This window comes from Sphingomonas sp. DMC6, assembly GCF_056314225.1.
The window spans coordinates 170,482-225,418 of sequence record NZ_JBQUYT010000004.1 but is presented as its reverse complement, the minus strand read 5'-3'; the positions used below and the strand labels follow the sequence as shown (position 1 = coordinate 225,418).

The following is a 54,937-nucleotide window of genomic DNA, read 5'->3' as shown; positions in this document are numbered from 1 at the left end:
CTCCCGAATGGCCCGCGCGGCACCGCCGCGCCGGGTTCGTCCCATCATGGCGCCCAAATCCGCGCCATCGTGAAGGTTCCGTATCGAAGCCCGCTCAGCGCTGATACGCCTTGGGCAGCGCCCCTTCCTCGGGCTGCGCATAGCGATCGCGCAGGCGCGACTGGCGGCTGGTCAGCGGCTGTTCGACGCCGTCGATGAACAGCTTCACCGCCACGGTGCCGACCTCCAGCGGATCGCCGTCCCAGATTACCACGTCGCCGGCGCGACCCGGCCGCAGCGATCCAAAGGCATCGCCCATCCCCAGCACTTCGGCCGGCTTCGCGCTGATCGCCGCAAACGCCGCATTCCAGTCGAGCCCGGTCGCCCCCGGTACGCGGGTGAGCGCGACCAGATTGCCGGCGAACTGCTTTTCCCAGCGCGCCTGACGCGCATCGTCCTGGTTGATCGTGCCGATCGCCACCGTAACCCCCGCAGCCTGCATCCGGCCGACATTCGACTGGGTGGCGGCGAGCTGCTCGAACGAGGCGGGCAGATCGTTGAGCGCGGTGGCGATCACCGGCACCCCGGCGGCGGCGATGTCCTTCGCCACCGTCCAGCCTTCGGTCGCGCCGACCAGCACCAGCTTCAGCCCCGGCGTCTCGCGCTTGAGCTGAAGCAGCACCAGAATGTCCGACGCGCGCTCGACATGAACGAGCAGCGGCACCTTGCCCTGCACCACCGGCGCCAGCGCCTCGGCATCGGCGCGGGTGAGCAGCGCGTCCTTGCCGCGCCCGGCGAAGCTGGCCGGGTTGCGGATATAGTCCCGGACCTCGGCAAAGGCGTTGCGGATCAGCGCATGGGCGGCCGACCGACTGCCGCCTGCGGCCTGACCGCCATTTTCGCCATATTCCATGAACTGGAAGGCGCGCGGCCGCGCGACCCCGTTCATGTCGGTGCCCAGATCGATCACCGCGCCCTGCCCCGCAAAGACCGAGCCCTTGCTGACTTCGGGCGCGACGACGGCGCGGGTGATGCCCTCGAACCGGTTGATCGCGAGCGTGCTGGTCCGCGGGTTGACCGACGGCGCCACGTCGAGCGCGGCGTTGAACGGCGATCCGCCCGCCGAAGCGTCATTGGTCTGGGAGACGCCATCGACTTCGACAATCCCCAGCCGGGTGAAACCGGCGAAGATTCCCGGCGTGACATAGCGCCCGCCGGCATCGACCACGGGCAGGCCCGCAGGCACCGCGACGCCGCGACCGGCGGCGACCACCTTGCCGCCACGCACTACTACCGTACCACCCTCGACCGGGGCCGAGCCGTCGCCGATCACCAGCTTCGCATTGGTAATCGCCACGTCCTGCGCCATCGCAGGGGTTGCAAGCGCCGCGCAGGCCGCGGCAGCGAGAAGCAGGGTCTTCATCACTTCACATCCCCCTCGCCCGGCTGGCCGAGCTCGAAATCGGAAACCGGGCGGCGCTTGGGGTCCTTGGCATCATAGAGCAGCGCCCCGTCGACCCACACCATTTCCGGCCGCGTATAGACGCTGAACGGATTGCCGTTCCACAGCACCACATCCGCCATCTTGCCGGGCTTCAGGCTGCCGGTCTTGTCGGCGATGCCCAGCGCCTTTGCCGGGTTGATCGACAGCCATTTCCAGGCCGTCGCCTCCGATATGTCGATGCCAGAACGCAGGCCCGCGGCACGCGCCTTGGCGACTTCCTGGTTCAGCCGCTGGATGCCGTTCTCGTCATCGGAATGGATCATCCCGCACGCGCCAGCCTTTTCCAGCAGCGCGAGATTTTCGGGCACCGCGTCATAGGCTTCCATCTTGAAGCCATACCAGTCGGCCCAGACAGCGGCGCAGGTCTGGTTGGCCTTCAGCAGATCGGCGATCTTGTAGGCTTCCACCGCGTGGTGAAATGCAGAGACGTGGTAGCCGAACTCCTTGGCCATATCCATCACGATGGCCATTTCATCGGCGCGGTAGCAGTGGTTCTGCACCAGAATTTCGCCTTCGAGCACACCGCGCAGCGTGTCCATCGCGATGTCGCGGCCGGGCGGATCGCCGCCTTCCTTCTCATATTTGTCCCAGCGGCGCTTATACTCGACCGCGCGGGCCCAGGTTTCGCGATCGACGGCGATATTGCCCATCCGGGTCGAAGGCTTGCCGCCGCGGCCGCCATAGACGCGCTTGGGATTTTCGCCACACGCCATCTTGAGGCCATAGGGCGCGCCGGGGAACTTCATCCCCTGCACGGTGCGGGCATAGACGTTCTTGATCACGACCGAGCGGCCGCCGAACAGATTGGCCGATCCCGGCAGGATCTGCAGCGTGGTGACGCCGCCATTGGCCAGCGCGCGGCCGAAGCCAGGGTCTTGCGGCCAAACGCTATGTTCGGCCCAGACATCGGGCGTGACCGGCGAAGTCGCCTCGTTGCCGTCCGAATTGGCCTCCACGCCCGGCGAAGGATAGTCGCCCAGATGGCTGTGGATGTCGATCACGCCAGGGGTGACATATTTGCCCTGCCCGTCGATCACCGTCACGCCGGGCTCGGCGGCAAGGTTCTGGCCGATAGCGACGATCTTGCCGTCGCGGAACAGCACCGCGCCCTTGTCGATCCGTCCGCCCTCGCCATCGAGCACGGTCACATTGGTGAGCAGCGTCGGCACGCCCGGATAGGGGCGATAGGTGGAGGGATAGGGATCGTGATTATAGCCCTTGCCCGCCCCCGGCCCCTTGGCGGTGGACCCTTTCGAGGCAGTCTGCGCCTTGCCGCCATTTTCGCCTGCACACCCCACCAATGCGAGGCACACGGCAACCATTGCCACCGTTCGTTTCAAGCGCGACTCCTTCCCCGGAAACCCCATGTTGCGCAAGTGATCGCGGGAAGTCATTGCTTTGGCAAGCAGTCGCATGGGCTGCCGGGAATCCGGAACAACCAGAACGGCTGGTAAAACTACGGTAGTCTCTGGCCTTTTACATCGATATCGCAGATGCTAACCAAGCTTGTGGCCGCGGCCTCGGCTTCGACCTGTGCAGGGGCAGGTGGATTGCGTGTGTACGAACCTTCCGATGCGATGAGCGGGCACTCATCGCACAATATTGCCGGGATGGCGCGGCTGCTTGTCGTGATCGGCCTGCTATGCGGGCTTGTCGCGCTGGCAGGCTGGGTGCTCGACATCCCCGCACTGCGCAGCTTCGGCATCGCGCCCTATCCGGTCTGGCCGCTGACTGCGATCGGCTATGTCTTCCTTGCCACGGGCATGCTGGCGAACTGGTCCGGTCGCGAACGGCTTGCCTTCGCGCTCTGGGCGGTGCCGGTAACGCTCGCGATCGTGGCGCTTGTCGAAGTAGCGGCGGGTATCGCGCCCGGCATGGACCGGCTGCTGTTCAACGATCTTCTTGCAACCTATCCCTATGACTTCCCCGGCCGCCCGGGGGTAAACGCCGCCATCAACTTCCTGGTCTTGCCCTTGGCCGCCTATGCCCCGGTCAGTCGGATACGGGCGCTGCGCGACATCGGCAGCCTGATCGCGGCCGTGCCGCTGGCGCTGGGCTGCTCGGCCGCGCTGGTGCTGCTGCTCGCCCGCCCCCCCGGTCCGACCCCGATCATCCTGCACATTTCGCTGCCGTCCACCGCTATCGGCATTTTGCTCGCCGCCGCCGTGCTGCTGATGCAACGCCCCTTCGTCGCCAGCGAACCCCATCGCGCGCCCCGTTCCGGGTCCAGCGTCGCCAGCGTGATGATTGCTGCGGCAATCGTGGTCCCTGCCCTGCCTGCACTCTTTGAACTGACGGTGGTGCATAGCGGAAAGCTCGTACCGGGTCAGGGCCAGGTTTTGCTGATATTGTTCAACATCCTGACGGTCGGCATTGTTGCGTACTGGGCGGTGACGCGCGTCGGCAACGAGCAGGCAGCGCGCGCGGAAATGAGCCAGGCGCTCGACGGCGCCACCGTGGTGCTCACCGCCCCCGATGGCAAGATCCTGCACTGGTCGCTCGGCTGCCAGCAATTGTTCGGCTGGAGCGAACAGGAAGCGCTGGGCGAGAATGTCTATGGCCTGCTGAGAGCCTATTGCCCCGACTGGCGCGGCACCTATGCCATGCCCGATGCGGACGGGGCGCTGGAACTGGTCGCCCAGGCCCGCGGGGGTCGCGCTATCCACGTCATCGAACGGCTGATGCATGTCACCAGCAGCAGCCGGAAACCCGTGGTCGTCCACAGCATCACCGACATCAGCGAGCGCGTCTCGGCGCTGCGCGCGCTGCGGGCAAGCGAGGAACGGCTCGCCGAAGCGACCGCTGCGCATGAACTCGGCATCTTCGAATGGGATATAGGCAGCGGCAGGATCGATTGGTCGCCGGGCACCGAGCAGCGCATGGGCCTGAAACAAGGCGCGTTGGCGACCCTGGACGCCTGGCGAACCCGCGTGCCGGTGGAAGACCAGCAGGCGGTTAGCGAAACCGTGGCCAATACGGTTGCGGAGCGGGCCGACCGATTCGCGTTTCGGTACCGCATCATTGCCGCGGACGGCAGCACCCGCGCGGTCGAAGGCTCCGCCCGCGCCTTTTACGACAGCGATGGCAACATGGTGCGCGTTGTCGGCGCGATCCTCGACATTACCGAGCGGGAGGAGCGCGAAGCAGCCCTGCGCCGCCGCGAGGCCCAGTTGCGCACGGTGCTGGAAACCGTTCCGGACGCGATGATCGTGATCAACGGCAACGGCACGATCCTGCAGTTCAGCGCTGCTGCCGAAGCATTATGGGGATACCGGGCCGAGGAAGTCGTCGGCCAGGATTCTGCGATATTGTCACCGCAGGAGGACCGCGAAGAGAACGGCGCCATGCTGCGCCATTTCATCGAAACGGGCGAAGGCCTGGTGGGGCGGGTGCTTGTGGGCAACGCAGAATCCGCCACCGGCAAGCGCTTTCCGGTTGAGGTGCGGATCGGCGCCGCACGCAGCGACGGCTTTGTGCTGCTGACGATGTTTGCCCGCGATCTTTCCGACCGCGTCGCCACCGAACAGCGACTGAGCGACCTGAGCGCCGAAATCGCGCATGTTTCCCGCCAGAGCGCGATGAGCGAGATGGCCGCCGATCTGGCGCACGAACTGAACCAGCCGCTAAGCGCCACGGCCAATTTCCTGGCCGCTGCCCGCATGTTGCTGGAACGCGGGGAATCCGGTGAGCGCGTGACCGACCTGCTTCGACTGGGATCGGAACAGACCCAGCGCGCCGGCGAGATCATCCGCCGCCTGCGCAGTTTCGTTGCCCGCGGCGAAGTGGAAATGCGGGTCGAATCGGTCGAGCGCACCGTGCGCGATGCCGTCGATCTGGTGCTGGTCGGCACCGGCCATTTCAATCTGCGCATCAATGTGCAGCTGGATCCGGCAGCGCCCTTTATTCTGGCCGACCGAATTCAGGTCCAGCAGGTACTTGTTAACCTACTCCGCAATGCCATACAGGCAATGAAACTCAGCGGACGCGAAGATCGCCAGATCAGCATTACGTCAGAACCCCTGCCAGACCAGATGATTGCGATTATCGTTACAGACTCTGGACCGGGAATACCTGCTCATATTATTGAAAGTCTGTTCACGCGGTTTACGACTACGAAAAGCGGAGGGGGCGGAATGGGCATTGGCCTTTCGATCAGCAAGCGTATCATCGAAGCGCATGGCGGCACCTTGACCGCAGAAAACAACCCTTCGGGGGGAGCGTCTTTCCGCTTCACTCTCCCTGCAATGGAAGAAGGTGAAGAAGCATGACCCGTACCATTTACATCGTCGATGACGATGATGCCGTCCGCGCCTCTCTCCACAGTCTGCTTTCGGTGCGGCCGGATCTGGTGGTGCGCGGCTATCGCTCCGGCGACGCCTTTCTCGAACAGCGGCACGAGCTGGATGACGGCGTCGTCCTGCTCGATTTCCATATGCCCGGATCGAGCGGGCTCGACGTGCTCGACACGCTCAATCGCTCGCCGAAATTCGTACCTATCGTGCTGACCGGCCAGGGCAATGTCGGGCTGGCAGTGCAGGCGATGAAGGCGGGCGCACTCGACTTCATCGAAAAGCCCTATGAGGCCGAATTCCTGATGAAGGTGATCGACCAGGCCTTTTCGCGGCTGGAGGAAGACAGCGAGGCCGCCGCCCGCACGTCGCAGGCCGAAGCCAAGATCAGCAAGCTGTCGCCACGCGAGACCGATGTGCTGAAGGGGCTGATCGAAGGGCGATCGAACAAGATCATCGCCTATGAACTCGACATCAGCCCGCGTACGGTAGAAATTTATCGTGCGAACCTGATGGAGAAGCTGGAAGTGCGCAGCCTGTCAGAAGCGTTGCGGATCGCCTTCGCCGCCGGCCTCTTCCCCAAATAAGGCTCGCCGTTCGCCGCCCCATTGCCGCGCCAGCGCGGTAATGGTGGCAGCGGGTTCCGAACGGGGGATGCGGACCAGCCGATCATCCTCCACGAGCACATCGCCGCCGATTTCGACAACATGCGCCCATTGCGGATCCCGGGAAAGCGTTTCGACGCCGCCCGGATAGTCCGCCGTTGCTCCCTGGTCCGTGACCAGCACCCGCGGCGCACTACCCATTCGCAGCAATTGCGGATCGTCGAAATGCTTGGCCGTGATGACATCCAGACCCGCCAGCGCCAGTCGAGCGGACAGCATGCTGCGCAAGCCACTTTCGCCGACCACGAGGATCATGAGCAGTTCGTGCGCGTCCACAAGGAGTCCCGACTGATCTATTGATTGCTCTCAGCTATAGCGTTGACGTGCACGTAACCAGCCGGGGTTTGTACCTACGTGGACAACCAGATTTTCCCGGTGAAACTGCCTCAGAATTTCCAGCTCGTGTCGATATGGACATAGCGCGTGTCGCCATCCTGCGGGCTGCCCGGCGCGTGATGGAGGAACTCACCCTTGGCGAGATAGGCCGCACCTAGCTCCAGCCGCCACTTTTCCGGCAGCAGCCAGCGGCGGGCACGCAGTTCGAATTGCACGCCGGCATGCCGGCCCGAGGCGCCGGCCTTGTCGCGTACGCCGGTGGAGGCGAAGCTGTCGCCGGCTTCTGCAAGCCAGAGATCGCGTACTGCGCCCATCACGTCGAACCGCTTCGACGGCTTCGCTTCGATGCGGAGGCCCGGCGAGACAAGATTGGCCAAGCCGATCGGGCCGAACAGCGCGACCGGGCCACAATCGGCACGCCGCGCGCCGAACAGCGAATCGAACCGGTCGTAATTGCTGCCCGACGACGTGCCCGAGGCATAATCGAACAGCGCAGAGACTCGCGGCGTCCAGCCTCCAGCGAGGGTCCAGCCCATTTCGGCGTGCACGAAGCCGGCATGCACCGGCAGATCGCGGACATCGCTCATCGCCGCCGTCGCCCGCGCCGTGCCCTGTTGCAATGCGGCTTCTACTTCGAAGTCGAATTGCGCCTTGGCCGGTGCCCGACGCAACCGTGCGCCAAAGGTGCTGAGCCGCCGGTTGCGCGTCAGTCGGCCGCCGCGATCTTCTTCGGTCAGGCGATAGAAATAGCCGTCCAGGCTGATCTTCGGCATCAGGCTGGGCGTGGCGCCATGCACGCCCCAGAAAGTCATGTTGCCACCGGCGCGGTCCAGCTCGACGCGATTGTCCTCAATCGCGGCCAGATCGCTCGGCAGCGCCTGGAACGGCCGCGTCCAGAACAGGGTGAGCTGTGCTTTGGCGCGGGTCCGATACTCGGTCATCACGCCCAGATAGCTCTGCGCCGTGTTCGGAAAGTCGGTCCGCGCGACAAGGCGGCTCGACCCGAGATTCATCGTGAACCGCCCGCCGGTGACCGTCAGCGCATCCCCGCGCCCCGCTACACCGTGCACCGTATAGGCGGCATAGGCCTGCACGGGCTCCAGCGCATTCACTTCGGTTGCCTTGACCGACGAATGATCGCCCTCCCCATAGCCGCGGGCGTCGATGATCTCGCCGGCAAGCCGGAAATCGCCGATGTCGATCTTCGCGCCTACCGTCGTGCGGAAGGAAACGAAGGTCGTGCTGGTTTCGATGCCCGGCCGGAACTGACCGTCGATCACCTCGACGCGAGCACGGGTGCTGGCCTCCAGATGTACGACAGGAGCATCCTGTGCTGCAGCCGGCGAAGCCGCGGCTAGAAGTACAGGAACAGCGAGCGCAGCGGGATGGCGCAGCAAAAACACGAACATAGGTCTGCTCCGAGAGGAGGCGAATGTTCGAATTATAGAATCGAGCGTGGAGAAACCGGCCAGAAGACGGGCTTACCTGTATTTCTACAGAGGGAGCATCTGACGCACGTTCGAAAGTAACCAGGCTTGCAAAATGCCCGTCGGGAATCCGTTCTATAATACGGGGCGGTCGCCTGACAGAGCGACGCAGTTACGAACGATTGCGCAAATAACTGGACTTCAGATGATCGCGTTTCTTGACAACTGGCGCCTTGCGAAGAAGCTTCTGATCGCATTCAGCTTTCTGTCTGCGCTGGTGATTGCGCTCGCCATCAATGGCTACGCATCCAATGTCGCGCTTGGCGGGATCGCCCGGCAGCATGTCGAAAGCAGCGTGGCCGGTATGTCCAAGCTCGCCGACGTGATCAGCGATGTGAAGGAAATGCGGATCATCGTATACAGCTATTACAATGCCGCTGACGCCAAGGATGCGGCCAAGCTGCGCGGGCGGATGGATGCGGCGACGGTATCCCTGCGCGATGACATCGCGGGCTTTGCAAAGGTTGCGCCGCCCGCGTTCGCGAGTGAGATCGCGAAGCTCGCCGCGATCGAGAACCAGCTCCATCAAACCAACGATCGTATCTTCGCGGCGGCGGACACCGACAAGAAAGCAGCGCTTGCCCTGATCAAGGGCGAAGGCAAGGATCGCTCGCACGATGCGACCGAGCAGACCGGAAAGCTGCTGGAACTTTCGCGCGAGACCTCGCAAGCCGCGAACGTTGCAGGCATGGAACGTGCGCGGTTGGCCTTAATCATGACGATCGGGTTTTCGATCCTGACCCTTGCCGGTCTTGCCGGCGTGTGGCTGGTAATCGGCCGTACCGTTGCCCGCCCGATGGCAGAGCTTGCCGGCGCGACCAAGACGCTGGCGCAGGGCGGCACTGCAGTCGTGCCAAGCCGCGACCGGGGGGATGAACTGGGCGAGATCGCCAATGCCGTTGAGCAGTTCCGCACGGCCGCAGTGCAGCGGGCCGAAGCGGATGCCCATCAGGCGGCCGAGCAGCGCGCCGTTACCACTGCGCTGAGCGAAAGCCTGACGCGGGTCTCGCGCGGCGATCTTACGGCCGATATTCGCGAGGATTTCCCGCCTGCCTATGCCGAGCTCAAGAGCAATCTGAACAATGCACTGGCCAGCCTGCGCGCGTTGATCGGCGCGGTTATCGAATCGACCGGCGCGATCCGGACCGGATCGAGCGAAATCGCTGCCGCATCGGAGGATCTTGCTCGCCGTACCGAGGCGAATGCCGCCGCGCTCGAACAGACGGCCGCTGCAGTAGCGCAAATGGATCAGCGGCTGAAGGCCACCGCCGCCGCCGCAGGCCGCACCGTCGCGCGTGCCGATGGCGCCATCACCACCGTGTCGGGCGGACGCGCGATTGCCGACGAAGCAGTGAGCGCGATGACCCGCGTGTCCGACAGCGCAAAGGGCATCGACAGCGTGATCGAAGGGCTCGACAAGATCGCGTTCCAGACGCGGGTTCTGGCAATGAATGCCGCCGTCGAGGCCGGACGTGCCGGCGAGGCAGGGCGCGGCTTTGCGGTCGTCGCCGATCTTGTTTCGGCACTCGCGATGCGCGCGGAGGAAGAAGCCGGCCGTGCCCGCGATCAGTTGACCGCAACGCAGGGGGACATCATCACTGCGGTCGGAATGGTAGAAAAAGTGGACGGCGCGCTAGCCAACATTTCCGGCGACGTGGCCGAAGTGCACCAGTTGCTCGGTGCCATCGCCAGCGACAACCAGGCCCAGTCGAGCGCGATTACCGAGATTTCGCAGACGATCAGCACGATGGACCAGTCGACCCAGCAGAATGCGGCAATGGTGGAGGAAACCTCGGCTGCAGCCCGCAATCTGACCAGTGAAGTCGCGCTACTTGCCGACAAGGCGACGCGCTTCTCGATCGACAGGAAGGGTGCGAGCGCAACGTCTTTGCGGTCGGCACCGGCAAAACAGGCGCTGAAACCGATCGTCAGCGGTTATGACTCGCCAGTAAAGCCGCTTCCTGCGACGAGCGCCGTGGCCGAAGGCGACTGGGCGTCTTTCTGAGAACCCGTTTGGAAATTCGCGAAAGAGCGAATTTCAAGGCGGTACCGGCCCGCTCCCCGCCCGACTATTGTCATGAAGGCGCCGCGCTTGATCGCGGCGTCTTTTTCGTATCCGGGATTGTGATACCCCAGGCGCAGAAACAGAAAAGGGGCGCTCCGCCATCGCGGAACGCCCCTTTACGGCATTGGGGAGGAAAAGATCAGGCGGCGGCGGCAGTGTCCGCAGGCGCGCTGCGTTCGGTAATGCCCAGGCCTTCCATGATCGCGCGGTTCACCTGGATCAGGTCGGTGATCGGCTCGCGTCCGGCAACGACGTCGCTGGTGAAGCGGTCGACCCAAAGGCCGAGCGAAATGATCTTTGCCCGCAGCTCGATCGGCAGGCCGTTGCCCTGCGCACCGCAATCGGTGACGAAGGCAGACCACATTTCGCGATTGCGATAGAGCGCCGGCATCAGCAGCGCGCCTTTCAGGCCCGCTTCGTGCGCGGCGATCATCTCGCCCGTGATTTCACGCATCAGCCGCAATTCCGCCTGCCGCGGCGTTTCGGCCCGGCTTCGGGCCGCCTGATAGGCATTGATGGTCATTCTGGCTCCTTTGGCTCTTCTACCATTCTAGGAAGATTTTGCCGCCCTGGGTTGCGCCCATCCTATAAGATTCATGCGTCCCACGATGCGGGCGCATTCCAGGGACAAAAGCATTGGCCGATTTCATCCTTCCGCAGGCGATGCCTTCCGCGCTCGACGGGCGCGGTCCGCTCAAGCTGCTCTCGCTCGACTGTTTCGATACGCTGCTGTGGCGCGACACGCATGCCCCGCGCGACATTTTCGATGCGCTGCCGGGCATCACCTGTCCGCAGCGGCAATGGGCCGAACAGCGCGCCCGGACTGCCAAGGCCGTACGGTGCAAGCAGAATGAAGTGTCGATAGGCGAAATCTATCGCGAGCTGTTCCCGCACGGCGACGATACCGTCATCGAAGCCGCCATTCAGGCCGAGCTGGATGCGGAGGCGCGCCATTGCTTTGGCTTCGTGCCCACCATCGACCTGATGCGCGAGGCGAAGCGGCGCGGCCTGGGCGTCATCATCGTATCCGATACCTATCTGGACGAAGCCCAGCTGCGTACCCTGATCGCGCGTGCGGCCGGCGACGATGTCGCCGCGCTGATCGACCGGCTGTTCTGCTCGTCCGTCTATGGTCGGTCGAAGGGCGAAGGCCTATACGAATATGTGCTGAAGGAAGTGGACGCCCAGCCCTTCCAGATCCTGCACATCGGCGACAATCCGCATGCCGACGTGACCGGCGTAAAGCCGTTCGGCGTGCAGACGCTGCATCTCAAGCAGTTCAGCGAAGCGACCGAACAGCGGCTGCGGCTCGAATCCTCGACCAGCGCGATCCTCCACCCGCGCAACCCCGGCATTATCGCCGCGCAACAGCCGCACCGCGCCGCACTGGCCGCAGTCGAGCCTGCCATCACCGACGATGCCGAAGCGTTCGGCTTTTCGGTTCTGGGCCCGATCCTGCATGCCTTCGAACGCTGGCTGCAGGCCGAAGCGGCCGCGCTGCAGGCAGAGCGCGGCGGCACGGTCCACTGGCTGTTCATGATGCGCGACGGCCAGTTGCCGATGCTGGTCCATCAGGCGAGCGGCCACCCTGCCCCCGGCCACCCCGCGGAGATCAGTCGTTTCACCGCCACCGCATCGTCGCTGACCAGCGAGGCGGCGATCGATCGCTACCTGCAGTTCGAACTGTTCAGCGATCTCCGCGCAGTGACACGCCAGTTGCTGCTGCCGCCGAACGAAGCGGCGCTGGTGCTGAAGGATGTGCCGAAGGAAAAGGGCCGCGGCGCCGCGTTCCTGCGCGCGATCCACAAGCCGCAGCGGCTCCGCCAGATTATCCAGAAGAGCAAGGGCTTCGCCGATCGGCTGGTCAACCATGTCCGCACCATGGTGCAGCCGGCGCCGGGCGATACGCTGATGCTCGTCGACCTGGGCTATAACGGATCGGTCCAGAACGATGTCGACACGCTGCTCAGCACCCGGCTGAACGTTCATGTCGCCGGCCGCTATCTGTTGCTGCGCGAACAGTTCCGCAGCGGCTTCGACAAGAAGGGGCTGATCGACGGCGAGGATTATGACGCACACACGCTGGAGGCGATGTGCGCCAATGTCGCGGTGTTCGAGCAGGTCTGTACCGCAGCACAGGGTTCGACCGTCGACTACAAGGCCGACGGCTCGCCGATCCGCAAGGGCAACAGCATCAAGGCGCGCCAGAACGAGGTCCGCGACCGCATCCAGCAAGGCTGCGTCCGCTTCGAGCACGAACAGGCCGCTGTGCGCGTGCGCGGCGGCACGGTCGATGAACTGCCCTTGTGGCGGCGTATGGCCGCGTCGGTCATGGGCCGGCTGATGTACCTGCCGCTGCCGAACGAGCTGGCCGTGGTGTCGGACTTCGAACACGACATCAATCTGGGCGTGGACGACACCGTCGCGCTGTTCGATCCCGCGATCGCGAAACGCGGGCTGCGCCAGCGCGGGCTGTTCTACATGAAGGGCTCGGAGCGGATGTATCTTCCCGCCGAGCTGCACGGCGAGGGACTGGCGCTGAAATTGTCGCTACTGTCGCACAAGCGTTTCGGCCTGCCGCTCAAATATGCCGATTTCGTCGACAGCTCGATCCCGCTGCCGCTGATCGTCGCCGATGGCACCAATGTGTCGACCGGCACCGTGACCGCGACGCCGACGCATGACGGCTATTATCTGGCACCGATCCCGATCGGCGATTGCCGCTTCTCGATCGGCGTCCAGTTCGGCCAGCTGTTCGACTGGGTGCAGGTGGAAAGCGCCATCTTCATGCCGGTCGAGAATTTCCTGAGCGAGCAGCAGCGGCCGGGCAAGGACGAGCGCGAGGCGCTGCCCACGCTGGAAGGCATGGCGCAGATCGCCCCGTACCTGTTCCACTGCGAGAACGAATTTTCCTTCATGATGGTGCCGCCGCCCAAGCGCGTCGACGACCGGCCGATGATGCTCGCGCTGGTGTTCCGCCCCATCGCCCCTCGCCAGCCCGCCGCGCCGACGCCCGCGCAGCAGCTTGTCCATGCGCCGGGAGTCAAAGCGTGACCAATTTGCTGATCCATTCGATGACCGAATTCTGGGACATCATTCTCGCCACGCTGCAGGCAGCCGAAGTCCGTTCGATTGCCGAGGTCGGCGCCGAATTTGGCGGCACCAGCCAGCATCTGGCGGCCTATGCGCGCGTGACCGGCGGATCGCTGACCAGCATCGACCCTGCGCCGAAGCAGGAGTTTCTCGACTGGGCGGCGCACACGCCGGAGGTCCGCCACATCCCCCTGCCCAGCCTGGAAGCGATCCCGACGCTGGGCGGCATCGACGCCTGGGTGATCGACGGGGACCATAATTACTACACCGTGTTCAACGAGTTGCAGATGGCAAACGCGCTGGCGGTGCGGGACGGGCGGCCGCTGCTCGCCTTTCTGCACGATGTCAGCTGGCCCACCGGCCGCCGCGACATGTATTATGCACCGAACCGGATTCCCGCGGAACATCGCCATCCGCACAGCTTCGATGCCGGCATCACGCTGGGCAATCCGGGGATGCTGCCGCCCGGCCACGGCTTTCGCGGTGCGGGCCATTTCGCCTTCGCGCTGCACGAGGGCGGCCCCAGAAACGGCGTTCTGACCGCGGTGGAGGATTTCCTCGACCAGCGCCGCGAGGCGGGCGACAAGCTGGCCTATGCGCATGTGCCCGCCGTGTTCGGCATGGGCGTGCTGTTCGACGCCACCGCGCCCTGGGCCAGCCGCGTCGCCGACATCGTCGTGCCCTGGCACAATAATGCGCTGCTCAGCACGCTCGAGCTCAACCGGCTGCGCAATTATCTGGCGGTGATCGAGTGGCAGGATCGCGAGCGCGACCGCCTCGCTGCCTAAGCAGTTTCCCAGAACCACACTTCGCTTCCGAAACCATCCTATAATTCTGGAAAGACCCAGGGAAAGACTTTGAGCCCGTCATGCTGAACGCCGTTGGATTCATCATCATTCTTGGATGCGTGTTCGGCAGCTTCATCATGTCGGGCGGCAAGTTCGGCATCATTGCCGAAGCGCTGCCGCACGAGCTGATGGCGATCGGCGGCGCGGCCGTGGGTGCCTTTATCGTCGGCAACTCGATGGCCACGGTGAAGAAGGCCGGCGGCGGGCTGATGCGCGCGTTCAAGGGCGGGCGCTGGAAAGCCAGCGACTATACCGACCTGCTGACGCTGATGTTCACGCTGCTTTCGACCTTCAAGAAGGGCGGCGCCACCGGCATCGAACCGCATCTCGACAAGCCGGAGGAAAGCACGCTGTTCCAGCCCTATCCCCGGCTGCTCAAGGACCATCACCTGATCGAGTTCATCTGCGACTATCTGCGGATGATGACGGTGAATTTCGAGGATCCGCATCAGCTGGAATCGGCAATGGAAGCCGATATCGAGAAGCACCACCACGAAGAGGCGCATCCGCAGCATTCGCTGCAGCTGATGGCCGACGGCCTTCCCGCCATCGGCATCGTCGCCGCCGTGCTGGGCGTCATCAAGACCATGGGCTCGATCGATCAGCCTACCGAAATTCTGGGTGCCATGATCGGCGGCGCGCTGGTCGGCACCTTTCTGGGCGTGCTCCTCTCCTACTGCGTGGTGGGGCCGCTCGCATCCAAGCTGCTGGAAACGATCGACGCCGATTCCCAGCCCTTCAGCATCGTGAAGACCGCGATTGTTGCCTACGCCCAGAACCAGCCGGTGCAGGTAGCCATCGAGATCGCACGCCGCATGACGCCGTCTGCGTTCGCGCCGACCTTCCAGCAACTCGAAACTGCTCTCGACGAGGCGAAGAATGGACTCACCCCTGCCACTGCCTGAGGCCGAAATGGACGGCGTGCTTTTGCTGCCCGCCCATGGCACCACCGTCACTGCGACGGAGCTGCACACGCGGCTCGTCCAGGCGCTCGAAGGCGATGATCCGATCGAAATCGATGCCTCGCAAGTCGAGAGCGTCGGTCAGGCCGTGCTGCAGCTGCTCGTGGCTGCGCGCGTCGAGGCCGAACATGCCGGCAAGCCCTTTTCCATCCTCACCCCCAGCACTGCCTTCACCGATCGCGTGACCAGTTGTCGTCTTGCGGCCGCGATCGGGATCGAAACCGGAGACGTTCAGTGACCAAGCTCATCCTTACCGTCGATGATTCCGCGAGCATGCGCATGCTCCTGAAGACGTCGCTGACATCGCAGGGCTTTCGCATCGAAAGCGCCAATGACGGGCAGCACGGGCTGGAGCGCATGCATGAAGTGAAACCCGACCTGCTCATCACCGACATCAACATGCCGAAGATGGACGGTTTCGAGCTGATCGAAGCGGTGCGCGCCGTGCCCGAATTCAAGGGCACGCCGATCCTGGTGCTTTCGACCGAATTTTCGGACGAGAAAAAGGCGCGTGCGCGTGAAGCAGGCGCGACCGGCTGGATCACCAAGCCGTTCGAAGCCGTCAAACTGGGGGCGGCGATCCGCCGCGTCTGCCCGTGAGCGACGATTTCGACGATATCCAGGCGATCTTCTTCGAAGAGTGCGCCGAAGGTCTGACGACCGCTGAGGAAGGTCTCTCCGCGATGCAGGCGGGCGACCTGTCCGCCGAGACCATCGCCGGCGTGTTCCGCGCGATCCACTCGATCAAGGGCGGCGCAGGCGCATTCGGCCATTCGGACCTGACCGCCTTCGCGCACAAGTTCGAGAATGTGCTCGACGAAGTGCGCGCCGGCAAGATCGTGCCCACCCCGGGCGTGATCCGCGTCATGCTCAGCTCGTTCGACGTGCTGTCCGACCATGTCGAGGCCGCGAAAGGCAATTGTCCGCGCCCGAACGACCAGGCCGCGCTCGACCTGCTCGAACAGGTGCTCGCCAATAAAGGCGTGCCTGATGGCGACGCGGCGCCGGCCCCGGCCGCACCTGCTCCCGCCGCCCCGGCTGTCCCCGCTACCCCGGCCGCGGCCGCGGCCGAGGAAGAGGACGAGTTCGGCTTCCGCCCCGTGCTGGTGTCGCTCGACGAAGTCGAAGCCGTCGCCGAGCCCGTCGCCGCCGAGCCCGCAGCAAGCAGCTGGACGATCCGGTTCAAGCCGTCGCGCGCCGCGCTGGCGAATGCCGGTGAGCCGCTGCTGACCATCCGCGAGCTCGAAGGTCTGGGCGCCGTGGTCGAAGCCGTCGAAATGGCGGACCTGCCGGCGCTGCGCGGCCTCGATCCCGAGGACAGCTATTTCACCTGGGTGCTGAGCATGCCCGGCGAAGTCGCCCAGGGCGACATCACCGACTGTTTCGACTTTGTCGCACCGGATTCGGTGATCGAAGTCACGCGCAACGAGGAAAAGGCCGCGGCGGCCCCCGCCCCGGCTGCCGAAGAGGACGAAATCCCCTTCGTTCCCGTGACGGCGCTGGTCGAAGACTTCGCCATCGAAACGCCTGCGGCCCCCGTGGCGCCGGCGCCTGCAGGCAATGTCGCCCCCTTCCCGACACCGGCAGCAGACCCTGCCCCGGCGGCGCCCAGGCCCGCTGAGGGCAATGTCCCCGCTGCCAAGCCGGGGAGCGAAGCGGCACAGACGATCCGCGTCGATCTGGGCAAGCTCGACCTGCTGCTCAACCTGGTCGGCGAGCTGGTGATCCGCAACTCCATTCTGGCCGACCGGCTTTCGCCGGCCGATCGCCAGCGCGTGGAGCTGCCGGAACTGGCGCGGCTCACCCGCCAGATCCAGGACAATGTCATGTCGCTGCGCGCCCAGCCGATCCGGCAGGCCTTCAGCCGCGTGCCGCGCATGTTGCGCGATCTGTCGGCCGAAACCGGCAAGCAGATCAACCTTGAGACCAGCGGCGAGACGACCGAAGTCGACAAGGGCGTGATCGAAAAGATCGGCGATCCGCTGACGCACATGATCCGCAACGCTGCGGACCATGGCCTGGAAAGCACCGAGGAACGTATTGCCGCCGGCAAGTCGCCCGAAGGTACGATCCGCCTTTCCGCCGAACAGAAGGGCGCGCGCATTCTGGTGCGCGTGCAGGACGACGGCCGCGGCATCAACCGCGAGCGGGTACGCGCCAAGGCGGTGGAAAAGGGTATCATCCATCCGGATGCCCAGCTCACCAACGAGGAAATCGATCAGCTGATCTGCGCGCCGGGCTTCTCGACTGCCGAAAAGATCTCGAACATCTCCGGCCGCGGCGTAGGCATGGACGTGGTCCGCTCGAATGTGGAAGCCTTGGGCGGCCGCGTCGAGATCCACTCGGTTCCTGGCGAAGGAACCACCTTCACCATGATCCTGCCGCTGACGCTGGCGATCCTCGACGGCATGATCGTGCGGCTTGCGGGCCAGCGCTTCGTGCTGCCGCTGACTCATGTGCTGGAGACGATCCAGCCCGAGCCGGGCCAGGTGAAGCGTACCTCGCCGGACACCGAAGTGATCGACATGCGCGGCGAATATCTGCCCGTGAAGCGTGCGACCGAAATCTTCGGCCTGAACGACGATCGCGCGATCGAAGACTCGCTGGTGGTGATCGTCGAAAGCGAAACCTCGGGCAAGGTCGGGCTGGTGGTCGACACCATCGATGATCGCCGCGAAGTGGTGATCAAGAGCCTCGACCAGAACCTGCACCCGATCCGCGGCCTGGGCGGCGCGACCATCCTTGGCGATGGCTCGATCGCGCTGATCCTCGACATCGACGCGCTTGTTTCTTCTCCCTCCCGCTATACGCCGAAAGGACTCGCCGCATGAGTACCGTAGAAACCGCAGGTGACCGCAAGATCGTTACCTTCTCGCTCGCCAAGCAGATTTTCGGGATCGACATGAGTGCGCTCATCGAAATCCGCGAATGGGACGAACCGACCCCGCTGCCGAACGTGCCGAGCTTCATCAAGGGCGTCACCAACCTGCGCGGCAACGTGATCCCGGTCGTCGGCCTGGCCGAACGGCTGGGTTGGGAACCGAGCGTGTTGCATGCCCGCTCGTGCATCCTGGTGGTCAACATCATGGGCAAGCAGGCCGGGTTCCTGGTCGATGAAGTCAACGACATCGTCGGCATCAACGCCGGTGAAATCCAGCCCGCGCCGGAAGTGGAAACGCTGGAAGCCAGCGTGATCGCCGGGCTCGTCCGCATCGCCACGCGCGCCAAGGACGGCACGCGCGACGAAAAGGGATCGATGGTACTGCTGCTCGACCTCGACGCGCTGAGCCTGACCAAACATCTGGATCTCGCGGCATGAGCCCCGCCGGGGGCGCCGCCGTGGCGCCCGCCGGCGTCGCGAACGGAGCGGCGGCGACGCAGGCGGCGGCGGAACTTACCCACCGCGACTTCCTCGCCATCGCCGCGATCATGCACGAAGATGCCCGCATCGCACTCAGCGAGGCGAAGACCACACTCGTCCAGTCGCGGCTCGCGCGGCGGCTGCGCAAGTTCGGTCTCGCCCGGTTCTGCGACTATGTCGATCTGGTCCACAACGATCCGGAAGAACGGCATGCGATGGTGGTCGCACTGACCACCAACCACACGCATTTCTTCCGCGAGCCGCACCATTTCGATCATTTTCGCGAACATGTGCTGCCGGTGCTGAAGCGAAAGCAGGGTCCGATCCGTATCTGGTCGGCCGGCTGCTCGTCCGGGGAAGAAGTCTACACGATCGCGATGTGCCTGCTCGGGCCGGACCGGTCTTCGGCCAGTTGGGTGCGCCATGCGGACGTGCGGCTGCTCGCCACCGACATCTCGCCGCCGGTGGTGGAAGCGGTGCAGCGCGGCTTCTATGCCGATCAGGCGGCAGCCGGGGTTCCCGAACCCTATCGCTCCACCTGGATGCGCCCTGCCGAAGGCGGGTTCATGATGGCGGACGAGGCACGCCAGCTCGTCACGGCGCGCGTGCTGAACCTGTTCGAAGCGTGGCCGCTCAAGGCAGCCTATGACGTGATCTTCTGCCGCAACGTGATGATCTATTTCGGTGATCCGGCAAAGGAAGAGCTTGAACAGCGCTTCGTCGAACAACTCGCACCGGGGGGCCACCTCTACATCGGCCATTCGGAACGATTGATCGGTCCTGCCGCCCCCCGCATGCGCTCCTGCGGCCACACCATCTACCAGAAACCGGAGAACCGGTGATGAAGCCTGTACGCACCCTGATTGTCGATGACAGCGCCTCGATGCGCGCGACGCTGAAGCGGATGCTTGCATCCGATCCGGAAATCGAAGTCGTCGGCATGGCGCCCGAGCCGTTCGCCGCGCGCGAGATGATCAAGACGCTCAATCCCGACGTATTGACGCTCGACGTGGAAATGCCAGGCATGGATGGCCTGTCGTTCCTTGAACGGATCATGCGGCTTCGGCCGATGCCGGTGGTGATGTGCTCGACACTCACCGCGCGCGGTGCCGAAGTGACGATCGAGGCGCTGCGCCTGGGCGCGGTCGACTATGTCACCAAGCCGAGCGGCACGCCGGAAGACATTGAACGCGACGCCCAGCTGCTATGCGACAAGGTAAAGGCCGCCGCACGGTCGGTGGCCCGCGCCGGGCCGCAGCGCCTGCCCGCCCAGCCCAGCGCTGGCGGTGGTAGCGCTGGCGGCCAGGTGATCGCGATCGGATCGTCGACCGGCGGTGTCGAGGCGCTGTTCTCGCTCCTGCCGACGCTGCCTGAAGACTGCCCCCCGATCCTCATCGTCCAGCACATGCCGGCGACCTTCACCCGCAGCTTTGCGAGCCGGCTCGACTCCGAATGCCGCATGAAAGTCGTGGAAGCGACCGATGGCGATCAGGTGCAGCGTGGAACCGTCTATATTGCTCCTGGAGGGGAGCGACACATGGAGCTTTCAGGCGGGGCCAACGGCCGCATCCGGCTGCTGCCGGGCGATCCGGTGACCGGCCACCGCCCTTCGGTCGATGTGCTGTTTCGTTCCGTGGCCAGGCTTGGCCGGTCGGGGGTCGGCGTGATCCTGACCGGCATGGGCAGCGATGGCGCACACGGGCTGCTGGCGATGCGCCAGGCCGGTGCGCGCACGCTCGGCCAGAGCCGCGAGACCTGCGTCGTGTGGGGCATGCCCCGCGCGGCACAGGAAGTCGGCGCGGTGGAAAAGGAATGCGGTTTATCCGCGATGCCGGAGGCAATCCTGAAGGCGTGTCGCGAAACGAGTAAAGTTGGGAGCGTCTAAATGCCCGCTGCATCACAGATCAAGGTCATGGTCGTTGACGATCAGACCAGCATGCGCGCCATGATCCGACGCGCACTGCAGGATCTTGGCTTCAAGGATGTGCGCGACAAGCCGAGTGCGGTCGAGGCGCTTTCTTCGGTCAAGAGCGACCGCGTGCATCTGATCATCTCCGACTACAACATGCCCGACATGGACGGGCTGCAGTTCCTGGAGGCGGTGCGCGCGGACCCGGTGATCGGCAAGACGGTGTTCATCATGCTCACCGGATCGGCCGACCGCGAGGTCGTGCAGAAAGCGGCGGCGCTCGGCGTCAACAATTACGTCGTGAAGCCCTTCGCGCCGGCGGCGCTGAAGGAAAAAATCGAACGTGTTTTCGGTGAGCTGACCTGATGCGCAGAGTATCCATCGTTCAGGGCGAAAATGCCGTCATCGCCGAACCGCATGTCGTCGTATCGACGCTGCTGGGAAGCTGTGTGGCCGCGTGCCTGTACGACCCCGTCGCCAAGGTCGGCGGCATGAACCATTTCCTGCTCGGCGAGCCCGGTGCCGACCACAAGGTCTCGGGTGCAGACATGGCCCGCTACGGCGTGCATGCGATGGAACTGCTGATCAACGGCATGATGGCCAAGGGCGCATCGCGCTCACGGCTGCAGGCGCACCTGTACGGCGGCGCCAACATCATCTCGGGACTGGGAGGAATCGGCTCGTCCAACGCAGCCTTTGCCCGCCGGTTCATGGAAACCGAAGGTATCTCGATCGCGCATTGCGACCTGGGCGGGACGCTGGCCCGCAAGGTGGAATTCCTGCCCCATGAGGGCAAGAGCCGCTGCACCAAGGTTGCCGAGCGCGTGCCCGAACGTCCGGTGGCACCGCCGCCGCTGCCCGCCGCTGGCGGAGAGTTGGAGCTGTTCTGATGTCGTGCCTTCCGCTGTCTTCCGGTTCCGGTGCCCCCCAGCCCGTGCCCGGCTACGATCCGTTCTCGACCGTGCTCCACGCCGTGATGGCGCGCGAGATCCGCGAGATCCGCGAAAAGCTGGAGGGGCTGGCGGAAGTGCTGGTCGGTGACGAGTATTTCTGCACCTCCTACCTCGAGCAGTTGCAGTCGTTCGACTATCTGATCCAGCATTCCGACGAGTGCGTGAACCTGCTGGAGCGGATCGCGAACGGCGAGGATTCGCTGTCGGCGATCAGCCATGTCCGGCTGGGCGCCGTGCAGGATCGCCTGCGTTCGGCGCTGGGAACCGCCTGACATGGCAAGCGGGGGGAACAACCACCGGCCGATCATCGTCAAGAAGGTCAAGAAGGTCGCCGGCGGCCACCATGGCGGTGCCTGGAAGGTCGCCTATGCCGACTTCGTGACGGCGATGATGGCTTTCTTCATGCTGCTGTGGCTGATCGCCAATCCCGACAAGGATCGGCTGAAGGGCCTGGCCAAATACTTCTCCCCGACCATTGCAGACAGCGCCCCCGCCACCCCGGTCAGCAATACCGCGCCGGGCGCGGGCGGGCCCACGCGCCGCTCCGAAGCCGATCCCAGCCCCGCCAAGGGCCAGCCGACCTTTCAGGCGGCGACGGCGGGCAGCGCGCGCGGGGGCACCGCCGATGTGCCGGCGACGATGCGCGTGCTCGCCTCCGAACTGCAGGTGGCGCTCGACGCGACGCCGCAGAGCCAGGGCAAGAAGAGCACCGACATCCAGGCCGATCGCCAGGGCCTGCGCATCACGCTGATGGACACCGACCAGCAATCGATGTTCAAATCGGGCACCGCCGAAATGAATCCCTATGCGCGTGCGCTGCTGGCGCGGGTCGCCGGCAAGATCGCCCATAGCGGCGCGCAGATCGCGATCGAGGGCCATACCGATGGCGCCGGCGGGCAGAGCGATGCCAACTGGCTGCTTTCCGGCCAGCGTGCGCTCGCCGCCCGTTCGGCACTGATCGCGGGTGGCGTGACGCCGGATCGCTTTGCGGAAGTCGTGGCGATGGGCGCCACCAAGCCGGTCTATCCCGATCAGCCCAGCCGCCCGGAGAATCGTCGCATCAGCATCGTGCTGAAGGGCGAGACGTCGGCCCTGCCCACCGATTCCAGCTTCAAGTTCTGAGCGCGTCGTGAAGAAGATCCTCTTCCTCGTCATCGTCCTGCTGCTCGGTCTGGGCCTGGGCGGCGGTGCCGCGTTCGGAACCATGCAGGTGCTCGGCATCGGCGCAGGCCCTGCCAAGGCGAAGACCGAAGCGGACGCCGAAGACAAGAAGCCGCTGAAGTTCGTGCCCACCGGCAAGATCCTGACGCCGCTCGTCTATCCGGACGGGCATCTCGCCGGCTATGCCAATTTCGAGATCCAGCTCCAGGTCGACGAGGCCAAGGCCGATTTCGTCAGCGCCCGGATGCCGCTGCTGCTCCATGCCATCAACATGCGGACCTATCGCACGCCGATGACGGCAGGCCCGGACGGCATGCTGCCCAATCTCGATACCTTCCGCACCGTGGTCCAGGGCGCCGCCGCCGAAGCCTTCGGCAAGGACGTCGTGCACAAGGTCGCAGTGACGGCGGCAACGCCCGCCTGAACCCTGCCTGGATAAATACCGGGTCACACCACCCCGCGCCTGCATCTTCCTATAAATATTAATGGGGCAATGAGCCCCGCCGTTCCGCCTGGGAGACATGCCGTGCGTGCAGCCGAGTCCGATACGTCCTTCTCCGCCCCGCTGGGCAACTGGGCGGACCGTGCGCCCCGCACGGTCACGACGCTGCTGGTCGGCAAGCTGACCGCCAATGGCGGCGGCGAGCATCTGTGCCGCGTCCGCAACCTCTCCGCCTCGGGCATGATGATCGAGGCGCAGCACGCGCTCGGCTATGGCCAGTGGGTATCGGTCGAGCTGCGCGACGGCCAGCGCCTGCAGGGCAATATCGTGTGGTCCAGCGACGGCCGCGCCGGCGTGCACTTCGCCATGCCGGTCGACGTGGAGGAAGTACTGGCGGCGGCCAAGGGCAGCTCGCCCAGTGCCCGGCTGCACCGCGCCGTCCCGCGCGCACCCCGCTTCACCGTCGATTGCGCTGCGCGTCTGGCCTGCAAGGGCGTGCCGATCCATGCCCGGCTGGAGAATATCTCGCAGAGCGGCGCGCGACTGCGCCTGTCCGGCCAGCCCGATCTCGACCAGGTAATGACCGTAACCATCCCGGGCCTGCCCCCGCGCGCCTGCGCGATCCGCTGGTACCGCGACGAGGTGGCCGGCATCGCCTTTATCGACATGATCCCCTATGCGGAACTGGCCGCCTGGCTCGGCAGCCAGGGCGTCGCACACTAGGACCGGCGGCCGGTTTCATAGGACCGGATTGGCGCATCGCCTTCCCGCGAGGAAGGGGCGGCCGCGCTTGGCGGCTCCTCCCAAATCCAGTTCCCCCTGCTCGCAGCAGAGCTATCGTATTTGGCGCCTTCGCTCCCCTCCCTGAAAAGGGAGGGGCCGGGGGTGGGTGCGCGCGTCTGCGCGCGCCAAAAGACTCTGCGCCTCGTTGCCGCGAGTCCCGCCGCCTGACGGCGGCGGACCCACCCCTAACCCCTCCCTTGCAGGGAGGGGAACCCATGCGTTCGCGGCTTTATTCGACACATGCGATTGCCCGCACTGCGAGTCAAACGCGCCACCCACATGCGCTCGGCCCCTACCCGCCCGTCGCGAAGCTCTTCACCAGCGAACCGGCGACCAGCGCCCAGCCATCGACCAGCACGAAGAAGATGATCTTCATCGGCAGCGATATCGATGCCGGCGGCAGCATCATCATGCCCATCGCCATCAGCACCGCCGACACCGCCATGTCGATCACCAGGAACGGCAGCAGCAGCAGGAAGCCTATCTCGAACGCGCGGCGCAGTTCGGAAATCATGAAGGCGGGCGCCAGCGTGCCAAGTGGCGTTTCGGCGCGCGTCGCGATCTTCTTGCCGCCCATGTCGGCGAACAGCTTCAGGTCGCTGTCGCGCACCTGCCCCAACATGAACTGGCGAAACGGCTCGGCGGTGCGGTCGAACGCCTGCGCCTCGGTCAGCTTGCCCTTGGTGTAAGGGTCGACGCCTTCGTTCCACGCCTTCTCAAAGGTCGGCGCCATCACGAAGAAGCTGAGGAACATCGCGAGGCTGATGATCACCGGGTTGGGCGGCACGCCCTGCGCACCGAGGCCCGTGCGCAGCAGCGACAGCGCCACTACCATGCGGGTGAAGCTGGTAACGGTCATCAGCAGGCCCGGCGCAAGGCTGAGCACCGTCAGCATCACGACCAACTGGATCGCGCGTGCCGAAAGCGGCCCGTTGCCGCCCAGATTGATGGTCGTGCCGCCGGGCGCTGCTGCCTGGGCATGCGCCGCAAGCGGCAGCATCACCAGCAGCAGTGCAGCGGCAACCAGCGCTTTACGCATCGAGCGCCTCGCGCAGGGCGCGCTTGTTCCAGCGCGTGGTATTGCGCGGCGCGCGGGTGCGCTTCGCCGCCGCACGCGGCTTGGGCGCCGGCAGCGGATCAATGTCGTTCGCCGCGACCAGCGCGAAGGCGGGTGCGGCTTCCTCGACCATCGCCGCTTCCGGCGCAGCCTCTTCAGACTCGGCCGGCTTTTCGGGGCGTATGCGGTCCACCATCGCGCGGAAATCAAGCTTGCCGGCAAGCTTGCCCATGCCGGCCTTCAGCGCGGCGAAATCATCCTCGACCTTGGCGGGCACCGGCGGCGCATCCTCGGGCTCGGGCGCGGCCGGCGCGGCGATGCCGGTTTCCAGCGTCGCATGGCCTTCGGGGCCGATCAGGATCAGATGTTCGCAACCGTCGCGGCGGATCAGCGCGACCGAACGCTTGGCGTCCACCGCCAGCCGTTCGACCAGCTCGACGCGGCGGCGGCCGGTGCCGGAAACGCGGCCCGGCAGCTTCAGGTCATAGCGGCGCACCGTCCACAGCGCGCCCGCCAGCATACCCAGCACCAGGCCCAGCGCACCCAAAGTGCGCAGCATCGACAGCAGGTCCATCAGTGACGCGACTTCTTTACGAGTTCAGAAATTTCGAGCGACATTACTTCGCCGTCGACCAGGATGCGGCCCTTGGCGACGAGTTCGCCGTTCACATAGACAAGGCTGGGATCGTCCTGCCCGCAATCGAGCGGGATCATCGCGCCGCGGCTCATCTGCAGGATCTGCCGGATGGGCAGATCGGCCGAGCCGAGCACCACCGACATCTCGATCGTAATTCCCTCGAGTACCGACATAGGTCTCCCTTTCTTTAAGACTTATAGGAACCTTTTTTCCGCCCCCGCGGCCCGGCCCGGCAAAAATTGCCTACAATGGGAAAAGACGGCCGCGTTGGCCGCGGAGGTACCAGCATGGATTTGGATTCGTCGCTGAGCGTTTCGGCGTCGGGCCTGCGCGCCCAGTCGCTGCGCATGCGCGTGATTGCGGAAAATCTGGCCAACCAGGACTCGGTGTCGGACACGCCGGGCGGCAATCCCTATCGCCGCCGCGTCGCCAGCTTCACCGCAGAACTGGACCGCGCCACCGGCGGCACAGGCGTTAAGGTGAAGTCGATCGAGACCGACAAGTCCGATTTCGTCCGCGTATATCAGCCGGGCCATCCGGCGGCCGACGCCCAGGGTTATGTGCTGAAGCCCAATGTCAACGGGCTGATCGAGACCGCCGACATGAAGGCGGCGCAGCGCAGCTATGAAGCCAATCTCAACGCCATCGAAGCGGCCAAGAGCCTGACGATGCGCACCATCGACCTGCTCAAATAAGGGGATAGCACGCCATGTCCATCGGGGCTCTCGACGCAACTTCCGCCTATGGCCGGGTCGCCCGCGTCGGCGGCAGCATCGGCAAGACCGGCGCAACCGACAGCAGCGGCGAAAGCGGCGGCGGGTTCGGCGCGATGGTCGAAAATCTGGTGACCAGCACCGCCGACCAGATGCGCACCGCCGAAACGGCTTCTGCCAAGCAGGTTGCCGGCAAGGGCGACCTGATCGACGTCGTCACCGCGATCGGCGCGGCCGAAACCGCGCTCGACACCATGGTGGCAGTGCGCGACCGCGTGGTCGGCGCCTATACCGACATCATGCGCATGCAGATCTGATGAGCGCCGGCGAGCTCATCACCCTGACCGAGGCAGCGCTGATGCTGATCCTCACGATCGTGGGTCCGCTGTTGCTGACCTCGTTGGTCGTGGGCGTGTTCATCGGCCTGCTCCAGGCACTGACGCAGATTCAGGAAACCACCCTCACCTTCGTGCCGAAGCTGATCGCGATGGGGCTGGTGTTCCTGCTGATGCTGCCGACGATCGGCCAGGCACTGAGCAAGTTCATGGCGACGATCAGCGACCTGATCATTCACGGATGACCATCCCCCCCGATCTCGAGCTGACCGTCGCGGCGTTCTTCATCCTGTTCGCCCGGGTGGGCGCCGTGCTGATGCTACTGCCGGTGTTCGGCGAAGATGCGATCCCCGGCCGTATCCGGCTGATGATCGCCTTTGCCATGTCGGCGGCGCTCTATGGCCTCATCGGCCCCCCCGCACGCGCTGCAGTAGAGGCCGGCGCGATCTTGCCCGCGGTGCTTCTGAGCGAGCTGGTGACAGGGCTGGCGATCGGCATGATCGTCAAGATCCTGTTCTTCGCCATTTCCATGGCCGGATCGATCGTCAGCATGCAGATCGGCCTTTCCTCCGCGGTGATGTTCGACCCCTCGCAGGCCAGCCAGACGCCGGTGCTGTCGAAGCTGGTCGGCATCGTCGCGGCGCTGGCCTGTATGGCGATGCAGGTCCATCATCTCTGGATCGGCGCGATCATCCACAGCTATCAGAGCTTTCCGATCGGCGGGCTCCCGCCGATGCATGATTTCGCCCAGCTGGCGGTTGCGGCCGTGGGCCGATCGATGACGCTCGGCATCAGCCTGGCCGCGCCGTTCCTCGTCTATGGCATCGTCTTCAACGTCGCCCTGGGGCTAGCCGCGCGGATTTCGCCGGCGATCCAGGTGTTCTTCATCGCGCAGCCGCTCAACCTGCTGCTCGGCATCGCCCTGGCGGCCGCGACGATCGGCACGATGCTCACTGTCTTCACCCAGTCGATGGGCGATGCGATGCAGAGTAGCTGGTAATGGCCGACGGCGGCGATCAGGAAGACAAGACACAGGAACCGACCGAGAAGAAACTCTCGGACGCCCGCGAACGCGGCGAAGTGCCGATGGCCCCCGAAATGCGCCACGCCGCGATGTTTGTCGCGGCGCTGGTGGTGATGGGCGGGCTCGGCACCTACACCATCCAGCGGATGGCGACGCTGTTCGTCCGGCTATGGGGCAGCGCCGACGATTTCCGGCTGACGCCCGAAGGCGGGCAGGATTTCGCCACCGGCTTTCTGCAGGCTGCCGCGCTGGCGCTGGCGCCGATCCTGAGCGCGCTGTTCGGCTTCGCGCTGCTCGGCGGCGTGCTGCAGGGCCGGCCGATGATCGCCTGGAGCCGCATCGCGCCCAAATGGTCGAAGCTCAATCCGGTCAGCGGCGCCAAGCGGATGTTCGGCAAACAGTCGCTGGTCGAATTCGGCAAGACGCTCGCCAAGCTGTGCGCGGTGTGCTGGATCGCGGCGGTGGTCGCCTGGCCGCATATGGCGGGGCTCGACCGGCTGGTCGGCGCCGATCTGATCGCCACCGGCGGCGCGACGAGCGAGATCGTTCACGCCATGCTCCGCCCGATCGCCACGCTGGTCGGCGCGCTCGCGCTGTTCGACTTCATCTGGCAGCGCCGCGCCTTCATGCAGAAGATGCGGATGAGCCTTCAGGAAGTGAAGGACGAATACAAGCAAAGCGAAGGCGACCCCAAGATCAAGGGCAAGATCCGCAGCATGCAGATGCAGCGGGCGAAGAGCCGGATGATGGCCAATGTGCCCAAGGCCAGCGTCGTCATCACCAACCCGACCCACTATGCCGTCGCGCTTCAGTACGACCATGGCGCCATGGCGGCACCGGTCGTGGTCGCCAAGGGCGTCGACGCGCTGGCGCTGAAGATCCGCGAGATCGCCACCGCCAACAACATTCCGCTGGTGGAAAACCGGCCGCTTGCCCGTGCGCTATATGCCAGCGCGGAAATCGACCATCCGATCCCGGTAGAACATTATGCCGCGGTCGCGGAGGTCATCAGCTACATCCTGCGCATCGCCCGCAACCGCCGCTGATTACCGCCGCGCGCGACGCCGCAAGGCATCACAAGTGATAATGAGATTGACTCGCAATATCGTATTCGTCTACGGCCACTCCCCACAAGCAAAAGCAAAGGGAAACCGCAGACATGCACCTGTCGCCGCGCGCCGCGCTGCTCGCCACCGCTCTCCTTCTCCTTCCCTGTCCGGCCTGGGCCGGTCCGGGTAACGACAGCTCGAGCGACGACCAGCAGCAAACCGAAGTGGTGGTAACAGGCGTTGCGGCGCAGCAGACCAAGAGCGCAACCGGACTGTCGCTGAGCCCGCGAGAGACTCCGCAGTCGATCACGATAGTCGACCAGCAGCGCATCCGCGATTTCGCACTGACCAACATCAACGACCTGCTCGACCAGACGGTGGGCATCAATGTCGAGCGCGTGGAGACGGACCGCACCTATTATAATTCCCGCGGCTTCGACATCACCAGCTTCCAGGTCGACGGAATTGGCCTGCCGTTTCCCTACGGCATCCAATATGGCGACCTCGACACCGCGCTGTTCGAGCGGGTGGAGGCGATCCGCGGCGCCAATGCGTTGATGACCGGGGTGGGCAACCCGTCGGCCACGATCAACTATGTCCGCAAGCGCCCGACCGACACGCTGCAAGCGACCGCAACGGCGCAGGCCGGCTCGTGGAATCGCTGGCGCGGCGAGGCGGATCTTTCGGTGCCGGTGACAGACACGTTCGCCGTCCGCGCAATCTACGCGCATGAGAGCCGCGACAGCCATCTCGACTATAACCACGTCAACCGCAACGTGTACGGCCTTATCGCCACATGGAAAGTGACGCCGCAGCTCTCCGCCACGGTCGGCTACAGCCGCCAGGACAACGACGCCGACGGCGTGCTATGGGGCGCGCTACCGCTCACCTACGCCAACGGCAGCCGCATCCCCTATGCGCGCTCGGCGACCACCTCGGCACCGTGGACCTATTGGGACACGACCGACCAACGCGCCTTCGGGGAACTCGCCTACGATCTCGGCAGGGGCTGGCAGGCCAAAGGTGTTTTCACCTATGCCAACAACAAGCAGCAGGCGCGGCTGCTCTACGCTTTCGGCGCACCGAACAAGGCAACCGGGCTCGGCATCGCGGGCCAGGTCGGCGCCTATCCGTCCGAAACCGACCAGTATCTCGGCGACCTTACCGCATCGGGGCCGCTCCACCTGTTCGGCCGCGAGCATCAGCTGGCCTTCGGCGTTTCGACCGGCCGGCTCGACAACCGCCAATGGCAGGGCCGGGGCAACAAACTCGTCGTCTATCCGGCGGTACCAAACCTCGGCGCCAGTGTGATCGCCGATCCGGGAACGGGGCCGCTCACGCTCGAGGCGAACAGCCGACTCGACGTAACCCGCGTCTATGGCGCGGCGCATCTGAACATCACCGATGAATTGAAGGCGATGGTCGGCGCCAGCGCGACGTGGCTCAAGGCTGCCGGAATCTCCTACGGCGCGAACCTGTACCGCAAGAACGGCGACGTCAGCCCCTATGCCGGCTTCACCTATGATCTCACGTCGAACCTCTCCTTCTATGCAAGCTATACCAGCATCTTCAATCCGCAGGACGAATCGGACGTGCGCGGCCGCCGGCTCGATCCGATCACCGGCAGCAGCATTGAAGGCGGGCTGAAGAGCGAGTGGTTCGGCGGCCGGCTCTATGCCACCGCATCGCTGTTCCGCGCCAGGCAGAAGAACCTGGCAACCGTGGCAGGACAGTTTGGGCCGGGCGATCCGGGCCAGCAGGGCACCAACTATTATCGGGGCCTCGACACCACCTCGCGCGGCTTCGAGATCGAGCTGGGCGGCAAGGTGACCGACAACTGGACGATCAGCGGCGGCTATACCGGGCTCGAGATCGAGGACAACGCCGGCAAGGCCGCGCGCGTATTCGTGCCCACCAAGAGCCTCAAGCTCGCCACCACCTATGCCGTTCCCGAACTGCGCGACCTCAAACTCGGCGCCCAGCTGCGCTGGCAGAACGAGGTCCGCAGCCCCGACTTCACCGTGACCCAGAATGACTATGCGGTGCTCGACCTGATGGGCAGCATTCGCCTGGTCGATCACGTCCGCGCCGCGATCAACGTCCGCAACGTGACCGACAGCACCTATCTGGGCAGCCTCATGTGGGGCCAAGCCTATTATGCCGCGCCGCGCAGCGTGCTCGGCAGTCTCACCTTCACCTACTGAGGCGAAACGATGGGCACGCCGCGTCGTTCTGGCTGGCGCTATCGGTCGAACATCGCGATCCGCGTGGTGGCCGGCAGCCTTGGGGCCTATCTCGTTGCCGCGTGCTTCGCGGCAGCGGCGGCCCGCACGCTGCCGATGGCCCGTATCGACGCGGTCGTGCCGGCGACGATGCTGGCGCTGGTCGTGGCGCCGGTCGTGACGATCTGGGCGTTCCTTGCACCCGGCCCGTTGCGCGCGCTGGGCGGCGTGGTTGCCGCCGCCGGCGCGCTGGCACTGATCGCCCGGGCTGCGGGGGCACCGGTATGAGCGCCGTACGCGACGGGGCGCGGCAGGTAATGGCTTGGTTGCACGGCTGGACCGGCCTGCTGCTGGGCTGGGTGCTGTTTCTCGTCTGCCTTGGGGGCACCCTCAGCGTGTTCAAGCCGGAGATCGGCCGCTGGATGCGCCCGGAATCGACCGCCACCACCGATCGCGCAACTGCGCTCGGCGCCGCCGGGCGCTGGCTGTCGCAGGCGGCCCCGCGATCGGCAGGCTGGTATCTGGTCCTGCCCAACACGCGGATGAACACGGTGGAGGCGACCTACGATCCCGGCACCGGCTTCGTCTATCGCGCGCTCGATCCCGTCACCGGCGCACCCGTCCCGCGGGAGACGCTGGGCGGCGAATTCTTCTACCGGCTACATTTCGAACTGCAGCTTCCCTTCCCTTGGGGGCGGCTGCTCGCCTCGATGGCGGCGATGATCCTGCTGCTGGGGCTCATCACCGGGATCATCGCACATCGCCGTATTTTCAAGGACTTCTTCACCTTCCGCCCAGCAAAGGGACAACGTTCCTGGCTCGACGGCCACAACGCGCTGGGCGTGCTCGCGCTGCCCTTTCACCTGATGATAAGCTTCACCGGGCTGCTGACGCTTGCCTCGCTCACCATGCCCTGGGCGATCGCCGCCAATTACAGCAGCGATTTCGCCGGCATGGGCAAGGAGTTCACACCGGGCGTCGTAAATCGCCCAGCCGTCGGCCGCCCCGCCCCGCTCGCCCCGATGGCACCGATGCTGCGCGAAGCCGAACACCGCTGGGGCGGTGCGCCGGTCGGGCGGGTGACGGTCGCCCACCCCGGCGATGCCGCCGCCGTCGTCACCCTGTTCCGCGCCGACACCGCCCAGATCGCCTATACGCCGGCGGAAATCAGCTTCGACGGCCCCACCGGCAAGCTACTGGCTGACTGGCGTGAAACGCGCCCGGCGCTGCAGACCTATGCCGTCGCCTATGGCCTGCACCTTGCGCGCTTCGCCCCGCTGCTGACGCGGTGGCTCTATTTCCTGGGCGGCGCCATGCTGACCATGGCGGTGGCGAGCGGCATGGTGCTTTGGATCGTGAAGCGACGCGAACGCGCACCACTGAACTGGGGTAACCGGCTGGTCGAGCGGCTCAATGCGGGCGTGCTGACCGGCCTGCCGATCGGCTGCGCCGCTTATCTGCTCGCCAATCTGGCGTTGCCGCCGGGCGTGGCGCACCGGGCAGAGGCGGAAGTGTCGTTCGCCTGCTGGACGGCGGGCATCGCAATCCTGGCCGGACTTGCCCTGCCGCCGCGACGTAGCTGGCCGATGCTGACCGGCGTGCTGGCGCTCGCCTGCCTGCTGGCCGGCAGCCTTGGGGGCCGGTTCGCCGATGCGGTACAGGCGGGAGTGAGCCTCGTACTGTTGGCAGCCGGCCTGGCTTTTACCGCCTTGGCCTGGCGGCAATGCCGTCCCGCCTCCGCGCCCCGCCGCGCCCGGGCACGGCCAGCATGATTGCGGCGGGTCTTGCCCTGATCGGCTTCTTCGCGATCGCCGCCGGTATGGAACGCCATGCAAAGGCGTTGCTCGGCCGCTGGCGGTCCGCCCGCATCTGCGCCCATCTGCCGTACCTTGGCGGCGGGATGCTCGCCGCATCGCTGGCGGCCGCGCTGTTTCGGCCGGACTGGCCGGTGGCGCTGGTCGGCTGGTTCGGCATGTTGCCGCTGGCGGCTGGCGTGATGCTGGTCGGCCTGAGCTATGACGTGTGGATCGCACGCGCCGCGGCGGTGTTGGGCCTGTTGCTGGTGGTTGCCGGCCTGCGCTGAGCGGTTGGGTGGCGCTCAGGCCTGGACGTCGAACTTCGCCAGTTCCACCCGCACGCGCAGGTCGATTTCGGAGAGGATCGAGGCGAGCACCGGATCGTCCGGCTTTTCGTAGCTCTGCGACCATTCCAGGATTTCCTGCAGCCGCCCGACGCTCGGCGCCCCGGCCACCAGTTCCTTGTGCAGCCGGTCGAGCGCGTCGATACCGCGTTCGGCATCTTTCGCCAGCTTGCGGCGGCGCTCGACGGCGGGATTGGTCGCGGCGATGGCCACCAGCAGCTGCACGGTCGGCACCGGCGTGGTGCCCGGACCGGCGAGCGGATGCGGCACCGGCGCGGGCGGTTCCTCGCCCATTACCGGGAAGCCGGACACGGACTTTGGTAACGCCGCCAGCAGGTTGCGTGCCATCATCGGGGTCAGGCTGTCGATCCGCACGAATTCAGTCCTCAGGAACCATGCTGCTCCTTATTATCCTATAAGAAGAGAAGTGATGTTTTTCCACTTGTTCCGAGGCTTTATGCACCGTCTGGCCATGCGCCTCCTACCCCTGATGCTGGCACTGGCGCCCGCCGAGCCGGCCATGGCGCAGACGCGGATCAAGGACATTGTCGATGTCGAAAATGTCCGCGAGAACCAGCTGGTCGGCTATGGCCTGGTGGTGGGTCTGGCGGGCACCGGCGACCGCATCCGCAACGCGCCCTTCACCGAGGAATCGATGCAGTCGATGCTCGAGCGGATGGGCGTGAACATTCGCGGCACCCAGATGCGCACCCAGAATGTCGCCGCCGTCTCGATCACCGCGACGATGCCGCCTTTCGCGCGCTCGGGCTCGCGGATCGACGTGCAGGTCTCGGCGCTGGGCGACGCCTCCAGCCTGCAGGGGGGCACGCTGATCGCCTCGTCGCTGCGCGCGCTGGACGGCGAAATTTATGCCGTGGCGCAGGGGCCGGTGGCCGTCTCCGGCTTCAAGGGCCAAGGCGCTGCGGCCAGCGTCAGCCGCGGCGTCACCACCTCCGCCCGCATTGCCGGCGGCGCGATCATCGAACGCGAAGTGCCGTTCGCGCTGCGCTCGGCCACCAGCCTCAAGCTCGCGCTGAAGAACCCCGATTTCGCGACCGCCGACCGCATCACCCGCGCGATCAACGGCAAGTTCCCCGGCGCCGCCGAAATGCTCGATCCCGCCACGGTGCAGGTAAAGGCCCCGCCGCAGTTCGCCGGATCGGTCATCGACCTCATCACCCAGGCCGGCGATCTGGAAGTGAAGGTCGATCAGGTCGCCAAGGTCGTGATCAACGAAGCCTCGGGCACCGTCGTGATGAACAACGATGTCCGCATCACCCCGGTGGCGATCGCCCAGGGCGGGCTGACCATCACCGTCAGCGAAGCGCCGCAGGTGTCGCAACCGGCGCCGCTCTCCAACGGCCAGACCACGGTGGTGCCGCGTACCCAGGTGCAGGTGAACGACGGCAACGGCGCCAGCCTGGCGATGGTCAACGGCGCGTCGCTCCAGTCGCTGGTCAGCGGCCTCAACAAGCTGGGCGTGTCGCCGCGCGACCTGATCACCATCCTTCAGGCGGTGAAGTCGGCCGGCGCACTCCAGGCGGAAATCGAGGTGCAGTGATGGCCGACATCACTCCCCTTCCCGCCGCCACTGCCGTCTCGGGCGCTGCTGCGACTGCGAAGCCGGTCCCCAAGGTGGACCCCAAAAACGCCCAGACCGCGCAGAATTTCGAAGCCGTGTTCCTCACCCAGATGACTCAGCTGATGCTCGAAGGTGTCGAGCAGTCGGGCGAGTTTTCGGGCGGGCACGGCGAAGAGATGTTCCGCGGCGTCCTCGCCGAAAAGCTCGGCACCGAAATGGCGCGCCGGGGCGGCATCGGCTTGGCCCCCAGCGTGCTTCAACAGATCATCAAGCTTCAGCAAGGACAGCCATGATCACGCAGCTGATCGACGCCATGGTTTCGCTCACGGCCCTGATGGAGGAAGAGAGCGAACGCCTCGCGCGCACCCCTTATATTCCCGAACTCGGCGAAATCGCGAATGCCAAGCTGCGCCTTGCCGGCAAGATCGAGGCGGAAGTCGCGCGAATGAAGCGCGAGCACCTCGACGACTGGCTCGAGGCGCTGGACCCGGAAGCCCGCGCGGCGCTGACCGAGGCGAGCCAGGCATTGCGCGATGCCTCGATCGTCAATTCTCGCATCCTGTCGCGCCAGATCGAGCTTTCCGCCGAAATGATGGCGGCGATCGCGGCCGAGGCGCAACGCCTGACCGGCAGCCGCAGCACGACCTATAGTGCGTGCGGCGGCATTGCCGGCATCGATGCGCCCGCGCCGATCTCGATCAACGCCAGACTGTAAGCAACTCGCTTACTTAAATTATATATCGTAGGTTCATTTGTATCATATTGAGCCTGCGGGTCTCGCTCGACCAGCCCATTTTCGCGTAAAACGCTAGGGATTTCGGGAACTTTAGGCGTTCATCGCGTTTTTGTCGCAGCGCGCAAATTAATGAATCCTAAATTTCCGTAACCATGCTATTAACCTGCGTGCAAAAGCGGATTCGGCAGCGGCGCGTTGGATGCGGCGTGTCCGCTGCTGCTGTAAGAGGGAGGCGTATTATGAAGTCTTTGAAGCTACTCGTCGCGGCGGGCGCGCTTGCAACCGGCCTGGCCGGCATCGCTGGTTCGGCTCAGGCTGCAACCACGTTCACCTGCGACACCACCCCGGGCGTCTGCACGTTTGACGGCACGACCGGCACGATCGCGAAGTTCGTCGCGCGGAAGACCACCGAGTCCGACATTTTCGAAATCGCGCTGGCTTCGGCCGGCACGCTCACGCTCACCTTCACCTCGGCGCAGGTGAAGTTCCTCGAAGCGTCGTTCAACGGCTCGCCCTTCACCATCGTGAAGAAGGCCGACAATGTGTTCAAGGTCGCGGCCGCGGGCACCTATGATCTGATGCTGAAGGTCCAGAACCCGTCGTCGGCGCAGTCGTCGTTCAGCGGTACGATCGACTTTGCTGCAGTGCCGGAACCGGCAACCTGGGGCATGATGCTGGGCGGCGTCGCGCTCGCCGGTGGCGCACTGCGCCGTCGTCGCGCGCCGAAGGCGAAGACGGCGCTCGCCTAAGCCCGTCTTTCCGGCATCCGGAGACGAAAAAAGGGGCGCCCGGCCTGGCCGGTGCGCCCCTTTTCTTTTGCAGGCGATGTGGTGCGGGAGGCGCACGCACTTTGTTCTCTTGCTCCCCCCTGCAAGCAGGGAGGGGAACATGTGAGGGTGAATCTCCATTCGCCACATGCAATTGCCCTGCCCTTACCGGGAGGGGGACAAGAGGTGGATTGTTACCCGTTCGCCTTGCCCAGCGCGGTCTTCAGCATCACCAGTTGCTTGCGGTACAGGTTGGTCATCGCGTTGAAGTCCGCCTGGACCTTGCCCATTTTCAGCAACTGGTCTTCCAGCGTGACATTGTTGCCGTCGGGCTTGGTTTCGGACACGTCCTTGTCGAGCACCACGCCCGCACTGATCGGCTGGATTGCGCCCAGCCGCTTCATGCCCGGCGTCAGTTCCACCGTCGGCCGCACCACGCCGCTGCCGGCACCATCGAGCAGCCCGGCAAAGCTCGGCTCGGACACATCGCGCGACTTGTAGCCGGCGGTTTCACTGTTCGCGATGTTCTGCGCAATCACCTGCTGGCGCTGCGACAGGTTCTTCATCCGGGTTTCGATCGCGGCAAAGATGGGGGGCATTTGCGACATGGCTCAAAATCCGATCAGCGGAGAAGCGGGGCTGGAAAGGCGGTTGAGCGCGGCCTGATAATTGGCAAGCTGCGACTGCTGATACGGGGTACCCTTGCCGGTGCCCGTGTTCTTGGCGCCATCGACCATCAACGCCTTGGTGTCGTCCCAATATAGCGAGCGATAGGCGGTCTGCGTCATCGACAACGCATCCTTGATCTTGCCCAGCGCGACCTTGGCATTGTCGAGGTTGGCGATACTCAGCGAGTCACTCAGATCCATGCCGTAATTGCCGCCGGGCCGCACCGTCGGCGCCGAGCTGGAAACTGGCGTGGCCACGGTGATGCGCTGCGGATCGATACCCAGCTTGGCGAGCGCATCCTGATCGCCATTGCCCGCGATAAGATCGAGCGAATGGCCCGCCTTCATCGTGATGCGCAGCGTCTGCTGACCGTCCATGGCCGTGGCGGTAACAGTGCCCTTGGATGCGCCGATCATCCCCTGGATGCGGTCGGCGAGCGTCTTCAGCGTGTCGCCCGCAGCAATCGTTACCCTGCGAACCGCGCCGTCATCGGCCTTGATCGAAAAATAGTCGTCGGGCCGCAGCGTCGTCTGGGTCGTCAGCTTGTCCGACACCGGCGGATTGATCATGCCGCGGCCGAAGCCGAGTGCGGCAATCGCATTGTTGCCGCCCTTGTCGGCGGCGATGCGCACCGGCTCCGTGCGGAGCAGCGCCTGGCCGAACTGCTGCGTGTGTGCGATCGTCCCGTCCGAACTGTTGATCCGTGTGACGAAGCCGTCGGTCGGGCCGCGCCGGGTGGCGCCCAGATCGCCCGTCGTCCGGCCGCCGGCATAAAGGTCGCTGCCCAGAAAGGCGACGCTGTCGACCTGATCGTCGGCGCTGGTACCGATATAGGTGGTGCTGGCGCTGGAAAGATCGCTGGCGACGCGCGTGACGAACCCGTCGCGCCCACCGCTGGTGCTGTTCACCTGATTGCCGTTCAGCGCCGCGCTGGTGGCGCCGCCCACCGCAATGGTGCCGTCCGCCCCCACGGCGATCGCGCGCGCATCGGCATTGCCCAGATCGATGCTGGCAACGTCGGTCGCCAGCGACGATCCCTGCATCTTCATTACCTGCGCATCGCCACCTTTGGTCACAAGCGCCAGGACGTTACCATCCTTGTCGACGGCGAGCCCGTTGACGGCATCGGTGCCGGGGGAACTGATCGTGCGGCGCTCGGCCAGCTTGCCCGTAGGATCGAGCCGGGCGATGAAGGCATCGCCATTATTGGTGGTGATCAGGCTGTGCGAGGTGAGGCCTCCGACGAACACCGATCCGTCCGCCCCGACTGCAACCGACTTGGCGACGTCGAGCCCGGTGGAACGCACCACGGTGGAGAATTGCTCGTCGCCATTGGTGGCATATTTGGCGACGACCATGTCGCCATCGCTGGTCACGCCGTTATAGCTGCCCGTGACGGTGCCGGCCACGACCACGCCGCCATCGGGCGCGATCGACACCGCCGCGCCGCTCGAAGAGCCAGGGGCGCCCAGGCTGCGCTGCCACACGACCTTGCCGGCGCCATCCATCTTGGTGAGGAACAGGCCGTTGTCGCCATCCGAACGATTGGCGCCCAGATCGCCCTTGGTGGTGCCGACGACATAGCTATAGCCTTGGCTGTCGGTAACGACCGCCGCCGCATCGGTATTGGCATAGACGTTGCTGGTCTGCGTCTTCTGCGTCTGGACCTTGCCGTCCATATCGACCGTGGTGGTCGTGACCGTCGTGGTCTTGTTCGCCGCGACATTCTGCGCGGTCTTGTCGCGATCCAGCGCCTGAATCGTCCCCATCGCCACCTTGGTATCGGCGCCGGCGGGATCGTTCAGGCGGAACACCTGCGTCGCCGTGGGTGCATCGAGCGCGGTCTGGCCGGTGGCGACGACCAGCGCGTCCCCCGAATTGACCTGATCGAGCGACACCTGCTCCAGCGAGTCCGGTGCGTCGAGCTTCAGATCCCATTTGCCATTCTTGTATTCGGGCACGAAGCGCGACGACCAGCGCGACACCGGATTGCCCTTGGAATCGAGCTGCGGCGTGCCGTCGGCCTTGTAGACAAGCTGCGAGCTGATCTGGGCATTGAAGGCATTGGCGACCGAATCCATCGTCGGCGGCTGCGGCCCGGTCGACAGGTCGACGGTATATTTCTGGGTCAGGCCGGGGCGCGTGAGCGTGATCGAGAATTGCTCGTTGCCGGTCAGGCCGGGCAGCGGATCAGACCGCTTCGTCACCAGCGACTTGCCGCTGACCGAATAGAGGCTCGACGAAGCGAGCGTCGAGGACGTGGCAGTCGAGCTGGGCTTGCCGAACGCCAGGTTCACCTGGTCGGACGGCGCAGTGACCAGATATTTCTGGATGTCCGCCAGTCCTTGCGAAAACGCCTTTTGCAACTGCGCGCGCTGCGCGTCGGACGAGGTGGTGCTGGTCGCCTGTTCGGCCAGCACCCGTAACTTGTCGAGCGCCTTGTAGGTGGTGAAAGTCGTCTGGACGTCGTCCGGCAACAGCACGCCCGTGCTGTTGAAGGCGTCCGTCGGGTTCACCACCGTCTTCGCCGCCAGGATCGACGACAGCTGGGTGTCGCTGGCGTTGGCGGCGTTGGGATCCTTCCAGGGCGGGGTCGTCGGTGTCAGCGTGAACTGGGCTTTGGCGGCGCGCACCGCCTGGCTTTCCACCGTCACCGGTTGAACGGACAGGAAGCTGTTCTGCCCGGTCAGGACACTTAGTCCGATCAGGTTGGCCGTTAAATTCACCGACATCCGCGCGCGTCCTTTCCCCTAACAATCCTATAATAGAGGGGTGTGCGCCGCTTCGTGCGCGTACGCGTGCCTTTTTTGCGCAGGGAAAAGCATGGCATCGACCGCAACGCTGACGGGGGAACCCCCAGAACTGAAACGTTATTCCGGCGCCCAGCGGGCGGCGGCGCTGATGCTGGCGCTGGGCCGCGAGCATGGCGCGCCGATCTGGGACCAGATGTCGACCGATGAGATCAAGGAGCTTTCCTCGACCATCGCCAGCCTGGGCCGCATCCCCAGCGCCGTCGTCGAGCATCTGCTCGTGCAGTTCACCAGCGAAGTTGCCAGCATGGCATCGCTGCACGGCAGCTATGAAACCACCGAACGCCTGCTCGCCGGCATCCTGCCGAACGACAAGGTGCGCGAGATCATGGAGGACATTCGTGGTCCCTCCGGCCGGACGATGTGGGACAAGCTGTCCAACGTGTCCGAAACCGTGCTCGCCGGCGCGCTGAAGCAGGAATATCCGCAGACCGTGGCAGTTATCCTGTCGAAGCTGCGGCCGGATCATGCCGCGCGCGTCCTTTCCGAACTGCCGCGCGAGTTTGCGGTCGACGTCATCATGCGCATGCTGCGGATGGAAACGGTGCAGAAGGAAGTCATCAATCAGGTCGAACAGACGCTGAAGACCGAGTTCATGACCAATCTGTCGCGTTCGCAGCGCCGCGATCCGCACGAGGCGATGGCCGAGCTGTTCAACTCGCTCGACCGCTCGACCGAGGAAGCGATGCTTACCGCGCTCGACGCCAAGGCGCCGGAAAGCGCCGAACGCATCCGCGCGCTGATGTTCACCTTCGAGGATCTCGCCAATCTGCTGCCGCCGGCGATCGCCGCGATCGTCCGCAGCGCCGACAAGCGCGAGATGGCGCTGGCGCTGAAGGGCGCACCGGAGCAGCTGAAGAACATGTTCTTCAGCTCGATGACCGAACGCGCGGCCAAGCTGATGCGCGACGACATGGCGGCGATGGGGCCGGTGCGTGCGCGCGATTGCGAAGAGGCCCAGTCCTCGCTTGTCCGCCTCGCCAAGGATCTGGCCGATCGCGGCGAAATCCTGCTGGTCGACCCCAAGGCCGACGACGCGATGATCATTTGAGGAGCCGGATCGCATGAGTGTCCATGTCGAGCGTTTCGCCTTCGACCGCATCTTCGCGGCACCCCCGGTATCGGGGCCGACCAAGGTCGACGACGATCTGCTGATCGAGCTGGCAGCGCTGAAGGCCGAGCTGGCGGCGCTGAAGGCCGATCAGGGCGATGCCGTCGCCCGCGCGCGCGCCGAAGGCTTCGAAGCCGGCCTCGCCCAGGCGCGGGCCGAGCGCGAGGTTGCGCTGCTGAACGCCGTTGATGCGCTGCACGCGGGCATCGAAATCATCGACGCGCAATTCACCGAGGTATCCGAACGGGTGACGAGCGAGGCGGCCGAAGTCGCGCTCGCCGCTGCCGATCTGATCGCCGGGCGCGCCATCGCCACCTCTCCCGGCGCCGCGATCGACGATGCGATCGGGCGGGTACTGGCCCAGGTGGCGCGCGGCACCGAACTGCAGATCCGCGTCCACCCCGATCTGGTGGAAGACATCGAGGCCAAGATCGCCGATCGCCAGTCGAAGGACCGCCGCAAGCTCAACCTGCACGTCGTGGCCGACGCAACGATCGCGATGGGCGATGCTGCGATCAACTGGGACGAAGGCGCCCTCGCCCTGACCGCCGCCGCCCGCCGCGAGGCCGTGGCCGCCGAACTGGATTCGCTGCTGCCGCATTGAGCGGGGGCGGCTACATCCCCAGCGCGTCGAGCGCCTGCGCCACGCCATCCTCCGCCCGCAGCGTCTCCGCCGCCGCCCGGCAACGCACGGCCATTGCCGGATCACCGAGCAGCCGGCCGATCGCTTCGGCCGCGCGCGCCGGGCTATAGCGACGCTTGGGCAGCCCCAGTCCCAGACCGGCGCGTTCGATGCGCGCGGCATTGTCGAACTGGTCGCCGAATATCGGGCAGACAAGCTGCGGCACGCCTGCCAGGATCGCCTGCGCAGTGGTACCGATGCCGCCATGACCGATCACCGCCGCCGCGCGCGGGAACAGCTGCGAATGCGGGGCATAGCCGGCGACCAGCACATCCTCTGCCGCCAGCGCCCGCTGCGCCGCCAGCAGATCGTCGCCGACCAGCAGAACGGCGCGCATCCCCAGCCGCCGTGCCGCCGCCGCGCTGGCGGCGTAGAAGCCGTCCTCGGCATAGATCGCCATGCTGCCCAGCGTGAACACCAGAGGCGGCGGACCCGCCTCCAGGAAGGCGGCCAGTTCGGGCGACAGCCCCTGCCCGGCAAAGCCGCCGTCATAAAAGACGAAGCCGGTCTGGACGAAGCTGGCCGGCGCATCGGGTGGCGGCGGCGAAAAGACGGGCGACCACAGCCCGATCGCCCGCTCGACCGCCAGCGGCCCGGCGATCATCTCGTTACCCGCAAAGGGCGGCGCGCCGGTAGCGGCGCGGATCGCGGCGAACGGCTTCAGGCGTCGCGCATGGCTCTTTTCGGCGAGCCGCAGCAAGGGCCGTACCGCGCCGGCGCCGAACCAGCGCCGCAGCGTCACCAGCGTCCGCGCGCCCTGTGGCAGAACCGGCGGGTCTTCGGCCGACAACACGGCGATCGGCTGGAGCAGGACCGAGGCGACCCGCACGCCCGCTGCCTGCGCCGCAATGCGGGCAAGGATCGAAAAGGTGCTGCAAAGCACCAGGTCCGCCCCCGCCACCACCGGCTGGAGGTCCGCCAGCGTCGCCTCCGCATAAGGCAGCACGATGCGGTCGATCACGAAGCCCAGATCGCGCGCCACCGCCCTGGCCATGGCGACTTCGTCCATGCCGGTGTCGGCGAACAGTTGTTCGGTGGTCGGGCGGATGGGGTGGAATTCGATGCCGTGGCGCTCGGCAATCGGCCGCACCGCATCTGCCCCGGCGAACACCAGCACATGCCCGCGCGCCTGCAATCCCAGCGCCAGCGCAATGAAGGGATGGACGTCCCCCAGCGTCCCCAGCGTCGCCAGCACCACCCGCATCGGCCCGTCCCCCTCGGGAGGAGGGTGCTTACAGGCGACCGGCGCAAGGTCAAGGAACTAGTCCTCCCGCTCGCGGCGACTATCCGACTTGGCTCTTTTACTCCCCTCCCTGCGCGCAGGGAGGGGCCGGGGGTGGGTCCGCCGCCGTGAGGCGGGGGGCTCGGGTTCGGCCAGGAATGGAGTCTTTAGAGGCGCGCAGACGCGCGCACCCGCCCCTTTATCCCCTCCCTTTCAGGGAGGGGTAAGCAACGCTGCTTAAGCCTCCCCGTGCCGGGTAGGATTGGTCCTCAATAGGCCCGCGCGACCAGGATCCGCTCCACCGCCGGCTTGCCGGTGAAGAGGCACGTCCCCGTCGCCGGCGCCGCATCCATCGGCACGTTGCGGAACGTAAGCTTCAGCGCCTTCAGCCGCTCGACCACCGCTTCCAGTTCGGCGCCGGTCGGCTTCGCCCACTCGACCTCCACCCAGCCGGGGAATTTCGCGGCCTCGTCGAAATGCGCCGCCAGCGCGGCAAAGTCGGTCACGCCGCGGACGATGTTCGCGTCCAGCTTCGCCTTGGCCTGGTCGAACAATGCCTGCTGGATGTCGCCCAGCATCGCCGCCGCCTCGCCCACGAACCCGTCACGCGCCACTACCGCGCTGTCGAGCTTGCCGTCCTCGCGGTACAGCCGGTCGCGGCGGATCACCGAGACATTGCCGCCCGCCATGTCGCGCCCGCCGACCTCGATCACGATCGGCGCGCCCTTCTTCACCCAGCCCCAGCGCTTGGTCGCCGCCTTGGCCGCCTTGAGGTCGAGCAGCGCGCGCACCGGCTCGCCGAACGCGCTCTGCGCCGCCAGCTCGGCCTGCAGCGCCTTGCAATAGTCGATCAGCGCCGCATCCTCGGGCTGGTCGCGCAGCATCGGCACGATCACGATCTGCCACGGCGCCACGCGCGGCGGCACGCGCAGCCCGTCGTCATCGCCGTGCACCATGATCAGCCCGCCAATCATGCGGGTGGAGACACCCCAGCTCGTAGTCTGCGCCAGCTCGAACTGGCCCTCGCTATTCTGGAACTTGATGTCCTGCGCCGAGGAGAAGGTGGTGCCCAGGAAGTGCGAGGTGCCGGCCTGCAGTGCCTTGCCGTCCTGCATCATCGCCTCGATCGAGAAGGTCGAGACCGCGCCGGGAAAGCGCTCATTCTCCGGCTTCTCGCCCGCCACCACCGGCATGCCCAGGCATTCCTCGGCAAAGCTGCGATAGACTTCGAGCATCTTCAGCGTTTCTTCCTGCGCCTCGTCCACCGTGGCGTGGGCGGTATGCCCTTCCTGCCACAGGAATTCGGCGGTACGCAGGAACATGCGGGTGCGCATTTCCCAGCGGACGACATTCGCCCACTGGTTGATCAGCACCGGCAGGTCGCGCCAGCTCTGCACCCAGCGCGACATCGCCGCGCCGATCACCGTCTCGGAGGTCGGCCGCACGACCAAAGGCTCTTCCAGCTTGGCTTCGGGATCGGGCACCAGCCGCCCGTCCTTCTGCACCAGCCGGTGGTGCGTCACCACCGCCATTTCCTTGGCGAAGCCGTCGACATGCTCCGCTTCCTTCTCGAAATAGGAAAGCGGGATGAACAGCGGGAAATAGCAATTCTCGTGCCCCGTCGCTTTGATGCGATCGTCGAGCAGGCGCTGGATACGTTCCCAGATGCCATAGCCCCATGGCCGGATGACCATGCAGCCGCGCACGCCCGAATCCTCGGCCATGTCAGCTTCGCTGATGACGGTCTGATACCATTGCGCGAAATCGCCGTCGCGCGTGACGGAAAGGGCGTGCTTGATCATGGCCGAAGCGCTTAGCGCCTCCGCGCCCGGAAGCAATGCCCAACCCGGCTTGCCAAGCGCCGCCAACCCCGCGAAGAGAGTAACCGAATCGCTTACCGGGATATGGTAATGACCGCAGCTTCACCCGACAAATATCTGTGCACCAAGGGCAAGGCGGGGCTCGGCAACCGGATGCTGGCCGCGACCACAGCCTGGCTCTATGCCCAGCTCAGCGGCCGCGTGTTCGTGCCCGACTGGTCCGATTTCACCTATTCCAACGACGGCAGCAACGTGTTCCACGCGCTGTTCGCCTGCCCCGGCAGCCGCGACGCCCTGCCCGACCTGACCGAAACCTCCGTCACGCCACCTATCTGGATCGGCCATCTCGACAGGTCGGCGAACGACATGGTCACCGAACTGGGCAATGACGATCATCGCGCGATCACCGCCGGGCGCAAATTCTCGGTCGACCTCACCCGGCTCGACCATCCCGAGCGCTATGCGATGTTCTGGAGCTATACCCAGCACATCAAGCTGCTACGCCCGCACTTCCGGGGCGCCTGGGCCGACTGGGCGCGGCTAAGCGACGATCAGGTGATCGCCCGCGTGCTGCAGAACCATATCGTCCTGTCCGACGACATCCGCGCAAAGGTGGACGCCTTCCGCGCCGGACATTTCAGCGGCGAGGTGATCGGCGTCCATGTCCGCTACATGGACCGCAAGACGTCGCTCAAGGATTTCCTCCGCCATATCGACCGGCTCCATGCCCGCCGGCCGGATGCGATGATCTTCCTCGCCACCGACAACAAGGACGCCGAAGACCGCATCCGCGCCCGCTACCCCCGCGTCGTCACCACGCCCAAATGGTTCCCGGAGGGCGGCATCTCGATGCACCAGAACCCCGAATGCCCGGACAGGCTGAACAATGCGGTGGAGGCGCTGGTCGACATGTACCTGCTCGCCGAGTGCGACTATCTGGTCTTCCCCGGTAGCTCGACCTTCTCGAAGATCGCCAGCCTGATCTCGCGCATGCCGCGCGGGCACGTGGTGGATATCGAGCGGTACAGCCTCAGGATACAGGCGAAGCGCTGGGTGAAGCGGTTGTTGCAATAGGTGCGGGCGCTGCCGGGGCGTGGGGAAGAAGCCGCACGCCCCCGCCCCTCTCCGCAAAACGTCATTCCGGCGAAAGCCGAAAATCGATGAAGGCTCAGCCTTAATTTTTGAATTCGACAAGCTAATTGATGTAGCCATTCGCGCGAACGGCAACTTTATACAATTACACGTCGGCAAAAACTTGAAATGAAGGCGCCTATGGGCTCTCCACGCAACAATGCCTATAGCTTGAATGATCTAAGTTCATCAAATTGCTGCGCGTCACTACAAACATCAACCAACCTCTGAATCCATTGATCAGAGAACTTGTAATCACCATGCGCAGCGTGATATATACAAAAATCGCGATTTGTGTTTTCAGGTTGAGCCGCACCTTTGCGGGGACGCACTCCAAATTTCCGCCAGGCCTGGGTATGATTAAATTGCGTGAATTCTAAATTAGTTGCAGCGGCAACCCGCTTCACAACATCACCCGGCTTATGAGGATAGAGGTGGTCTGCGAGTTTATGCTGGACCAATACGTTGCGTATATCCTTACCCTCAGCGGAATTTGGCTGAACAAATTGAAAGTGGGCACGTGCTTTTGTGACTGCGTCAAGCGTATATACTACTCTAAATTGAAATTCTAGATCCGAGAGCTGCGCTTCGGACATCCCCTCGCGCAGCCGCGCATCTATGGCATCAATCTTCTCAGGTATTTCATACCTGTTTGTTATGGCAGCCTGATCGAAGTTCATCTTTGAAAATTGTAGAGCAAATGACAATTCGTGCGACAGCGTAAGCCTTTCTCCGAAAAGATCACATATGGCCTTATCAAAATTAAGGCAGCACGCTTGAAACAAGCCTAACCATTTTGAATCCGCCCTACCAAGCAATTTATGCTCAACATCATCTCTTAGCATTTTAATTGCTCGCAAATTATCCCTAACGCCTTTCGATAATGGGCAGTCATGTCGATCAATTATTTGACCCAATAAGAGGGATCGACCATCCTTTCCTACGATTTTTACCCCCTTTCGCTCATAATGCTCATGCATTAAATAAGTCCATGCCACATTGGCGAGCATCGTGAATACTTCGGTCTTGAAATACATGGAAGGGCTATTAAAAATCTGAACAGCTAGTATCACAGCCTCTCGGGCGCGAATGAGCCGCTCATTTTCGAAGAGATTCAGACCCGTTTTCTGATCATATGATTTCTTCTTAATCTGGAAAAATTCGACCTCATCATCGGCGGCAGGCGCAATTTCTCCGTCATTTTTTACCTCAGTAATACGCGCGCTATTAATCGTCGCACTACGACCGACGTTCACGAGCGCCTGAATATCCTGGTTCCTCCATCCCCTCGCAAGCAGCGCCTTTACGATACGCTTTTCGTCTACCGTAAGTGCGCCGTCACGATTTCTCGCAGCCATACCAGTGCATCTCCCCCTTTTGGCACTTCATAATTCCATTACCTCCAAATTAATGCAAGTATGTGCAGCGCGGAAGCCCCCTCCCTAACTACATTAAAATCGATTACCACTTCGATCCACTTCAACTTTCTCTGGAACATATGATTTTACCCATACCACACTCTCACTAATCAGGGTCGGCTCTGCTTAGTCCGGCGGAACAATAATACTGCAACGCTGTTCAAGCCACTGCGATCACCGCATCAATCGGCAGAAACCTACAAGAGTAAATCCGGGAATAATATTTCTACTCCCCCCCTCAGCCCCGGATAATCCTTCCCGCATAGCACCCGCGCCTGGCATAATGCGCGTGGAGATAGGCCACCGCCGGATCAGCCAGAAGGCGCAGGATGCATGCTTCGAGCGCGTCCCCCTCCGCCAGATCGGCATCGCGCATGGTCCCCGCCGCATCGAACGCCCGCAGCGAAATCGGCCGGATGCGGAGGACTTCGGGCAGCGTATCGGTCACGTCCAGCGCCTGTTGCGCGCCCTCGCGGACGAAGATCGCATGCCGGGCGCGATAGGGCGTGTCGGCGGGCTGGTGCTCGTAGTTTAGCAGAATTGCGGTCTCGCCGATCTCCAGATCGCGCAGTTCGATGCGATCGGGGAAGCCGGGCTTGGCGTCGACAACAAAACGCTGCGCGCCGAATGCGGCAAGCCCGGCGTCGGACAAGCCGTACAGATGGGTGAATTGCCGCGGGTCCAGACCTTGCACGCGATATGCCATCCAATTTCTCCTGCCGGTTGCAGGAGCAATAGGCGCGGCCCCGATAGCGCGCTTCCCGTGCCTTGCTTTCGAAGCTTCGTGCCTAGGCCTCGTGCATTTCGGAGAGCAGGCAGACCAGCCCGCCGGGCCTTGTCGCTGGCGGCGTCGTTCCTTATTTGTTCGAATCGCATCCTCCGTCAGTCGGATGCCGCTCTTTGACCCTGCAGGACACCACACCCGCTCGCGATCGCACGCGAGTCACCCTAAACTTCCTAAACTTCATGGATCAGGCAGGCACGGCAAGCGCGGGACAGTCGCATTCGTCTCATGTGCTCCCCTCCCTGCAAGGGAGGGGCCGGGGGTGGGTCCGCCGCCGTCAGGCGGCGGGACTCGCTCTCGACAGGGTACATAGCGCTTTCAGTAGCGCGCAGACGCGCGCACCCACCCCAACCCCTCCCTTTTAGGGAGGGGGAAGGAGGGCCATGCCGCACTCCGCGGGCATAGCGGCCGCAGTTCCATGCGCCGCGAAAACATGCGCGCGAGCCTAAACTTCCTAAACTTAGCCCCCTTGGGCCGGGGAAAGGACGCAGCCCCCGCTATGCCCCCGCCTCGGCTACATGCTTGAGAAACCAGCGATAGGTCGCCTCCAGCCCCTCGCGCAGCCCGATGCGCGGCTCCCAGCCCAGCCCGCGCAGCTTGTCGGCGCTCATCAGCTTGCGCGGGGTGCCGTCGGGCTTGGTCGGATCGGTCAGTATCTCGCCGTCCAGCCCCACCACGTCGCACACCATCTGCGCCACCTCGCGGATCGTCAGGTCGCTGCCGGAGCCGACATTGACATGGCTGTCGCCCGAATAGTGCTGCATCAGGAACACGCAGGCATCGGCGCAGTCGTCGGCGTGGAGGAACTCGCGGCGCGGCGTGCCCGTGCCCCAGATCGGCAGGTCGCGCTCACCCGCCAGCTTCGCCGCATGCGCCTTGCGGATCAGCGCGGGCAACACATGGCCAGAGTTGAGGTCGAAATTGTCGCCCGGCCCGTACAGGTTGGTCGGCATGGCCGAGATGAAGTCCAGCCCGTACTGGCGGCGATAGGCCTGGGCCAGCTTGATGCCGGCGATCTTGGCAATCGCGTACCATTCGTTGGTCGGCTCCAGCGGCCCGGTCAGCAGCGCCTCCTCGACGATCGGCTGGTCGGCGAATTTGGGGTAGATGCAGCTCGAGCCGAGGAACAGCAGCTTCTCCACTCCCGCCCGGCGCGCGCCTTCGATGATGTTCGCCTCGATGGAGAGGTTATCGTAGAGGAAATCGGCCGGATAGCGATCGTTGGCGAGGATGCCGCCGACCTTCGCCGCCGCCAGAAACACCGCATCCGGCCGCGCCCCGGCCGTCCAGTCGAAGGTCTGGCGCTGGTCCTTCAGGTCGACCTGATCGCGGCCGACCGTCAGGACTTCGCAATTCTCCTGCGCCAGCCGCCGGACGATGGCCGCGCCGACCATGCCGCGATGGCCGGCGACCCAGACGCGCTTGCCGGCCAGCGAATAGGCCGCGTCACTCCCCATTGCCGCGCTGCTCCTGCTGCACGCGGATCAGGTCTTCGCGAACCATTTCGGCGCACAGTTCCTGCCAGCCGACATTGTGATGCCAGCCAAGCTTCGCCCGGGCCTTGGCCGGATCGCCGATCAGCAGGTCGACTTCGGTGGGGCGGAAATAGCGCGGATCGACTTCGACCAGCGTGCGGCCGGTCTGGGTACAGATACCCTTTTCTTCCACGCCCTCGCCTTCCCACCGCAGGGTCAGGCCCACCTCGGCAAAGGCATGGGCAACGAAATCGCGCACCAGCGTGGTCTCGCCGGTGGCGAGGACATAGTCGTCTGGCTGGTTCTGCTGCAGCATCATCCACATGCCCCGCACATATTCACGGGCATGGCCCCAGTCACGCTTGGCATCGAGGTTGCCCAGGTACAGCCGGTCCTGCAGCCCCAGCTTGATCGCCGCCGCCGCCCGGGTGATCTTGCGGGTGACGAAGGTCTCGCCGCGCAGCGGGCTCTCATGGTTGAAGAGGATGCCGTTGGAGGCGTGAATGCCGTACGCCTCGCGGTAATTGACGACGATCCAGTAGCCATAGAGCTTGGCGACGCCGTAGGGACTGCGCGGGTAGAAGGGGGTGGTTTCGCGCTGCGGCACTTCCTGCACCAGACCGTAGAGTTCGGAGGTCGAGGCCTGGTAGAAGCGCGTCTTCTTCTCCAGCCCCAGGATACGGATCGCTTCCAGCAGCCGCAGCGTGCCGATGGCGTCGGCATTGGCGGTATATTCGGGGGTCTCGAAGCTCACCTGCACATGGCTCTGGGCCGCGAGGTTGTAGATTTCGTCCGGCTGGGTCTGCTGGATGATGCGGATCAGGTTGGTGGAATCCGTAAGGTCGCCATGGTGGAGAATGAACCGCGGATTTTCGACGTGCGGATCCTGGTAGAGATGCTCGATCCGCCCGGTGTTGAACGAGGAGGAGCGCCGCTTGATGCCGTGGACCGTATAGCCCTTGGAGAGCAGCAGTTCGGCCAGATAGGCGCCATCCTGCCCCGTGACGCCGGTGATCAGTGCCGTTTTCGTCATCCGCAGCTTATCCCCATAAAATGTATCAAACCCGATTCATGAGAACCAAGTTGTTGATCGCGCTACATCAGGCCCAGCACGGCCGTCCAGCGCCGAGGATAATTATAGAGCTATATTAGTCATGAATTAACTTACAATCGCGCCCACCGGAGAGTCGGATGCGACCGGCCGACCAAAGGTATCAAAGGGGATGAGCGGCCGGGCACCATAGACCTGCTGGCCATGGAACGGGGCGTATCGGTTGTCGGGGCCGAACTGTAGCGGGCCGCCGCGCACCACCGCCTGCTCGCCCCGCGGCCGGCCGGTGAGAAAGTGGCAGCGGGCGATCCGCAGCCCGTCGCGCGGCAGATCGGGCGTGTCCGCATCCATGCGGGTGCACAGGTTGAACAGCTGGACGTGGTTGCGATGGCCATGGCCCGGCGATTTATTCCGGAAGGTGAGGCACATGGGCTGGCTGAAGAAACTGTTCTGGGCGAGCACGAAGTTGCGGTGCCCGTCCTGAAACTGGCCCATTTCCGCGGCATTGCCGGTCTTGCGCAGGATCGACAGCGCCATGGCGAAGCCGACCATCGACTTGCCGCGCCCCACCGGCACACCGGCCTGGTCGCGGCTGAACGGTTCGAGCAGCGTGCCGCTGGCGGTTGCCGGATCAAAGCTTTCGACCAGCCGATACTCGCCCGCCTGCCCGCCCCCAAGCACGCGCAGCACATCATTGGGCATCACCATGTTCGGCCGCCCGCTGCCGCTCGTCAGCGTGAAGCGTCGCCCGCTGCTGGAAAGCGTGCTGCCGTCCTCCAGCTTCACATTGGCCTGGGTGAGGAACAACTGCGCCGTGGGCGAACTGCCATGGTAGCGGAAGATGGTGGTATTCCGCATGCCGATCTGCTCCGGCCGCACCACGCCTTGCTGCTGGCAGAAATCAGCGTGCCAGATCAGGTAGAAGCGCAGCCGGTCGCCCGGGGCGAGGCCCGGATAGCTGCCTTCGAGCAGCAACTGGTTGGTCGCTGGGTCCGCGCCGGCAACCTGAATGCCATCCTGCCCCGCCAGCGCGCCGGTGGTGATAGACGCCTTGCAGTCCGGGCGCCGGCCCATCCGCGCGAAATCTGCGGTCCCGGCAAGCTGGACCAGCGTTTGCCCCTTCGGCCCATGGTCAACAGACTGCACGATCAGGTCCGGCTGGCCATGGACGCGCTGGTGGAATTCGCGGTCCATCGTCACGAAATAGCCGTCGACGACGACATCGTCATAGCCCGGGCCGCCGGCGAAGCTGTCGCTCGCCTCGTGCGCAGTGACATTGCGATACAGCCGCGCGCCCTGGGTGGTGTAGTTCGCGAACAGGCACTCGGTGAGGTAGATGCCGCCCCGGGCATAGGGGAACGGGTTGTTGACGGCATCGCGGAGCGGCACGGGCCCCGCGGTGAGGTTATAGCCGACATCGAGGCCCCGCATGTCGCGCGGCCCGTTCGCACCCACGCCATCGACCAGCCGGCAGCCGGAAAAGCCCAGCACATAATCGGGGACGCGCGACTGCAGCGTCAGCATCTTGCCAAGGTCGAGTGTCAGCCCCTGGAAGTGGACCCGGCGCGCGGGCACCACCCAGCGCGGCTCGGGCAACATCCTCTGGCTACGCGTGACGATCACCTGATCCGGCTTCAGCCCTTCGGCCGCAACCACTTCGATCATCCGGCGATTGTCCATCGGCCGGGCGCGGGGCGCGGCGTTCTGGTCCTCGACACAGGCGCCCGCGCGCAGCACTACCACCTTGCCGCCATCGCCCACGCCGTCGCCGCCCAGCGCCCGGAACAGCGTCCGCCACGGCGCACCCCGGCTACCCGGCCCAGCATCATCCCCCGCGACCGGATCGACAAAACCGGTGCGTCGCCGTACATCGAGCGCGCGATCGACATTGATGACGAGCGGGATCTCGATCCGCCGCTCCAGCCCATGTTCGCCGCGCAGATAGCAATAGAGGATGGCATCGCCGGCTGTGACCGTGCCCTCCCCGGCACCGATCTCCACCGAAAAGCCGATCGATCCCTGCGGCGCGACGCTGCCGTCATGCATCCGCACCGGCGTATCATTCACACTCCAGTCGGTAACGGTGACGCTGTTGCCCTCCAGAAAGAAGACGGCTTCCTTGAAATAGTTGATTGTCTCGCGGTCGGCCGATTGCGGGGGCAGCCCCAGTGCGGTGATCTTTACCCCCTCGCCATGCACCCATTGGCCGGGGATAGCGGAGAAGCCGCCGGTGAAGCGCTCGTCGGGCACCAGTGTCCCGAGCGGCCGGTCGCTCTGCGCCGGTGCCGTTCCGCCACTGCCGGCAACACCGGTCCAGCGCGGCCCGGGCTGCAGCACGCCCGCCCGGGCCTTGCGGCCATGGCCTTGCGCCGGCGTCGAGGGGGCCGAGCAGGCGAGCGGCACTACCGACAGCGCCAGCGCGCTTCCCACAAAGGCCCGGCGAGTGGCGTCGGTCATGACCTGGCTCCTTTATTGCGCGCCCGGTGCCAGCGGCTCGCCGGCCAACGGCGCCGCACGCTGGCTCGCGCCGGTCCATTGCTTGCGATAGCGTTTCAGCCGGTCGAGCACGGGCTTTTCGACGAAGTGCCACGACAAGGCGGCAAGCGGCAGCGTGCACAGGAAGTTGAGTACCGCCAGTGCGTAGGGGGAATGGAAGGCGAACCCGCGCTGAAGGGCGAACATCACCGGAAAGGCATAGATATACATGCCATAGGAATAGTCCGGCCGATGCGCCGACAGGCTGCGGCGTCCGATCCCCAGAAAGCCGAGGCACAGCACGAAATAGGCCGTGAAAAGCTGGCGTACATGCAGCCCCGCGCCGGGCGCGAAATGCTGCACCGCGATGTTGGCGATCAGCAACGCCAGGCAAAGCCACCACGAAAGCAGGATGCGGCGCCGGAACAGATAGCAGGCAATGCCCAGCGCGAAGGCGACCCACAGCCGGTCCAGTCGCTCGAACTGATAGCTGATGCCGCCACCGAGCAGGTGCGGCACATTGTGCGCCGCTGCCACATCCCAAAGCAGCGCGAAGGCAAGCGTTGCCGGCAGCACCGCCCAGCACATCCAGCGCGGACGACTGAGCCCCAGCACGCCGCACAGTGCCAGCAGCAGATAGCAGCGCGCCTCCCAGGGGAGCGTCCAGAGCGAGCCGTTGACGTTGCACGGCGCCGCACCGCAATCGACGCCCGAAAGGCTGAAGCTCGAAAAGACGAACGTGCCGTTGAGGCCCAGAAACTTGAGTGTTTCCTCGCCGGTAAAGTAGGCGGCGGCCGGCAGCCGGCTATAGGCCAGCCCTGCCACCGTTACCGCCACCAGCATCGCCATCAGCCCCGGCCACAGCCGGGTGAGCCGCGCCAACAAGAAGAAGCGCAGCGAATGGTTGGTGACCAGACTGCGATAGACCAGGAACCCGGACAGGGTGAAAAAGCCGTCCACCGCATAGTTGGAAATCGGCGCACCAAGCCAGTTCGCCAGATCGTCATGGTCGCTGCCCGACACGGCGTAGAAACTGTGCGAATAGATCACCAGGCTGGCGAGCAGCAGCCGCACCAGCGTCAGTTCGTTATTGGCCGGGCGCAACTGAACATCGTCGATGCCGCCAGCCCCGGAACGATCGGCCTGGTCCATCGCCGCCCTCCCCGCTCAGGCCGCGCGTGCGCGGATCAGGAACTGCATGACGAAGAAGCGCTTCAGCGCGCCCAGGCTAAGGGCACTCAGAATGCGGTATTTGGTGCGGGGTACCCGGTCGACCACGGCTTCCACACGCAGGCCGCCGCGGCTCATCAGGTCGACCGCGCCGTCCTTCACGAACCAGCGCAGATGCGTCCGGTCCAGGATACCGGCGTCGGTAAGGTCATAGCGACCACGGAAGAAGAGCGGCCCGACAAGGCCGATATAATTGACGTTGGGAATGCTGGCGATGATCGTGCCACCGGGCGCGAGGCACTGCCGGAGCCGGTCGACCGCGCTCCACGGATCGCGCAGATGCTCGAGCACGTCGAGACACAGGATGGTGTCGAACCTTCCCGCCTCCGCGACCACGCGCTCGAGGAACGCTGGATCCTCCAGATTACCCGCGAATGCGCGGTCGACGCCGTCCAGCACATGATCGGCGACCTGGTCCACCACCACCACGCGGTCGGCGCGGCCAGCCTGCTTCAGCGCCACGCTGGTTGCGCCGATGCCGCCGCCGACATCGAGCACGCGGCCCAACCGCTCGGGCATCACTTCAAATGCATCGTGACGGATCAGGTCGTGATATTGTTGGACGGCTTCGACCATGTTTCAGGCTCCTTGATCACCTTATCGGGGGAGCGGACCGGCCGAGGCGGCCTTGTCGCGATAGAGCAGGGCAAACACCAGCCCCAGCAGCATGAACATCAGCGGGAAGTTGTCGGTCTGCGACAGCACCAGCTTTGTGTTCATCAGCACGATCAGCATGGTCGCCACCGCCAGACGCAGCGGGTAGCCGGGCTCGCGTGCGAACAGGCCGCTGCGCGCTACTTGCACAATGGCAAGCACGATTCCGCCATAGAGCAAGGTGAACCCGACAAGGCCATAGTCGGCGGCCATCGACAGATAGCCGCTGTCGACGCTGAGCTGCCCGCCCATTGTCCGCCAACCGATCGCCTCCCCGCCCTCGCCGGGGCCATAGCCGAACAGCGG

General features: G+C 64.9%; 55 protein-coding genes (1 of these 55 cut by a window edge). 34 read left to right on the top strand and 21 right to left on the bottom strand.

The window, feature by feature from the left end; all coding sequences use genetic code 11:
* Positions 1–94: 94 nt before the first annotated feature.
* The gene (locus ACT53M_RS11615; RefSeq protein ID WP_476228963.1) at positions 95–1,402 is read right to left on the bottom strand and encodes an amidohydrolase family protein; all 1,308 of its coding nucleotides are present in this window, start codon (positions 1,400–1,402) and stop codon (positions 95–97) included.
* On the bottom strand, positions 1,402–2,805 hold the full coding sequence (locus ACT53M_RS11610) for an amidohydrolase (protein ID WP_476229054.1): 1,404 nt from the start codon (positions 2,803–2,805) through the stop codon (positions 1,402–1,404). Before ACT53M_RS11610 ends, ACT53M_RS11615 begins: the two co-directional genes overlap by 1 nt.
* A gap of 234 nt (positions 2,806–3,039) precedes the next feature.
* Here ACT53M_RS11610 and ACT53M_RS11605 point away from each other — a divergent pair, with 234 nt between their 5' ends.
* Together ACT53M_RS11605 and ACT53M_RS11600 are read left to right on the top strand one after the other, a co-directional pair.
* Entirely contained in the window at positions 3,040–5,751 is a 2,712-nt protein-coding gene (locus ACT53M_RS11605; RefSeq protein ID WP_476228962.1) for a PAS domain S-box protein, read from the top strand.
* Entirely contained in the window at positions 5,748–6,359 is a 612-nt protein-coding gene (locus tag ACT53M_RS11600; protein WP_476228961.1) for a response regulator transcription factor, read from the top strand. The genes ACT53M_RS11605 and ACT53M_RS11600 overlap by 4 nt, the downstream gene beginning before the upstream one ends.
* Here ACT53M_RS11600 and ACT53M_RS11595 read toward each other — a convergent pair.
* Together ACT53M_RS11595 and ACT53M_RS11590 are read right to left on the bottom strand one after the other, a co-directional pair.
* Complete coding sequence (locus ACT53M_RS11595; RefSeq protein WP_476233514.1) at positions 6,312–6,713, bottom strand: hypothetical protein; 402 nt, start codon at positions 6,711–6,713, stop codon at positions 6,312–6,314. The genes ACT53M_RS11600 and ACT53M_RS11595 overlap by 48 nt on opposite strands.
* 110 nt (positions 6,714–6,823) lie before the next feature.
* Positions 6,824–8,182 (bottom strand): alginate export family protein, encoded by a 1,359-nt coding sequence (locus ACT53M_RS11590; RefSeq protein WP_476233513.1) that lies wholly within the window; start codon positions 8,180–8,182, stop codon positions 6,824–6,826.
* 223 nt (positions 8,183–8,405) lie between these two features.
* Here ACT53M_RS11590 and ACT53M_RS11585 point away from each other — a divergent pair, with 223 nt between their 5' ends.
* Positions 8,406–10,265, top strand: a complete 1,860-nt coding sequence (locus ACT53M_RS11585; RefSeq protein WP_476233512.1) for a methyl-accepting chemotaxis protein — start codon at positions 8,406–8,408, stop codon at positions 10,263–10,265.
* Positions 10,266–10,464: 199 nt separating this feature from the next.
* Here ACT53M_RS11585 and flaF read toward each other — a convergent pair whose 3' ends face one another.
* Positions 10,465–10,848, bottom strand: coding sequence for a flagellar biosynthesis regulator FlaF (flaF, locus tag ACT53M_RS11580; RefSeq protein ID WP_476233511.1), 384 nt, complete (start codon positions 10,846–10,848; stop codon positions 10,465–10,467).
* 113 nt (positions 10,849–10,961) lie between these two features.
* Between flaF and ACT53M_RS11575 the strand changes: the two genes are divergently transcribed.
* The 15 genes from ACT53M_RS11575 to ACT53M_RS11505 all read left to right on the top strand — a co-directional run bounded on the left by ACT53M_RS11575 (position 10,962) and on the right by ACT53M_RS11505 (position 23,777).
* A complete protein-coding gene (locus ACT53M_RS11575; protein ID WP_476233510.1) occupies positions 10,962–13,379 on the top strand; it encodes an HAD family hydrolase in 2,418 nt (805 codons plus the stop codon).
* On the top strand, positions 13,376–14,206 hold the full coding sequence (locus tag ACT53M_RS11570) for a class I SAM-dependent methyltransferase (RefSeq protein WP_476233508.1): 831 nt from the start codon (positions 13,376–13,378) through the stop codon (positions 14,204–14,206). The genes ACT53M_RS11575 and ACT53M_RS11570 overlap by 4 nt, the downstream gene beginning before the upstream one ends.
* Before the next feature lie 80 nt (positions 14,207–14,286).
* Entirely contained in the window at positions 14,287–15,171 is an 885-nt protein-coding gene (motA, locus tag ACT53M_RS11565) for a flagellar motor stator protein MotA (protein ID WP_476228954.1), read from the top strand.
* Positions 15,172–15,178: 7 nt separating this feature from the next.
* On the top strand, positions 15,179–15,466 hold the full coding sequence (locus tag ACT53M_RS11560; protein ID WP_476233507.1) for an STAS domain-containing protein: 288 nt from the start codon (positions 15,179–15,181) through the stop codon (positions 15,464–15,466).
* Positions 15,463–15,828: a response regulator gene (locus ACT53M_RS11555; RefSeq protein WP_476228952.1), complete on the top strand. Its 366-nt coding sequence runs from the start codon at positions 15,463–15,465 to the stop codon at positions 15,826–15,828. Before ACT53M_RS11560 ends, ACT53M_RS11555 begins: the two co-directional genes overlap by 4 nt.
* Positions 15,825–18,059 carry a chemotaxis protein CheA gene (locus tag ACT53M_RS11550; RefSeq protein ID WP_476233505.1) on the top strand — a complete coding sequence of 745 codons (2,235 nt, stop codon included), beginning with the start codon at positions 15,825–15,827 and terminating at the stop codon, positions 18,057–18,059. The genes ACT53M_RS11555 and ACT53M_RS11550 overlap by 4 nt, the downstream gene beginning before the upstream one ends.
* Positions 18,056–18,547 carry a chemotaxis protein CheW gene (locus ACT53M_RS11545; protein ID WP_476233503.1) on the top strand — a complete coding sequence of 164 codons (492 nt, stop codon included), beginning with the start codon at positions 18,056–18,058 and terminating at the stop codon, positions 18,545–18,547. The genes ACT53M_RS11550 and ACT53M_RS11545 overlap by 4 nt, the downstream gene beginning before the upstream one ends.
* Entirely contained in the window at positions 18,544–19,431 is an 888-nt protein-coding gene (locus tag ACT53M_RS11540) for a CheR family methyltransferase (RefSeq protein WP_476233501.1), read from the top strand. Before ACT53M_RS11545 ends, ACT53M_RS11540 begins: the two co-directional genes overlap by 4 nt.
* Positions 19,431–20,474 carry a protein-glutamate methylesterase/protein-glutamine glutaminase gene (locus ACT53M_RS11535; protein ID WP_476233499.1) on the top strand — a complete coding sequence of 348 codons (1,044 nt, stop codon included), beginning with the start codon at positions 19,431–19,433 and terminating at the stop codon, positions 20,472–20,474. Before ACT53M_RS11540 ends, ACT53M_RS11535 begins: the two co-directional genes overlap by 1 nt.
* Positions 20,475–20,864 (top strand): response regulator, encoded by a 390-nt coding sequence (locus ACT53M_RS11530; protein WP_476228947.1) that lies wholly within the window; start codon positions 20,475–20,477, stop codon positions 20,862–20,864.
* Positions 20,864–21,388, top strand: coding sequence for a chemotaxis protein CheD (locus tag ACT53M_RS11525; RefSeq protein WP_476233497.1), 525 nt, complete (start codon positions 20,864–20,866; stop codon positions 21,386–21,388). Before ACT53M_RS11530 ends, ACT53M_RS11525 begins: the two co-directional genes overlap by 1 nt.
* Entirely contained in the window at positions 21,388–21,723 is a 336-nt protein-coding gene (locus ACT53M_RS11520) for a hypothetical protein (protein WP_476233495.1), read from the top strand. Before ACT53M_RS11525 ends, ACT53M_RS11520 begins: the two co-directional genes overlap by 1 nt.
* 1 nt (position 21,724) lies before the next feature.
* Positions 21,725–22,573 carry a flagellar motor protein MotB gene (locus ACT53M_RS11515; RefSeq protein ID WP_476228944.1) on the top strand — a complete coding sequence of 283 codons (849 nt, stop codon included), beginning with the start codon at positions 21,725–21,727 and terminating at the stop codon, positions 22,571–22,573.
* 7 nt (positions 22,574–22,580) lie between these two features.
* A complete protein-coding gene (locus ACT53M_RS11510) occupies positions 22,581–23,036 on the top strand; it encodes a hypothetical protein (RefSeq protein WP_476233493.1) in 456 nt (151 codons plus the stop codon).
* Between the two features lie 102 nt (positions 23,037–23,138).
* Positions 23,139–23,777 (top strand): PilZ domain-containing protein, encoded by a 639-nt coding sequence (locus tag ACT53M_RS11505; RefSeq protein ID WP_476233492.1) that lies wholly within the window; start codon positions 23,139–23,141, stop codon positions 23,775–23,777.
* Between the two features lie 352 nt (positions 23,778–24,129).
* Here ACT53M_RS11505 and fliP read toward each other — a convergent pair whose 3' ends face one another.
* From fliP to ACT53M_RS11490, 3 genes are read right to left on the bottom strand one after another with little or no spacing between them, the layout of a single operon-like run.
* Positions 24,130–24,876 (bottom strand): flagellar type III secretion system pore protein FliP, encoded by a 747-nt coding sequence (gene fliP / locus ACT53M_RS11500; protein ID WP_476228941.1) that lies wholly within the window; start codon positions 24,874–24,876, stop codon positions 24,130–24,132.
* Complete coding sequence (locus ACT53M_RS11495; RefSeq protein WP_476233491.1) at positions 24,869–25,468, bottom strand: FliO/MopB family protein; 600 nt, start codon at positions 25,466–25,468, stop codon at positions 24,869–24,871. The genes fliP and ACT53M_RS11495 overlap by 8 nt, the downstream gene beginning before the upstream one ends.
* On the bottom strand, positions 25,468–25,704 hold the full coding sequence (locus tag ACT53M_RS11490; protein ID WP_476228939.1) for a FliM/FliN family flagellar motor switch protein: 237 nt from the start codon (positions 25,702–25,704) through the stop codon (positions 25,468–25,470). Before ACT53M_RS11490 ends, ACT53M_RS11495 begins: the two co-directional genes overlap by 1 nt.
* A gap of 114 nt (positions 25,705–25,818) precedes the next feature.
* Between ACT53M_RS11490 and flgC the strand changes: the two genes are divergently transcribed.
* The 9 genes from flgC to ACT53M_RS11445 all read left to right on the top strand — a co-directional run bounded on the left by flgC (position 25,819) and on the right by ACT53M_RS11445 (position 32,957).
* Positions 25,819–26,226, top strand: a complete 408-nt coding sequence (gene flgC / locus ACT53M_RS11485) for a flagellar basal body rod protein FlgC (protein WP_476233490.1) — start codon at positions 25,819–25,821, stop codon at positions 26,224–26,226.
* A 14-nt stretch (positions 26,227–26,240) separates the two neighbouring features.
* Positions 26,241–26,561 (top strand): flagellar hook-basal body complex protein FliE, encoded by a 321-nt coding sequence (gene fliE, locus ACT53M_RS11480; protein WP_476233488.1) that lies wholly within the window; start codon positions 26,241–26,243, stop codon positions 26,559–26,561.
* Positions 26,561–26,824, top strand: a complete 264-nt coding sequence (locus ACT53M_RS11475) for a flagellar biosynthetic protein FliQ (protein ID WP_476233487.1) — start codon at positions 26,561–26,563, stop codon at positions 26,822–26,824. Before fliE ends, ACT53M_RS11475 begins: the two co-directional genes overlap by 1 nt.
* On the top strand, positions 26,821–27,579 hold the full coding sequence (gene fliR / locus ACT53M_RS11470) for a flagellar biosynthetic protein FliR (RefSeq protein ID WP_476233486.1): 759 nt from the start codon (positions 26,821–26,823) through the stop codon (positions 27,577–27,579). Before ACT53M_RS11475 ends, fliR begins: the two co-directional genes overlap by 4 nt.
* Positions 27,579–28,649, top strand: coding sequence for a flagellar biosynthesis protein FlhB (gene flhB, locus ACT53M_RS11465; protein ID WP_476233485.1), 1,071 nt, complete (start codon positions 27,579–27,581; stop codon positions 28,647–28,649). Before fliR ends, flhB begins: the two co-directional genes overlap by 1 nt.
* Before the next feature lie 113 nt (positions 28,650–28,762).
* Entirely contained in the window at positions 28,763–30,856 is a 2,094-nt protein-coding gene (locus tag ACT53M_RS11460) for a TonB-dependent siderophore receptor (RefSeq protein ID WP_476233484.1), read from the top strand.
* Between the two features lie 9 nt (positions 30,857–30,865).
* On the top strand, positions 30,866–31,162 hold the full coding sequence (locus tag ACT53M_RS11455; protein WP_476228932.1) for a ketohydroxyglutarate aldolase: 297 nt from the start codon (positions 30,866–30,868) through the stop codon (positions 31,160–31,162).
* On the top strand, positions 31,159–32,646 hold the full coding sequence (locus ACT53M_RS11450; protein ID WP_476233482.1) for a PepSY-associated TM helix domain-containing protein: 1,488 nt from the start codon (positions 31,159–31,161) through the stop codon (positions 32,644–32,646). The genes ACT53M_RS11455 and ACT53M_RS11450 overlap by 4 nt, the downstream gene beginning before the upstream one ends.
* Positions 32,643–32,957, top strand: a complete 315-nt coding sequence (locus ACT53M_RS11445) for a DUF3325 family protein (RefSeq protein WP_476233481.1) — start codon at positions 32,643–32,645, stop codon at positions 32,955–32,957. Before ACT53M_RS11450 ends, ACT53M_RS11445 begins: the two co-directional genes overlap by 4 nt.
* Before the next feature lie 15 nt (positions 32,958–32,972).
* Here ACT53M_RS11445 and ACT53M_RS11440 read toward each other — a convergent pair whose 3' ends face one another.
* Positions 32,973–33,389, bottom strand: coding sequence for a flagellar assembly protein FliX (locus ACT53M_RS11440; protein ID WP_476228929.1), 417 nt, complete (start codon positions 33,387–33,389; stop codon positions 32,973–32,975).
* Between the two features lie 97 nt (positions 33,390–33,486).
* On the opposite strand from ACT53M_RS11440, the gene ACT53M_RS11435 reads away from it, so the two are divergent.
* The 4 genes from ACT53M_RS11435 to ACT53M_RS11420 all read left to right on the top strand — a co-directional run bounded on the left by ACT53M_RS11435 (position 33,487) and on the right by ACT53M_RS11420 (position 36,081).
* On the top strand, positions 33,487–34,575 hold the full coding sequence (locus ACT53M_RS11435; RefSeq protein ID WP_476233480.1) for a flagellar basal body P-ring protein FlgI: 1,089 nt from the start codon (positions 33,487–33,489) through the stop codon (positions 34,573–34,575).
* The gene (locus ACT53M_RS11430; RefSeq protein ID WP_476233479.1) at positions 34,575–34,889 is read left to right on the top strand and encodes a rod-binding protein; all 315 of its coding nucleotides are present in this window, start codon (positions 34,575–34,577) and stop codon (positions 34,887–34,889) included. The genes ACT53M_RS11435 and ACT53M_RS11430 overlap by 1 nt, the downstream gene beginning before the upstream one ends.
* Positions 34,886–35,311: a flagellar protein FlgN gene (locus ACT53M_RS11425; protein WP_476233478.1), complete on the top strand. Its 426-nt coding sequence runs from the start codon at positions 34,886–34,888 to the stop codon at positions 35,309–35,311. The genes ACT53M_RS11430 and ACT53M_RS11425 overlap by 4 nt, the downstream gene beginning before the upstream one ends.
* 260 nt (positions 35,312–35,571) lie before the next feature.
* Entirely contained in the window at positions 35,572–36,081 is a 510-nt protein-coding gene (locus tag ACT53M_RS11420; RefSeq protein WP_476233476.1) for an FxDxF family PEP-CTERM protein, read from the top strand.
* Between the two features lie 212 nt (positions 36,082–36,293).
* On the opposite strand, the gene ACT53M_RS11415 is transcribed toward ACT53M_RS11420, so the two are convergent.
* Together ACT53M_RS11415 and ACT53M_RS11410 are read right to left on the bottom strand one after the other, a co-directional pair.
* Positions 36,294–36,707 carry a flagellar basal body protein gene (locus ACT53M_RS11415; protein WP_476233475.1) on the bottom strand — a complete coding sequence of 138 codons (414 nt, stop codon included), beginning with the start codon at positions 36,705–36,707 and terminating at the stop codon, positions 36,294–36,296.
* A gap of 3 nt (positions 36,708–36,710) precedes the next feature.
* Positions 36,711–39,500, bottom strand: a complete 2,790-nt coding sequence (locus ACT53M_RS11410; protein ID WP_476233473.1) for an NHL repeat-containing protein — start codon at positions 39,498–39,500, stop codon at positions 36,711–36,713.
* 91 nt (positions 39,501–39,591) lie between these two features.
* On the opposite strand from ACT53M_RS11410, the gene ACT53M_RS11405 reads away from it, so the two are divergent.
* A complete protein-coding gene (locus ACT53M_RS11405) occupies positions 39,592–40,629 on the top strand; it encodes a flagellar motor switch protein FliG (protein WP_476228922.1) in 1,038 nt (345 codons plus the stop codon).
* A 13-nt stretch (positions 40,630–40,642) separates the two neighbouring features.
* Positions 40,643–41,293, top strand: coding sequence for a FliH/SctL family protein (locus ACT53M_RS11400; protein ID WP_476228921.1), 651 nt, complete (start codon positions 40,643–40,645; stop codon positions 41,291–41,293).
* 10 nt (positions 41,294–41,303) lie between these two features.
* Here ACT53M_RS11400 and ACT53M_RS11395 read toward each other — a convergent pair whose 3' ends face one another.
* Both ACT53M_RS11395 and ACT53M_RS11390 read right to left on the bottom strand, forming a co-directional pair.
* Complete coding sequence (locus ACT53M_RS11395) at positions 41,304–42,575, bottom strand: glycosyltransferase (RefSeq protein ID WP_476233472.1); 1,272 nt, start codon at positions 42,573–42,575, stop codon at positions 41,304–41,306.
* Between the two features lie 287 nt (positions 42,576–42,862).
* A complete protein-coding gene (locus ACT53M_RS11390) occupies positions 42,863–44,395 on the bottom strand; it encodes an aminoacyl--tRNA ligase-related protein (protein WP_476233470.1) in 1,533 nt (510 codons plus the stop codon).
* Positions 44,396–44,503: 108 nt separating this feature from the next.
* On the opposite strand from ACT53M_RS11390, the gene ACT53M_RS11385 reads away from it, so the two are divergent.
* On the top strand, positions 44,504–45,487 hold the full coding sequence (locus ACT53M_RS11385; RefSeq protein WP_476233468.1) for a nodulation protein NodZ: 984 nt from the start codon (positions 44,504–44,506) through the stop codon (positions 45,485–45,487).
* A 221-nt stretch (positions 45,488–45,708) separates the two neighbouring features.
* Here ACT53M_RS11385 and ACT53M_RS11380 read toward each other — a convergent pair whose 3' ends face one another.
* The 8 genes from ACT53M_RS11380 to ACT53M_RS11345 all read right to left on the bottom strand — a co-directional run.
* Positions 45,709–46,800, bottom strand: a complete 1,092-nt coding sequence (locus tag ACT53M_RS11380) for a DUF3644 domain-containing protein (RefSeq protein ID WP_476233467.1) — start codon at positions 46,798–46,800, stop codon at positions 45,709–45,711.
* Positions 46,801–47,200: 400 nt separating this feature from the next.
* On the bottom strand, positions 47,201–47,668 hold the full coding sequence (locus ACT53M_RS11375; RefSeq protein WP_476233466.1) for a DUF1203 domain-containing protein: 468 nt from the start codon (positions 47,666–47,668) through the stop codon (positions 47,201–47,203).
* A 575-nt stretch (positions 47,669–48,243) separates the two neighbouring features.
* The gene (fcl, locus tag ACT53M_RS11370; protein WP_476233465.1) at positions 48,244–49,203 is read right to left on the bottom strand and encodes a GDP-L-fucose synthase; all 960 of its coding nucleotides are present in this window, start codon (positions 49,201–49,203) and stop codon (positions 48,244–48,246) included.
* Positions 49,193–50,254: a GDP-mannose 4,6-dehydratase gene (gmd, locus tag ACT53M_RS11365; RefSeq protein ID WP_476233462.1), complete on the bottom strand. Its 1,062-nt coding sequence runs from the start codon at positions 50,252–50,254 to the stop codon at positions 49,193–49,195. Before gmd ends, fcl begins: the two co-directional genes overlap by 11 nt.
* 126 nt (positions 50,255–50,380) lie before the next feature.
* Positions 50,381–52,729, bottom strand: a complete 2,349-nt coding sequence (locus tag ACT53M_RS11360) for a hypothetical protein (RefSeq protein ID WP_476233461.1) — start codon at positions 52,727–52,729, stop codon at positions 50,381–50,383.
* Between the two features lie 12 nt (positions 52,730–52,741).
* Entirely contained in the window at positions 52,742–53,899 is a 1,158-nt protein-coding gene (locus ACT53M_RS11355) for an acyltransferase family protein (RefSeq protein WP_476233459.1), read from the bottom strand.
* Between the two features lie 15 nt (positions 53,900–53,914).
* Positions 53,915–54,553 (bottom strand): class I SAM-dependent methyltransferase, encoded by a 639-nt coding sequence (locus tag ACT53M_RS11350; RefSeq protein WP_476233458.1) that lies wholly within the window; start codon positions 54,551–54,553, stop codon positions 53,915–53,917.
* A 21-nt stretch (positions 54,554–54,574) separates the two neighbouring features.
* Positions 54,575–54,937, bottom strand: partial view of an O-antigen ligase family protein gene (locus tag ACT53M_RS11345; protein WP_476233457.1) — the 3' end only. It continues 1,269 nt past the right edge of the window; 363 of the gene's 1,632 nt are visible here — the last part of the coding sequence; its start codon lies off the right edge, out of view — the gene reads right to left on this strand; it ends in the stop codon at positions 54,575–54,577.

What these genes read in the sequence shown, in the direction of transcription:
- flgC (WP_476233490.1), top strand. Translation starts at nt 25,819, where the DNA reads ATGGATTTGGATTCGTCGCTGAGCGTTTCGGCGTCGGGCCTGCGCGCC.
- flaF (WP_476233511.1), bottom strand. Translation starts at nt 10,848, where the DNA reads ATGACCATCAATGCCTATCAGGCGGCCCGAAGCCGGGCCGAAACGCCG.
- ACT53M_RS11430 (WP_476233479.1), top strand. Translation starts at nt 34,575, where the DNA reads ATGGCCGACATCACTCCCCTTCCCGCCGCCACTGCCGTCTCGGGCGCT.
- fcl (WP_476233465.1), bottom strand. Translation starts at nt 49,203, where the DNA reads ATGGGGAGTGACGCGGCCTATTCGCTGGCCGGCAAGCGCGTCTGGGTC.
- ACT53M_RS11585 (WP_476233512.1), top strand. Translation starts at nt 8,406, where the DNA reads ATGATCGCGTTTCTTGACAACTGGCGCCTTGCGAAGAAGCTTCTGATC.
- ACT53M_RS11450 (WP_476233482.1), top strand. Translation starts at nt 31,159, where the DNA reads ATGAGCGCCGTACGCGACGGGGCGCGGCAGGTAATGGCTTGGTTGCAC.
- ACT53M_RS11610 (WP_476229054.1), bottom strand. Translation starts at nt 2,805, where the DNA reads ATGGTTGCCGTGTGCCTCGCATTGGTGGGGTGTGCAGGCGAAAATGGC.
- flhB (WP_476233485.1), top strand. Translation starts at nt 27,579, where the DNA reads ATGGCCGACGGCGGCGATCAGGAAGACAAGACACAGGAACCGACCGAG.
- ACT53M_RS11560 (WP_476233507.1), top strand. Translation starts at nt 15,179, where the DNA reads ATGGACGGCGTGCTTTTGCTGCCCGCCCATGGCACCACCGTCACTGCG.
- ACT53M_RS11600 (WP_476228961.1), top strand. Translation starts at nt 5,748, where the DNA reads ATGACCCGTACCATTTACATCGTCGATGACGATGATGCCGTCCGCGCC.
- ACT53M_RS11400 (WP_476228921.1), top strand. Translation starts at nt 40,643, where the DNA reads ATGAGTGTCCATGTCGAGCGTTTCGCCTTCGACCGCATCTTCGCGGCA.
- ACT53M_RS11445 (WP_476233481.1), top strand. Translation starts at nt 32,643, where the DNA reads ATGATTGCGGCGGGTCTTGCCCTGATCGGCTTCTTCGCGATCGCCGCC.
- ACT53M_RS11395 (WP_476233472.1), bottom strand. Translation starts at nt 42,575, where the DNA reads ATGCGGGTGGTGCTGGCGACGCTGGGGACGCTGGGGGACGTCCATCCC.
- ACT53M_RS11405 (WP_476228922.1), top strand. Translation starts at nt 39,592, where the DNA reads ATGGCATCGACCGCAACGCTGACGGGGGAACCCCCAGAACTGAAACGT.
- ACT53M_RS11590 (WP_476233513.1), bottom strand. Translation starts at nt 8,182, where the DNA reads ATGTTCGTGTTTTTGCTGCGCCATCCCGCTGCGCTCGCTGTTCCTGTA.
- gmd (WP_476233462.1), bottom strand. Translation starts at nt 50,254, where the DNA reads ATGACGAAAACGGCACTGATCACCGGCGTCACGGGGCAGGATGGCGCC.
- ACT53M_RS11455 (WP_476228932.1), top strand. Translation starts at nt 30,866, where the DNA reads ATGGGCACGCCGCGTCGTTCTGGCTGGCGCTATCGGTCGAACATCGCG.
- ACT53M_RS11350 (WP_476233458.1), bottom strand. Translation starts at nt 54,553, where the DNA reads ATGGTCGAAGCCGTCCAACAATATCACGACCTGATCCGTCACGATGCA.
- ACT53M_RS11490 (WP_476228939.1), bottom strand. Translation starts at nt 25,704, where the DNA reads ATGTCGGTACTCGAGGGAATTACGATCGAGATGTCGGTGGTGCTCGGC.
- ACT53M_RS11410 (WP_476233473.1), bottom strand. Translation starts at nt 39,500, where the DNA reads ATGTCGGTGAATTTAACGGCCAACCTGATCGGACTAAGTGTCCTGACC.
- fliE (WP_476233488.1), top strand. Translation starts at nt 26,241, where the DNA reads ATGTCCATCGGGGCTCTCGACGCAACTTCCGCCTATGGCCGGGTCGCC.
- ACT53M_RS11425 (WP_476233478.1), top strand. Translation starts at nt 34,886, where the DNA reads ATGATCACGCAGCTGATCGACGCCATGGTTTCGCTCACGGCCCTGATG.
- ACT53M_RS11415 (WP_476233475.1), bottom strand. Translation starts at nt 36,707, where the DNA reads ATGTCGCAAATGCCCCCCATCTTTGCCGCGATCGAAACCCGGATGAAG.
- ACT53M_RS11495 (WP_476233491.1), bottom strand. Translation starts at nt 25,468, where the DNA reads ATGGACCTGCTGTCGATGCTGCGCACTTTGGGTGCGCTGGGCCTGGTG.
- fliR (WP_476233486.1), top strand. Translation starts at nt 26,821, where the DNA reads ATGACCATCCCCCCCGATCTCGAGCTGACCGTCGCGGCGTTCTTCATC.
- motA (WP_476228954.1), top strand. Translation starts at nt 14,287, where the DNA reads ATGCTGAACGCCGTTGGATTCATCATCATTCTTGGATGCGTGTTCGGC.
- ACT53M_RS11525 (WP_476233497.1), top strand. Translation starts at nt 20,864, where the DNA reads ATGCGCAGAGTATCCATCGTTCAGGGCGAAAATGCCGTCATCGCCGAA.
- ACT53M_RS11390 (WP_476233470.1), bottom strand. Translation starts at nt 44,395, where the DNA reads ATGATCAAGCACGCCCTTTCCGTCACGCGCGACGGCGATTTCGCGCAA.
- ACT53M_RS11385 (WP_476233468.1), top strand. Translation starts at nt 44,504, where the DNA reads ATGACCGCAGCTTCACCCGACAAATATCTGTGCACCAAGGGCAAGGCG.
- fliP (WP_476228941.1), bottom strand. Translation starts at nt 24,876, where the DNA reads ATGCGTAAAGCGCTGGTTGCCGCTGCACTGCTGCTGGTGATGCTGCCG.
- ACT53M_RS11360 (WP_476233461.1), bottom strand. Translation starts at nt 52,729, where the DNA reads ATGACCGACGCCACTCGCCGGGCCTTTGTGGGAAGCGCGCTGGCGCTG.
- ACT53M_RS11460 (WP_476233484.1), top strand. Translation starts at nt 28,763, where the DNA reads ATGCACCTGTCGCCGCGCGCCGCGCTGCTCGCCACCGCTCTCCTTCTC.
- ACT53M_RS11530 (WP_476228947.1), top strand. Translation starts at nt 20,475, where the DNA reads ATGCCCGCTGCATCACAGATCAAGGTCATGGTCGTTGACGATCAGACC.
- ACT53M_RS11515 (WP_476228944.1), top strand. Translation starts at nt 21,725, where the DNA reads ATGGCAAGCGGGGGGAACAACCACCGGCCGATCATCGTCAAGAAGGTC.
- ACT53M_RS11475 (WP_476233487.1), top strand. Translation starts at nt 26,561, where the DNA reads ATGAGCGCCGGCGAGCTCATCACCCTGACCGAGGCAGCGCTGATGCTG.
- ACT53M_RS11420 (WP_476233476.1), top strand. Translation starts at nt 35,572, where the DNA reads ATGAAGTCTTTGAAGCTACTCGTCGCGGCGGGCGCGCTTGCAACCGGC.
- ACT53M_RS11355 (WP_476233459.1), bottom strand. Translation starts at nt 53,899, where the DNA reads ATGGACCAGGCCGATCGTTCCGGGGCTGGCGGCATCGACGATGTTCAG.
- ACT53M_RS11520 (WP_476233495.1), top strand. Translation starts at nt 21,388, where the DNA reads ATGTCGTGCCTTCCGCTGTCTTCCGGTTCCGGTGCCCCCCAGCCCGTG.
- ACT53M_RS11535 (WP_476233499.1), top strand. Translation starts at nt 19,431, where the DNA reads ATGAAGCCTGTACGCACCCTGATTGTCGATGACAGCGCCTCGATGCGC.
- ACT53M_RS11435 (WP_476233480.1), top strand. Translation starts at nt 33,487, where the DNA reads ATGCGCCTCCTACCCCTGATGCTGGCACTGGCGCCCGCCGAGCCGGCC.
- ACT53M_RS11545 (WP_476233503.1), top strand. Translation starts at nt 18,056, where the DNA reads ATGAGTACCGTAGAAACCGCAGGTGACCGCAAGATCGTTACCTTCTCG.
- ACT53M_RS11540 (WP_476233501.1), top strand. Translation starts at nt 18,544, where the DNA reads ATGAGCCCCGCCGGGGGCGCCGCCGTGGCGCCCGCCGGCGTCGCGAAC.
- ACT53M_RS11615 (WP_476228963.1), bottom strand. Translation starts at nt 1,402, where the DNA reads ATGAAGACCCTGCTTCTCGCTGCCGCGGCCTGCGCGGCGCTTGCAACC.
- ACT53M_RS11375 (WP_476233466.1), bottom strand. Translation starts at nt 47,668, where the DNA reads ATGGCATATCGCGTGCAAGGTCTGGACCCGCGGCAATTCACCCATCTG.